Source organism: Microbacterium sp. NPDC087665, from assembly GCF_044743285.1.
Lineage (GTDB): Bacteria > Actinomycetota > Actinomycetes > Actinomycetales > Microbacteriaceae > Microbacterium.
Genome location: NZ_JBIUWD010000001.1, coordinates 506,456 through 563,790 on the forward strand (window position 1 = coordinate 506,456; position 57,335 = coordinate 563,790).

A 57,335-nucleotide genomic window follows, 5' to 3' on the forward strand; every position below is an offset into this window, starting at 1 on the left:
CATCGGCCGTGCTGACCGGGTACTTCGCCTGGAACGAGTTCCTGTTCGCGATCGTGTTCATCGACCAGGACTCGCTGCGCACGATCCCCGCGGGCCTGATGTCGTTCCGCGACGCCCTCTCGACAGAATGGGGGGTGCTGCTCGCCGGACTGACGATTGCCGCATTGCCGATCGTGGTGGTCTTCATCGCGCTCCAGAAGTACTTCGTCGCGGGTGTCGCGGCGGGGAGTGTGAAGGGATGACGATGTACTCAGCCGACGACCTGCGAGACATCCTGAGCTCGGTGCCCGCCCCGTCGCTCGTGGGAGTGGGAGACAACGTCCTCGACTGCTACGTGCACGAAGACCTCGCCTACCCCGGCGGCAACGCGCTGAACGTGGCGGTCTACAGCCGCCTCTTCTTCGGCGGCGGTGCCGGCTTCGTCGGGATCATGGGCGACGACCGCTTCGCCGTGCACCTTCAGGAGGTGCTCGACGACATCGGCGTCGACCGGTCGCGCGTGCGCGTGGCGCGGGGCGCGAACGGCATGGCCTTCGTCGAACTCGACGACGACGGCGATCGCGTCTTCGTCGGCTCGAACCGGGGTGGGGTGCAGGCCGAACTGCGACTGCGCATGTCCGAAGCCGACACCGCCTACCTCGCCGAGTACGCCCGTGTGCACACCTCGGTCTACTCCTCGATCGAGGCCGAGCTGCCGGCGATCGCCGAGCGCGGCACGGCGGTGTCGTTCGACTACTCGAACGATGCGGCGAGCGACATCGTGCGCGCGACGGCACGCCACGTCGACGTCGGGTTCTTCTCGGGCGGCGCGCTCTCCGACGCGGAGGTCGACGCGCTCGCCGCCTTCGCCCTCGACAGCGGCATGGCCTCGGTCGTGATCACCCTCGGCTCACGCGGTGCGCGGGCGTTCGAGGCAGGGGCCGCGCACGCCGTGGGAGTCATGCCGGTCGATGCCGTCGACGCGCTCGGTGCGGGAGACGCCTTCATCACCGGGTTCCTCGCGGCGAGAGCATCCGATGCCGATATCCAGCGGAGCCTGGAGATCGCGTCGACCACCGGGGCGCTGGCCTGCACACTGCGGGGTGCGTTCGGTTACCCTGTCAGGGGTGGTGACGACGCACGGGCGCAACTCCTGCGCCGCTACCGCAAGGCGTGACGGCGATCGTCGCAGCAGGGGGAGATCAGGTGAAGGACGCGAACTCCGCACCGCTGCATGAGCAGATCCGTACGCTCCTCATGCACGAGATCGAAGACGGCACGTATGCCGCCAGCGGCAAGCTGCCCCCCGAACCCGAGCTGTGCGCCCGCTTCGGCGTGAGCCGCATCACCGTTCGTCGTGCGGTCGCCGACCTCGAGGAGATCGGCCTCGTTCGCCGGCAGCAGGGTCGTGGCACCTTCGTCGCTCCGGCCCGAGACGTGCTCGGCACGATGTCTGTCGGCGGATTCGCCGACAAGGTCGTGGGCGAGGGCGCGAAGTCGCGCACCATCATGAAGGCCGAAGTGCTCGATGCCGACGAGCGGCGCGCAGAGCGCCTGGGCGTGCCGGTCGGATCACCGACCTTCCGCCTCGTGCGGGTGTTCGCGCTCGACGGCATCCCGCTGTCGATCGACGTGAGCCGGTACTCCCTGCTGCGCTTCCCGGGGTTCGACGAGAAGATCGTCGACGACGTCTCGACCTATCAGGTGCTGCGCGACGACTACGGCGTGGAGTTCTCCGAGATGCACCGCGAGTTCGGCGTCGGGTTCACGAACGCCCAGACGGCTGAGTGGCTGCAGCGCCCTGAGCGCGACCCTCTCATCGTCATCCGCAAACGGGCCATCGACCAGCACGGCGAGCTGGTGCATACGTCTCGCGTGCGGGTGGTGCCGAGCCGCATGCGGCTGAAGGTCGTCTCGCGCACCGCCGAGTGATCAGGCCGGGGTCTCGGCAATCCGTCTCCCGTTCGTCACCGCGGGGCCGATCGTAGCGAAATGTCGGTAAAGCGGCCGAATAAGAGTCATTTGGCACCGCTCGTCGCGCACCGCCCGCGACAGAATGGACGCATGTACGACAGGACGATCACCGCCACAGCCGACGATCAGCGGGCGGTGCGCCGCGGCATCCGTCGATACACGGCCTCTCCCTGGTTCATCGCCGTGATGCTCGTGGCGGGAATCGGCGCCCTCACGCTCTCGGCGACCTCGGTCGTCACGGGGAACGACGCCGTGCTCGTGTTCGTCGCCGGCGCGATCATGCTGCTCTCGCTCGCCGCGCTGATCTGGGTGGCGCCGCGCCGCCTGGCCAAGACCCTCGTCATCGGGTCGGACGTGTTCGCGCGCATCGACACAGACGGATTCGAGCAGGGCGGGCCGACCGGATCGACACGGATGCCATGGACGTCTCTGCGCTCGATCGAACGCGTCGGCGACAGTGTGGTCGTGCGCCTCACCCCCTCCAAGACGCGACTCGTCTTTCCCGGACGCTTGTTCAGTGACGAGGCCATCGCCGAGGCGCAGCGGCTGATCGCCGCCGCCCACCCGGGGGCACGCCCGCGACGCTGACGCGGTTTCTGCGGGGTCAGGCCACCTGAACGCGCGCGTCGTCGGTGACGTACTCGAGGACGAGATTGCCACCCACGGCGTCGAGATATTTGCGGATGGTCGCCACGCGGGCATTGTCGATGTCGCCGTGCTCGATCTTGGAGACCTGCCGCTGTCCGACGCCGATGCGCGCGGCGAGCTGCGCCTGCGTCATCCCTGCGCGCTCTCGGAGCTCGCGAAGGCGGTACGCCCGAACTTCGGAGAGCATGCGTGTCTTCTCTGCCTCGACCTGCGCGCGATCGGCAGGGTGCTCGGCGAGAAAATCCTCGAGTGAGAGAGCCATGACGGTCACCTTCCCTTCTTCTTGTTCTTCGTGGAGGACGGTCGTCTGCCTCGCTGTGCGCCACGTCGCACCTCTTCTTCGCGCCGTCTTCTTTCCTCGATCTTCTTCAGATGTGTGTCATAAAGGTCGTCAGCGATCGGGATGTTCCGCGAGTACCAGGACTTCCACTCGCCAGCCTTATCTCCCGCGATGAGGAAGATCCCTTGTTGCAGCGGGTCGAACGCGAACAGAATTCGAAGCTCGGTCTTGCCAGAGGATCCTGGGCGGAGTTCCTTCATGTTCTTGTGGCGAGAGCTCTTCACCCCATCGACGATGGGGCGGCCGAGTTGTGGGCCGTGCTCTTGAAGAAGCTCGATTGCGGCAACGACCTGGGTTCTCGACTTCTCGTCCAGATCAATCAGCCAGGTCTTGATCTGTTCGAGATCGACTGTCCACACATCTCACCGTAGACCCTCTAGGGTCTACCCGCAATCAGCCGATGTTGCGTTCGTCGGATCTCGGTGACCTCGGTGACCGTGGGGAGCAACGCCGGCGAGGGGGGCGGACCCATCCGGTGCGTGTGGGTAAGAGCGGGAGGAAACGGCCGGCTCCCCGTCTTCAGCATCCCTCTCGTACGAAAGGTGCGGCCGTGCCGCCCTTCTAGCCCTTCAGCTGGTCGATTGCCTGGTCGATATCGAGCAGCTCGGCGCGCATCTGCGTGACGGCGTGCGGCGAGAAGCGCCGCACCTGCATCGTGAGGATCACGTCGGCCTGAAACATGCTGAGACCGCAGGCGTCAGCAAGAGTGCGCGTCAGCTCGTCGCCGCTCGTCTCGGCAGTTGAGCAGACCTCGATCACTCGCGCGGGATTCTCCGCCGCGTAGAGCAAGGCGAGAACCATTTGCCGCCGAGCCAGTTGGGTCGCAAGCTCATCCGTCATGAGGAGAAGTGTTGCATGGCGACGGGGCTGAGCCGTGGCGGTCATCGATTGTGTGAATCTGTAGGCATGACGGAGCGAAGCGGATCCACCTGGTCAGATCTGGTGCGCGAGATCGAGGGCGCGGCGACGGGCGTCAGAATGCTCCCGCTGCACGGGGTCAGCGCGCAGGAGGTCCTGGAGCGACTCGGTGTGAGCGAAGGATCGACGATGGGTGCGCTTGCGACGCACGTCGGCGCGCTGCTTGTCGACCACGGCTGGCTTCGCATTCTCGGCGGTGGATCCGAGGATGTACGGGGTATCGCCGAGACGAACCGACTGGACGGCACGGCACCGCCTTTCCTGATCGTCGCCGAGGATGTTCTCGGCGGATCATTCGCGTTGGACGGCGGCGGTCTCGGCTTCGCGCCGGGCGAAGTCTGCTACTTCGGCCCCGACACGCTCGAATGGACGGGCATCGGCGGCGGCTACTCGGCCTTCGTCAGCTGGGCGCTCTCCGATGGACTCGCGGAGTTCTACACCGAGCTTCGCTGGGACGGCTGGGAGCAGGAGTCACTCGATCTGGCCCTCGACGAGGGCATCGCCATCTATCCGCCGCCGTTCAGCGCCGAGGGGCAGGCGATCGCGAACTGCACGCGACGCCCTGTGCCTCTGACGGAACTTCACGCTTTTTACTCGAACGCTGGGCGATGACGAGCGCTGCTTCGTTCCGGGCCCGAACCTCGCACGAGCTGCTTACGTTGGCTGCGCCGGCTCGGGTGAGGTGGGGAAGAACGGTTCGCACACCTCGCTGACCTTTGCCTCTCGGCGCTCGAGCGCCTTGCGAGCCGCGGGGTCGCGTGGAAAGAGGAGTCGGTCGTCCTCGAATTGGATCTCCGTGTATCGCGTCAGCAGGTAGGCACGCAACTGCCAAAGGTGTTCCCGATCGGTGCCACGGACTTCGTACAGGCATTCATCGCTGGCAAGGATTTCAACGCAACGACCGCTATCGAGCTCAAGCAGACATCCGTCTTCGATTGCCCCGGTCGGGAAGTCGATCGCGACGGTATCGCCATGTACCAACGTCAACTCTCGCACCGGGCGGTGGCGTTCCTCGTGGGTCAGCAACCCCAGATCGATCGGGATCGCATGGTCCGGCGTTGCGTAGCCAATTGCGCGAAGCGTCGTCGGCAGCGCGCCTTCAGCCGCGCGGCGTTGTCGATTCCTCTTGGAGGGCATGGCGTCAACCTAACCCGGTCGGGGCTACATCTGCGACAGCAGGTCTGCGTGGAGTTGGGCGGCACCCGCGGCGTCGAGCGCGAAGATCTCCTCTTCGGCGACCCCCAGACGACTCAGCTCGCGCACGAGGTACAGGGGCACTGACTTTCGAGGCTTAGTGACTTCCGGGGCGCCGCGATCGGGCAGCACGTGGTCCCTCGCGCAGCTCCAGAACGCATCGGAACTGACCTCCAGCTGTTCGCGGAGGATGTGCGACCACATCCGCGGTGAGTAGTCCGTGCGATCCACGGGGCGCGAGATCCTTGTTCGGAGAATCCGGCCATCCCAAAGGAGAATCTCGTAGGTCTTGTGATGTGTGACCGGCTTACCAGTGGAGCCCCGCACGAGGATCCACATCTCGTTCACGCAGAAGTCATCGTGATCTTCGCGGGTCGGAGCCGGATGCTTCTCACTCACCGTCGCGCTCGAACCACTCCAGGAGCTCCTCGTCTGAGGAGAGCTTGATGAGCTGCACCAGCGCCCAATTGTCGCGATGGTTCGGAGCCTGCTGGAGGCGCGTCTCCCAGTCCTCCGCATACTCACGCAGGGACTCGATGAGATCCGCAAGAGCCGAGTCAACAGACGCGCCTTCGGAGACGAACGGTCGCCCTGACATGAGAGCGATGACACGGTCGTCCTCGCGCGCCAGTTCCACTCGAGGGGACACTGCGCGGGAGAAGAAGGATCGAAGCCGATCGGCCTGCAGCACCACGGAGACCTGACCATCGCGAGACACGGTCACCGACCCGCCGCGCTCTGTGGCGTCGAGGATGTCCTTGAAGTGGGTTCGGGCGCTTGAATACGTGGGGTAATCCACGACTGCTGACTGGTTCATAGCTGCTTTCTCAGTAATCTCGACGGCTACTGCGTACGACACGTACTTGACGTACGCGTCGTACTTACGACTATAGCAATGGCGAGAGCGTTTCGTCGCTCAAGATCAAGACCTCGATGTGTTGCTCAGTCGCATCGAGGCGGCGGCGAATGGCCCTGCACGGGTTGTCGATTTCATCGCCGTCGGGAACCGACGCGTGCGAGTGCTCGTGACCCCCAGCTCCCGAATCAGAATCACCACCGCCCGCGTCCAGCACGACTCCCGCGACACCGGTGACGTGACCGCTCCGTTCGGAGGTCTCGTCGACATGGATGTCGACAGGATCTGGACATATCTCGTCCGGATGGACGCGGGATCGCTCGTCGGTGCGCTACTGGCACGTCGTGAGCGCGAGGTCGATCGATTCGAGCGCATCGCGCGGCACGACCGTCGTGCACACGATGTGCTCGTCGACGCGGAACCCGATCGCGAACACGAACGGATCCGTGTCGATCTGAACGGCGGGCCGTTCGGCTCCGTCGACGGTGGCGGAAGCATCCGACACGGCCGTCACCGTCGTCTTCCATGCCTCGCCAACGCGCGGGCCGCTCGGAATGCCCAATTCCGTGCGGAAGCGGTTGATGAGCACGTGGTTCGCGTGGTCGACGAGCTCGCGTGCGAGCGACGCGCGTGAGTCGTCGGGTGACGCGTGCCAGGTGGTGCGGGTCGCCTCCCAGAGCATCGGGTAGCGCAGCAGCTGCGCCTGCTCGATGAGCCAGGTCGGGCGCCCCCACGCGGGCTCTTCCTCGATCGAGCGGCGGGTCCTCTCGTCGAGCTCGATCTCGTTGCGCGGGTCGGAATGGTCGTCGGGGAAGCGCCACCAGGCATAGCTGAAGGATGCCGAGAGCATGCGCTCTGCGCCGATCATCTCGCTGAACGAAGGCATCGGCAGCCGCGTGAGCGACGGCTGCGGCACGAGTTCGAAGACTCCGAAAGGCAGCGCGTGCAGCCGGGCTTCGTACTCGATGCGCGGGTCGGGGGCGTCCATCGGCACGGTTCCGCTGAATTCCATCGGGACAGTGTGCGGGCATCGACTGGGTGTGGCCTGAATGGCAGACCGTCCCGCGTGACGACGTGCCGAGAAGCGGCCAGCGGTCTCGGGGCGATCGGGCGGGGCGGGTGCGTGCAGGCGTCCGAGAGGGAGTTGTTGCACTAAAGGTAAAGATGCACTTAGTGTAACGAACATGCAGAAGCGGGTCGCACCCACGCGACCCGCGGAACCGCGCACTGATCGGAGACATTGATGTCAGATCGCACTGAAGCCGTAACCACCGCCGCACATTCCACTCCGAATGCGCTGGGGTTCCTCCCCTTCCTGCAGTTCGCCACCGGACTCCTCAGCGCCTGGTACATCGTGCTGCTCAGCGAACTGGGTCGCGAATTCGAGGCCAGTACGGCGGAGCTGAACTGGGTCAACGCGATCTACATGCTGGCCACCGTCGTCCTCGTGCCGATCCTGGCGAAGCTCGGCGATGTGTTCGGGCATCGTCGGCTGCTGCTCTACTCCGCGTTCGCGGTCACGGCGGGCACGACACTCATCGCTCTCGCGCCATCGTTCAGTGTTCTGCTCGCGGGGCGGGCTCTCCAGGCACCGCTCGCCGCCTTCCTGCCCCTGTCCTTCGCGATCGTTCGTGAGCGCGCAGGCGAGTCCTCGGGAAAGGCCGTGGGCAGTCTGGTCGGGTCGGCGACGATCGGCGGAGCGCTCGGCGGGGTCGGCGCAGGATTGGCCCTGCAGATGTTCGGAGACCTCCGGCCGACCCTCTGGATACCGGTTCTGGTGATCGCGGCGTGCATCCCGGGGCTGATCCTCTTCGTCGCGGAGACAACGGTGCGAGCGAAGGGCGGGGTGGACTGGGCTGGGGCCAGCATGCTCGGGATCGGACTCCTGCTGACACTGGGATCATTCGCCAATGCTCCGATGTGGGGATGGACCGACGTGCGGACGCTCGGTGGAATCGGAATCGGACTGGTCGTGCTCGTCGCGTGGGTACTCGTGGAGAGGCGTGTGACGAGTCCGCTGGTCGATCTGACAGTTCTGACGAAGGGCGGGGTCGGTCTGCCACTGCTGATCGCATTCCTCGGGGGCGCGCAGTTCTTCGGGAGCACGACGGCAACGACCGTCTTCGCGCTGTCCGATCCGGCAGTCGACGGGTTCGGTCTGGGATTCACGCCCGTTTCCGCCGGGCTGATCGTCATACTCACCACGGCCGGCACGATCGTGACGGCCTTCACGGGCGACCGGTTCGTTCGCCGCCTCGGGGTGCGTGCGACCATTCTGGTCTCCGGCATCCTCGTCGCGAGCGCCTACCTCCTGCTGCTCCTCTGGGCCAACGTGGTCGGAGTCTTCTTGGTGGCCGCTGTCGTGAGCGGACTCGGCAACGGGCTGTTGTTGAGCGTCGTCCCCGCGACGATCGTGCGGGTGGCTCCATCGGATGCCGTCGGCATCGCCTCGGGGCTGTACAACACAGCACGCGCCGCCGCCGGCGCGATCGCCGGCGCCTTCTTCGCGTTCGTGATGGCCTCGACGGCAGGAGGGGGCGCATCGGTCGCCCAATTCATCGCGGTGTGGGCCATCTGTGGAGTTCTGAGCTTGGTGTTCGCACTCATGGGGCTCTTCATTCCTGTGCGATCGGTCGACGCCGCCGGGGAACAGGGCAACGGCCCGGCCAGTCTGCGAATGCGTGCCGCCCAGGGTCTGATGTTGGCCATGGGCAGAAGAATGGCCAAGTCGTCGCCGACCCTCGAGAAGTCTCGGGAGATCACCCGGCGTATGGAGAACCGCCTGAAGATCGCCCCGGGCGTGCAGGAGGTGCGGGAGCTCGTCGACGGCGTGCCTGTTCATCGCTACACGGTCGGGCCGACATCGGCGTCGGTACTGCACGTGCACGGTGGAGCCTACGTGGGAGGCAGCGCCACCTTCGGCAGGGCCCATTCGAGTCTCGCTCGGCAGTATCGCGTCGACGTCGTCAGCGTCGACTACCGGCTCGCGCCGGAGCATCCGTACCCGGCTGCCGTCGAGGATGCCCTCGTGGTCTATCGTTCGATGGCCGGCAGGGGACCGATTGCCATCGTCGGGGAGTCTGCGGGCGGCGGGCTGGTTCTCGCGCTCGCGCAGCGCATCCGAGACGAGGGGCTGCCGATGCCCGTCGCAGTCGCCGCCGTCATGCCCTGGGCCGACCTCACCCAGACCAGCACCAGCTACGAGCTCAATCGCGGTCGCGACATGCTGACCCGTGAGGGACTGACGCGGAGTGCGCGCTTCTATGCAGGGGAGATCCCGCTCGAGGATCCGCGGGTCTCGCCCCTGTTCGGATCGTTTGCGGGATTCCCCTCGACTCTCGTTCTGGTGGGGACCCACGACTCATTGCTCGAGGACGCGCGCGCCGTGCATCAGCGACTCCTCGCGGACGGAGTGACGACGCAACTCGTCGAGATCGCGGGCGGCGCTCACGGCTTCGTGCAGTTGCCGGTTCCCGAAGGACGACGAGCCCTGGCCCGAATTCACCGCTTCCTCGTCGATTCCCTGAAACTGTGACGCGGATCGTCGATGGTCGCCGACGTCGCGCCGGCCGAAGTCGATACTCTTTTCCGATGGGTACCGGAGTGGATCGTCGCGCAGCGTTGAAAGCGCGCCACCGAGAGGCGATCCTCTCCGCGGCTCGGGCGTTGATCCGGGAGCAGGGTGGGCCCTCCTTCGGAGTCGATGAGCTGGCGGACCGCGCCGACATCGCGCGGCGCACGGTGTTCAACCATTTCGCTTCCCTCGATGACGTGCTCATCGCCGTGTGCGAATCGGACATCCTGGTCGTGGTGGAACAGTTCCGGTCTGCGATCAGATCGACGCCGGTGGGGCAACCGGGGTCACGTTCGGTCTACGAAGACATCGCCAGGGCGGTGCGCGCGACGGACATTCCACCGGTCATCGTCGAAGTGGTTCGCACTCTCGGCGAGCCCGGCAGCAAGGGGGCGCGGCGTGGAATGCTGTCCCAGGCCGCACTCGATCGTGCGTCGACAGATCTCATCGACGAAGTGCGGCGTCGCTATCCCGCCACCTCGGCCCTCAGCGCCGAGCTCCTCGTCCAATTCCTGACCGCAGGTCTCGTGGTCATCGGCCGCCACTGGTTCCGCCGAACCGGCGGAAGCGTCGATGCGGAAGGTCGCGCCGAATGGACCTCGCTGGTCGAGGAGTTGTTGGCCAATCTTCGAGCGGCCCCCGGTTCGCGGTCCGCCGAACCGAGGGCATGACCTAGATCGGTCGATTCTTCGTGCGCGGCCGAATGGGGGCGACGCGCCACCGCAGCCAGGCAACGGCGAGGGGGAGTGCGATCAGCGCGAGATTGAGTGGCAGCTCGGTCGTGTCTCCTTGAAGGAGGTGGAACAGGGCCGCCCCTGCCTGGAGGAGCGCGCATCCGAGAGCCGCCCAGACGGTGAGAGAGGGAGCGATCCGAGTGAGCGAGGGAAGGAGTACTCCGAGGCCGCCGATGACTTCGAGGGTGCTGGCGACGATGAGAAGGGGCTGCGGGATTGCGCCGAAGGTGTGAACGACCTCGGCGTACGGCATGGCGAGCTTGGCGCTACCGGCGCCGATGAAGATGGCAGCGACGAGAAGCTGGGGCACCCAGACCGTGGAGCGAAGAGCCTTCCGACCGAGGGAGTCGGGGCGGGAATCGGATCGGATGGTCATTCGATGTCGGCGATCGCAGTGCGGGGAAGCAGCGGAACGACGAGGAGGCATCCAGCAACGAGGACGAGGAGGACGATCAGGGTCACGGACACGGCGGGGATATCGCCGGTGGGCAGGAGAGTGAGGAAGATGCTGGTGACCAGCGCCGACCCGATACCGTTCGCCACCTGTTGTACGGCGCTGAGCGAGCCGCTTGCGGAGCCGGCTTCGTGGGCGTCGACGTCGCCGAGCGCGGTGTTGAAGATGGAGCTGAAGCAGATTCCCGCGCCCAGGCCCATGAGGAGGGTGGCGATACCGAGCTGCCACCATTCCACGCCGAGACCAGCGGTCTGAACGAAGACGAGCATGGTTCCGATGCCCCCGAGCATCGCGATGAGTCCCAGCACGACGAGGCGGCGGGCCAGTTTGACGATGAGCGCTGCGGCGATCCCCGATCCACCGATGATGCCGATGGTCAGTGGGACGAGGTTTAGCGAGGTCTGCGTCGGTGTGTAGCCGAGACCGAACTGGAGGAACAGCGAGATGACGTACATCAGGCCGCTGAACCCGGCGAACACCAGCAGTCCGACGATCAGGCCGGCGGTGAAGCCCCGGTTGGCGAGGAGTGTGCGCGGCAGCAGCGGGTCGGCGGTGCGTGCCTGGCGCCACACGAATCCGGCGAACACGATCGCACCGACGATGATCGCGCCCACGGAGAGAGCACTCCAGCCGTCGCTGGACCCTTCGATGAGCCCGAACAGGACGCCGAAGAGAGAGGCGATGAGCAGCACGCTGCCCAGGAGATCGATGCGGGTGTGAGGTCGGGCGGGAACCGTGGGAAGGAACTTGACCGCCATGATGAACGCGAACCCGCCCAGGATCAGGTTGATCAGGAAGATAGGACGCCATTCGAGCCCGAACAGGTTGGCGTCGATCAGCACCCCACCCAGAATGGGGCCACCGACCGCGAAGACGCCCAGCATCGGGGCGAAGACGCTGAACGCCCGCTGCAGCATGGGCTTCGGGAACGTCGCCGTCATGATGGCCATGCCCTGCGGGATGAGCAGCGCGCCGAACATGCCCTGGGCAACTCGCGAGCCGATCAGCATCTCCGGGTAGAGTGCCAGCCCCGCAGTGGCCGAAGCCGCGACGAAGCCCGCCATTCCGATGAGGAACGTTCGACGCTGCCCGATCTTGTCACCGAGCTTGCCGCCCAGTACCAGCAGTGACCCCAGTGCCAGAGCGTAGGACGCGCCGAGCCACTTGATCACGCCCTCATCGGCACCCAAGTCGGCCACGATCGAGGGCGCGGCGACGTTCGTGATGGTCGCGTCGATCAGATCCATCGCGTCGGCGAGGAGTACGACGATCAGAGTCAGCCACACACCCTTCGCGGAGAGAGTGGGAGTTTCGGTGGTGGTCATGAGCGCCCCTTTCAATGGCGAACTTGATCGTAACGAACATGTTCGTCACGATCAAGTCCTGGTAAGGTCGGGTATGGCCAAAACCGAACCCGTCAGTCGACGTGACCGGCCCGCGAAGCCGCCTTTGTCTCGCGCGGGCATTCTCGATGCGGCGGTGGCGATCGTCGAGGGCGAGGGTGCTGCGAAGCTCACGATGCGGCGTCTCGCGGCGGAGCTCGATACCGGACCGGCGTCGCTGTACGTCTACGTGAAGAACACGACGGAGTTGAGCGCTCTGCTCATCGACCGGTATCTCGCCGACCTCGATCTGCAGTGGGATCGCGACGGATCACCCCGTGAGCGCCTCCATCGAGTGCTCGACGACTACACGCACCTCTTGATGCGGCAGGCCGGTCTGGCCCAGGCGGCCCTCGTTACCTGGCCCGATGGGCCTCACTACCTCGATCTCCTCGAGTTGATGCTTCGGCTGCTCCACGAGCTCGGATTCGACACGGCAACGGCCGCACGAGCCATCGACCTGTTGCTGAAGCATGCAACGGCGTCGGCAGCCGAATGGGCGGCGCATTCCTCCGGCGCAGGTCAAGAACTCGCCGATCTCGAATCGACTCTCGACGCCGCCGACCGTCGCCGCCACCCGACATTGGTGGGTGCGGGATCGTCCGTGTTCGTCTCGGGTTCGCACGAAGATCGCAACGCCTGGACCATCGATGTGCTGATCGATGGTGCGCTCGGACGCGTGCCGAAGGATCAGGGCACCGGCGAAGGATCGACACGGCCGAAAGAGGTATCCGCACGATAGGTCTGAGCGCGTGGCCAACGGATCGCTCTCTTCGGGCGCCAGATTTCACGCGCTCACTCGTGTCCTCTGTATCGACGGCTCGCAGCGACGAAGTCGTGTGACCGACCGAGAACCCGTCGAGGAGGAGTGAGACCTGATGCCCGATCCGAACCCCAGCCGGCACGACCCGAACACGAACCGATTCGTCGGGGGAATCTTCGCTTTCATAGCCGGTGTCGCGATGCTGATCCCCGCGTTTCAACGAGGCGCGTGGGAGTGGGCACTCTCGTATATCGCCCTCACCCTCTTCGCGGTCTGGCTGATGGTGTCCTCTGCGATCGTGTACTTCCGTAGCCGTAAAGGTCTTTCCTCCCCGCGTCTCGGTGAGGGGCCCGCACTCTGGCTCGCCGTGGGTGTGTTCTGTCTCCTGCTCGGAGCGCTGGGGGTCGTGCCCTCGATTCAGAACGGTGATGGGTGGCAGATCGGCAGAGATCTGGCGATCGTCGTCTTGGGTGTCGGGCTGACGGCATGGTCCGTGACTGCGCTCCTTCGCAGCCGGCGAGAACGACGTCCGTCACCATCGGAGAACCCCGAGGCGTGACCGCCGGCGGCGAGGCGATCGCCGCGACACGAAGTTCACCCCCGGTTCACCCTTCGAACCGCGTAATCAAACTCTCCAACACAGCTCTCTCCAGTGAAAGGGATTTTCTCCCTGACCGCGCGGCCCCCATTCGCGCGGTCGAGCACCGGCACCCGGTGCTCACGCTGGGACGCGTATACCCGCGCGCCCCCTGATCTATCTCTGGAGTACTGATGTCGAAGTACACCGTGCGGCGATCCCGCACGCGCACTTTCACGAACTGGCTGGCGGGCATCCTCGTCGCGCTGATGGCCGTCACCGGTCTGAGCACCCCGGCGTTCGCCGCGGGCGGCTCGGTCACCGTGTTCCCCGTGAGTTCAGGGAACAACCACAACGGCACCCCCGTTCTGACCGAGGGCGGCACGTACGCCTTCCAGCTCGGCTACGGAAGCATGGATGACGGCGCCGTCGTCGCCATCGGGCTGCCCGCAGGAATCACGATCCCGGATGCGGCTCTCGTCGTGCCGACCGGCAACACCGCCGTCGAGTCGCTCAGCATCAACGGCGCAGGCCAGCTCGTGGTCACGTTCAAGGACCCGTTCCCCGGCGACGTGAACCAGGGCGTGCTCGACCTGTCGTTCACGGTCGACAAGGTGCAGCAGTCCGAGGTGCGCGACCTGGTCTGGAACGTCGACGGCACCCCCACCACGCAGACGGTCATCGTGACCGAGCCCGGTGAGTCGCCGCAGTCGACGGGCACCTCGTCGAACAAGAGCGTCGCCGGTGTGAACATCCCCCACTCGGTGGTCGACGGCAAGGTCGTTATCGCGCCGAGCGCTCTCGACGCCACCCTGCCCTACACGGTCACCGTGTCGAGCAAGGACGCTCGCGACATCACCCTCACCGACACCCTGGGTGCCAACCTCGCCTTCGTCGAGGGCTCGCTCACCGGCTCGAAGACCGTGCGCGACGCGAGCGACCTCAACCCGGTCACGACGGCTCTCACCGGCCTGCCCGCCATCTCGGGCACGAGCCTCACCCACACCTTCCGCGCCGAGGCGAACTCGGTCTACACGTTCACCTACCAGGCGAAGATCGCCGACGCGTCCGCGCTCGAGGCCATCCGCACCGAGCTGCAGAAGGCGTACGACGACGTCGACACGCTGAACGGCGGCTCGTACTCGGTCGCGCTGACGAACCAGGTCGACGTCAACGGGCAGAAGCACAGCACGACCACCCGGATCAGCGGCAACGTCAAGGGCCAGGACCGCCCCGGCACCGGCAATGCGTTCGGCAAGACCGTGGACCCGACCGCCGTCGAACTCGATGAGCGGCTCTCCGCCGGCGCCGCACTCGATGAGCCGATCGCCGCGACCTACACGCTGCGCGCCGACCTCACGGTCTTCGCCGCATTCGCGGACGGCCCCTTCGCCCTGACCCGCAACGTCGTCATCCGCGACACACTTCCGGCCGAGTCGGACTGGAACGCGGATGCCGCGGACTTCCTCACCGCCACCGACCAGACCGGGGCCGTCGTGCGTCTGGCTCCGGCCCGGGGCATCGACGCCGACTTCGAGAACGCCATCGCGGCGGACGACTATCGCAACACGTACGTCGTCGACGGCAAGAACCTCTTCGTCAACATCGGCAAGGACGTCACGAAGGCGTACACGCTGAAGGTGGGCGCGATCATCGACACCCTCCCGCAGCGCGCGAGCGGTGAGAACCAGTACGCGACGCAGTACCGCGTCGACAACAATGCGTACTTCATCTACGCCGCGGGCAAGTACGAGTCGAAGTCGGCATCGACGACGATCACCGTGCCGAAGGACACCTCGGGCGGCGTCGATGACCCGAACCGCTTCACGAAGACGACGCAGGGCGGCACCGTGACGGTGACCTCGGGCACGTCGACCACGATTCCGTACACCTTCACGGTGGGCGCGAACGTGGGTGACGCGGCGACCTCCCGCATCATCGACGAGGTGGACCACACGGTCTTCGACGTCACCGAGAAGACCCTCCCGGCCATCAAGGAATCCATCACCGGTTCCTACGACTACAACTTCCCGCTCGACGGCGACACGTTCGACGTGACGCTCGACGCGCAGGGCGACCTGGTGATCGCGCCGAACGACGCGTTCCCGAAGGATGCCTCGTGGGGAGCATCCGCCGCCGCCCCGTTCATGAAGAGCTGGAACATCACCGTCGACCTGCCCACGCAGGTGCTGCAGGGCAAGCAGACGATCGACGTCGACAACGCCGCTAGATACGAGGGTGACGGCCAGGAGATCGTCTACACCTCGATCTCACGCACCACGGCGACCAGCTTCGGCAACGAGATGGAGGTGCGCAAGCGTGTCTACGACGCCGTCAACGACGCGTTCACGGGCAGCCTGCGGGTCGAGATGGATGCCGAGGGGCAGCTCGCGCAGAGCGAGTTCATCTACCGCGTCGAGCTGATGCCGCACGGCACGTTCACCAACATGGTGGAGGACGTCGTCGACGTGCTTCCCGCGGGAGTCGAATTCGTCGGATTCGTCGCGGCGGATGACGTCACCACGGGCGAGACGACGGGTGGTAGCACCTACGACATCCCCGGCACCGAGATCACGGCCGACTACGACGCGGCGACGGATACCGTCACGCTGGAGCGCGGTCGACTGGTCAGCGGTCAGACGCTCGCCCTGTTCTTCAAGGTGCGCGTCGCCGACTTCCAGGCGAACGTCGGCATCACCAACGTCATCAACGCCACCAGTGCCACGATCACGCCGACGAACGACTTCCCGCTGAGTCTGCTCAAGCGCGACAGCACGGATGCCTCGAAGCTGATCACCGACGAGGGGGCCCGGTTCTCGGTGCTCGCCGAAGACCAGCAGACGGTCGTGCTGAGCGATCTGCGGGTCGTCGAGGGAAAGATCGTCACGGCCGCGGGTGCCACCCCGACCGTGAAGACGGCCGGTACGTTCTGGCTGCGTGAGGACGTGGCTCCTGACGGATACCAGAAGGCGACCGAGCCGGTGCGCATCACGGTCGGCGAAAATGGCGTCTCGGAGGACGTCGTGCTCTTCAACACGCCGGGAGTGACCGTCGAGCCGGAGAAGACGTACGCCATCGGCGACGTCACCTGGATCGATGCGAACAAGGACGGCCGACAGGACGACGACGAGCAGGTTCTGCCCGGCGTCACCGTCGATCTGGTCAAGGATGGCGAGGTCATCGCGACCACGACGACCGACGAGCGCGGTCGCTACCTGTTCGACGAGCTGCCCGCCGGCGAGTACCGCGTGACCTTCACGCTGACCGATGCGCAGAAGAAGACGTACGTCTTCACGCAGGCGGATGCCGGAGCCGATGACACCGTGGATTCGGATGCCGATCCCGAGACGGGCATGACGCAGACGATCGTGCTGGGGGCGGACAACATCCACCTCACCCGTGACTACGCGTGGAACGACGTGCTCGCGACCGAGGGCATCGATCCGACGTGGGATGCCGGAGTCATCGTGCGCGAGACGCCTGCTCCGCCGGTGACCGGAACTCCCGGTGACCCCGAGCAGCCGGTGGATCCCGCTCACCCGGGTACGCCCGGCGTGAACCAGCTCGCCACGACCGGTGGGTCGATGTCGTGGGGTATCGCGGGGCTGGCCCTGCTGCTGACGCTGGGCGGAGGTGCGGTCGCGCTGATCACGCGTCGACGTCGAGCCGCCTGACATCCGGCCGGCCGAACACGGCCCGGTGCGGGAAGCCCTGCTTCCCGCACCGGGCGGTTCGTCGTGCCGGGAGGGTGAAGTGAGGGTGAGCTTTCTCATATATCGGCATTTTGGGAAAGGCCGAACCCTAGGTTCAGGCGTGGAGGGGAATCCCACATGCCTAAGAACACCCGCCGTCTCGTGCGCCCCCGCGCCGGACGACTGCGTACCCTGATCTCCGCGCTCCTCGGCGCCGTGCTGGCGATCGGAGGTGTTCTCGTCGTCCCGGTCGCCGCATCCGCCGCCGGACCTGCCGTGCTCTCGATCGAGATCACACCGGTCAACCCGGCCACCGGAGAGACCGTCACGACGACCGGGTACAACCAGCAGAACAACCGACTCGGCTACCGCATCGCGTACTCGTGCTCGGTGGCGGAGTGCACCGGCGCCGTGGTGACGCTGCCGGCCGTGGCGCTCGACCCCACCTATGGCACGTTCCGCATGCACCGCTACGAGACGTGGACGCCGCCGGCGGGTGGCGGGGCGACCATCACCAACAGCGTGACCGCCGGCGTGACCGTGCAACTCGGCACCGTCGCCGCGGGCACGTCGTCGACCTTCCTCGTGCAGTACGTGCGCGACATCGACGCCAGCGCCCCGGGCATCGCCGCCCCGGCCTACTTCCCCAACGGGTACCAGATCCCCAACTCCGCGACGATCACGTCGCCCAACGCGGTGGCACCCGCCACGGCATCCGCACCGCCGGTCACCTGGCAGATCGCCCTTCCGGCGAACCCCACTATCGCCAAGACGGGGCCCACCACGGTGCGCCCCGATACCGACATGACCTATTCGGTCGCCATGTCGGACGGATGCTTCACCAACCGCGGATCCGGACGCTGGACCGCCGCCGGCAACCTGCTCTGCGGCGAGAGCTACACGGTTGTCGATCATCTTCCGGCACAGGCGCAGTTCGTCAGCGCCGGCGACGGCGGCGTCTACGACGCAGCCGCCCACACCGTGACCTGGACCAAGTCCGGGGCGACGGCCGCCGGTGGTTTCGGCGTCACCGCGTTCAGCGGGTGGAGCCAGGGCTACGGCTACAACCCGCGCACGGTGACCGTGCGCTACCCCGCCAGTGCGTTCCCTGAGGCCGCCGACGGTGCCGACTTCGTCGTGCCCGTCACCAACAACGTCGACGTCAGCGTCACGTACCTCGACGACGCGGCGACCGTGAAGACCGCAGCGAACAGTTTCACCCACAGCGTCGTGCGCGTGCAGCCGTTCGGTCGCGCCGACCTCGCAAAGGCTCCGACGGCCGATCAGGTCGCCGGCGGACAGCGCTTCGTCAACGTTCCCCCGAACACCACGGGACTCGTGTGCCCGGCATCCGGTCGCGACGACTGGAACCGCGTGTGCACGCCGGGCCAGGCGGTCGCCCCGTTCACCACCCGTACGGATCCATACTGGAGCGTCGACACCAACAACCGTGGCAACGTTCCGGCGGTCGCCACCATCGTCGACGACGACCTGGGCGACTCGACGCTGCGCGTCTACCGCATCGAGACGAACTCCGCCGCGACGATCGCGTACACCCTGAGCAACGGCACCACCGGCACCGCGACCGGCACGAGCTACGCGGCCCCGGCGGGCCAGCGCATCGTTGCCGCGACCGTCACCTCCGGCCAGCTCGCAGGGCCCAACCTACTTCCCTCGGGCACCGCGGGCACCCTGTTCCGTGTGCTCTACCGCTACGAAGTGCCCGTGGGAGCGCCCCTGGGTACATGGTCGAACACCGCGACCTCGACGATGACGTACACCGCCAACCCGGAGATCGCTCCGATCGTCAACCAGGCGACGGGCACCGCGACATTCCGCGACTGGCCGAAGGTGGCGGCCGCGGCCCCCGCGTTCAACGCCGGATTCATCGGCGCCCCCGTCGTCGAAGGCGGCGGGCTCGTCGTGCCCGGTGGCAAGGTCACGTTCGGCGTGGCCGGGTCGACGACCAACATCCCGGCAGACCGCGCCGTCTCTCCGCAGTACGTGTTCATCGCGCCCCTCGGGTGGAACGTCGTTCCCAACTCCGCGAGCTTCGCCGCGGGCGCCGTGCCGCCCGGAGTGAGCTTCACCTACAAGAACGTGACGATCGGCGGAGCCACGCGTCAGGCCGTCATCGCCTCGTGGCCGACCGGTGCGACGTTCGGCGCGAACGCGACCTGGCCGACGATGAGCGTGAGCGCGAGCCCGACCTCTGCGGTCGCCGCCGGCACCAACAGCCTGGCCACCGTCTGGGCGGGTGACTCGCGCAACGCGTTCGACCCCGACACCACGACCTGGGCCGGAAAGGTCGTCGACACCTCAGACCTCGACGGCGACGGCAACGTCACCGAGGCCTTCGCCTCGAGCTCCACGACCGTCTCGGTCAGCGGAGTGTCGCGTCTCGACGTCGTCAAGGAGATCTGCGTCGTCACCGATGACGGCTGCACCTGGGTGTCGAACCCCGACGTGGTCGTGGGCGTGAACCCCGACGCGAGCGACATCACTTACCGCGTCTCGCTCGTGAACTCCGGCAACACCGTGCTCTCGGGCATCGTCGGCTACGACATCCTGCCGCACGTCGGCGACGGCCGCGGCAGCACGTTCGCCGAGACCCTCAACACCATCACCTCGCAGTCGCCGAACATGACGCTGAGCTATTCGGCCGCACAGAACCCCTGCCGTGCCGAGGTGCTGCCGACCAACCCGGGCTGTGCCACGGGCTGGACGGGCGCAGCATCCGAAGCGAAGGCCATCCGCGCGCAGGTGAGCGGCAACCTCGCTCCCGGTGCATCGTCGAGCTTCGTCTTCACGGCGAACGTCGTGCCCGGTGCGCAGGCCGACGCCGTCGCCTGCAACTCCGTCGCCATCGACAGCGCCAGCACGCTCCCGGCCGAACCGCGCCCCGTCTGCGCGACGACGCAGGAGGCCGACCTCGAGGTCACCGTGCCCGACCGACTGCCCCTGCAGGCGGGCCGACCCGGAGTCGTTCCGTTCGTCGTCACCAACCTCGGTGGCTCGGAGGCGGCGCCCGCCAGCGTCGAGATCTCGGTGCCCGCCGGCATCCGTATCACCAGCCTGACTCCTGAGGGCTGGGTCTGCGAGGCAGACGACGTGGCAGCCGACGGCTCGGTGCTCGGCCCGGTCACCCTCACCTGCGACCCGGTCACCGCAGACGGCGCATCGCGCATGCTGGTGCTCGACGAACCCAACGCGCTCGACCTGCCCGCCGTCATTCCCGACGACGAACTGGTCGGCGAAGAGACGTGCTTCGGTGCCGAGGTCTCGGGCCTGATGTCCGACCCGGTCGAGAGCAACAACGCCGATGACGCCTGCTTCGTCGTCGCTCAGGGCGAGTCGCTGATCGGTCTGGCCAAGAGCGACGGCCGCGACAGCGTTGCCATGGGCGAGGAGTTCACCTACACGATCGCCGTGTCGAACCTGTTGACCGGTGAGGCACTGACCGACGTCGCGGTGACCGACACGCTTCCCGACACGCTCGCATTCGTCTCCGCCAGCGATGGGGGAACGGTGGCCGACCAGGGCGATGCCGACGCCGACGGACTGCGCGCCGGTGGCACCGTGACCTGGAACATCGATGCGCTCGAGCGCTCCGGCCAGGTCGGAACCGGTGAAGAGGCCACGGGGGGCGCAGGCTCGACCCGCGCCGTCACCGTCACGGTCCGTGTCGTGCAGGCCGCCGAGACGGCCGACGAGATCGTCAACGGCGCACGTGCCGAGGCCGTCGATCCGGCGCTGCCCGGTGTGACCCTCAGCGACGACGACTCCGACACCGACGTGCTGATCCGCACGGCCGACCTCGGCCTCGTCAAGTCGGCCTCGACGGCGACCGTGAGCGCGGTCGGCGACGCGGTCGTGTACTCCTTCGCCGTGGTGAACAGCGGCGACGTCGCGATCACCGACGTGCAGATCGACGAGACCGACTTCACGGGCAGCGGCGACGCGCTCGCCGTGGTCTGCCCCGCCGAGGCGGCATCGCTCGCACCGGGAGACGAGGTGACCTGCACCGCGTCGTACGAGGTGACGCAGGCCGATCTCGACGCCGGCACGATCGCGAACACCGCGGTCGCCACAGGTACGGCACCGGCCGGGCTCGATGCCCCAGAATCCGACGAGTCCACGGCGACGGTCGGGGTGGATGCTTCGCCCGCACTCGTGCTCGAGAAGACGGTCACGTCCGAGGCCATCGAGGCCGCGGGCAATGAGGTGACCTACAACTTCGCCGTCACCAACACCGGAAACGTCACGCTCGACACGGTCACGATCACCGAGACCGCGTTCAGCGGAACCGGCGACGACGTCGTTCCCGTCTGCGCCGAGGGCGACCTCGCCCCCGGAGACACGGTCGACTGCACCGCGACCTACGAGGTCACGCAGGCCGACGTGAATGCCGGTGTCATCGACAACACCGCGATCGCGAACGCGGAGACGCCGGGTGGAGACGATGTCACCAGCGACCCGTCGTCGGTCGAGGTCACCATCGCCGCCGCTCCCGACCTCACCGTGGTGAAGTCGGCGTCGCCGAACGACCTCGCCGTCGATGAGGACGTCACGTACTCCTTCGTCGTGACGAACACCGGCAACGTCACCCTGACCGACATCGAGATCGAGGAGACGGCCTTCTCCGGCTCCGGCGATCTGTCGGACATCGTCTGCGACGACGGCGCGAGCGCTGTCGACCCGGGCGAGCAGGTCGTATGCCGCGCGGAGTACACGATCACCCAGGACGACGTCGACGCGGGAACGGTCGACAACACGGCCACCGCGAGCGGTGTCGCCCCGGGCGGACGCATCACCTCCGACCCGTCGAGCGTGCAGCTGCCGTTCGTGGCGGCGCCGGCCATCTCGGTCGTGAAATCGGCCGACGTTGACCAGTTCACAGCTGCCGACGAGGCGATCGAGTACCGGTTCCTGGTGACGAACACCGGCAACGTGACGATGCGCGACATCGAGGTCGAAGAGGGCGAGTTCTCGGGAAGCGGCGAGCTCGGTGAGATCACCTGCGAGACGGGTGCTCTGCTCCCGGGCGAGCAGGTGCTCTGCACCGCTGCGTACGAGACGACGCTCGCGGATGTCGACTCCGGGCAGCTGGCCAACGAGGCGACGGCCAGCGCCGTCGCCCCGGCGGCCGAGGAGCGCACCACGTCGGAGTCGTCGGAGGTGACGGTTCCGTTCGCCGGAAGCGTCGCGCTCGCGCTCACCAAGGCGGGTACGCCGATCGATGTCGACTCCGATGGTCGTGTGACGGTCGCCGACCGCATCCAGTGGACGTTCGTCGTGACCAACACGGGCGCTGCCACCCTGCGCGACGTCGCCGTCTCCGACCCGATGGCCGGTGAGGTGGTGTGCGAGGCGACCGAGCTCGCCCCGGGGGCATCGACCGACTGCGCGGCGACCGACGAATACCAGATCGTCGCGGCTCAGGCCACGGCCGGCGAGGTGGTCAACGTCGCGAAGGCATCCGCCACGGGCGTCGGTGAGGTCGCGGTGTCGTCCGACCAGGCGCAGGCGACCGTCGAGGTCGGTGTCGTGATTCCTCCCGCTGCAGACGGCGGGCTGGCGACCACGGGAAGCGACCCGCGCATCGCCGTGCTGCTCGGTCTGTTCGCGCTGCTGATCGGTGCGGGCGTCTTCGCAGGCGGTCGCGGCCGTAGAGAGCGTACGGGGCGCGTCTGACGGGTACGTCACGCAGGCCAGAGGTCGTCCACCGGGCGGTCGTCTCCCTTTCGGGGAGCGGCCGCTCGGTGGCACGTTCGGCGGAAAGAATGTGGCCCCGCTACCGCGCCACCGGTCGAACATCCCGGTATATTTTTCAGGGGAGAAACCCGACCTCTCCCACCCCTACCCGATGAACCACGCTGCGCACAGATCAGGACCGCATCTCGACGACGAAGCAACGCCGCCGCTGACGTCTGACGCGCCGGTCGAGCTCTCGATCGATGACATCGCGCCCGTTCTCGATGAGGCGCTCGCCGACAACGCCTGGGGCCGAGCCGTGGGCATCATCGGGCTGCACTGGTCGCAGCTGCTCGACGAATCCGGAGCGTTGCTCGATCGCGCTCTGCGCATCATCCCCCTCAACGCCTTCGAGCAGGATGCCCGCGCCGCGGCAGTGCGCGACATCCGCCTGCATTCCGCCTCGGATGCGGTGGACCGGATGCTCGGACGCACCACGCTCCCCGACCCGGGTGATCTCAGCGAGCTCGAGACCCTCGCCCGCTCGGATCGCGCCCTGAGCCTGCTCAGCGTCGCCTCGTCGCGCATGATCGCCTTCCGGGTGCGGGGGCGGATGCCGCGAGCCATCCAGTTGGCCTCTCTGGTCGAGCGCCTCGGACGCATCGCCGTCGTGCACCAACCGGGACTGATCACCGCGCGACTGCCGGCCGCCCTGCTGCAGGCGGGCATCACCCGGGGCCTCGCCGATGACCTTCCGGGGGCCGTGCTCACGCTGAGCGACGCGTATGAACGCGCGCCGGAGGCTCGGGCGCTGTACGTCGAGCGCGACGCGGCCGGCAAGATCGCCCTGTTCGCCGCTCTGGGCGGCGACATCGACCAGGCCGAGATCTGGCTCGACCGCAGCGACAGGGCACCCGAGGCCGTCGGCTGGTACCGCCCCCGCATCGCCCTGACCGCAGATGTGGCCCGCAGCCTCCTCGCGACCGAGCGCCTGCGACGCACCGATGCCGTCACCGCGCTCCGTGCTCTCGATCAGCCGGTCAACACCGAGCAGGGGTGGGGAGCGGCGGTGTCGTTCGCGCGGGCGCGGTATGCGCTCGCCTGGGGAGACCGTCTCGGAGCCATCGACGCGGTGCACCGCGACCGAGAGCGCTATGCGGACTGGCTCGGCGACGGGTCGACCCTGGGGCCGATGCTGCGGCAGGCCGAGGTCGATCTGCTGCTCTCCGCCGGGCAGATCCGGCAGGCGCAGCTCGCCGCCGAGACGCAGGCCGACGACGCGCCCGCCCGGCTCGCGAAGGCGCGCGTCGCGCTCAGCGCCGACGACCCGGTGATCGCCACGCGCTTCGCCGCCGCAGCACTGAACGCCACCGCCTCGACCCGGCTGCGCGTGGAGGCTCTCGCGGTGCAGGCCGTCGCGATGCAGCGGCGTTCGGGGGTGGCGGCCGCCGAGGGTCCTTTCGCGCGTCTCGGAGAGGCGATCCGCGAGAAGGGGATGCTGCTCTCAGCGCTCACCGTGCCCGCCGACGAGCGCGCGCGCCTGGGAGCGGTTCTGCCCGACGACCACGGCGCGCGCGATGTGTTCCCGCAGACCGCCGACCGCATCCGCATCACGCCGCAGCAGCACCTCGTGCTGACCGGTCTCGAGCGCGGGCTCACCGTTCGTCAGATCGCCGCCGAGTCGCACCTGTCGACCAACACGGTGAAGTCGCACGCCCGAGCGCTGTACCGACGGCTCGAGGTGACCACGCGCGACGAGGTGCTGGCGCGTGCTTACGAGATCGGCTTGCTCTGATCGGAGCGGATGCCCCGGCCGACGCCGGCGCGTGTCAGCGCCGAGGCGAGCAACCCTGAGAGCAGTGCGGCGATGACCTCGCCGAGCACGCGGGCGGTGAGCGTCGCGAACAGCACGACCGGGGTCAGATGCTCGGGTGAGAAGACGGCGAGCGATACCGCGAACAGCGCGGCGCCTGCGGCGACGGCGGCGAGCAGGTAACGGATCTGGGACCGCCGACCGGAGCCGGTCGATCGCCAGACGACGAGATCGATGACGGCCCCGGCAAGCACCACCGGTACCGCGGCGATCAGCCCTGCGCCGTTCGTGATGACGACGAACAGCGCGGCGATGGCGCTCGTGAGCACGGCGGAGCCAGGCACACCGGTGAGGCGTCGGGCGAGGAACGGCATGAGGCTGTGCACCCCGGCGATCAGCCCGTAGATGGGGGGAGAGACCGGGGCCAGTGCGGTGAGCGCGGGCAGCGTTGCAAAGTGCAGCAGCAGGTGCACGGCCGCCAATGCTCCGCAGATGAGGAGCACACGGGTCGACAGCCGCCGCCGGGGGAGGGGGGAGGACATCGGCTTCACGCTACCGTGGACGCGGAGCACCGGACGGATGCCCAGGGGTGAGGCGAGGGTGAATTTCGTCGATCGGAGGCGAGAGGTTGCTTCGGAGACGGCAGTGTCGTAGTTAACCGTCGACACTTGGAGTCCCCCGCCTTGTCTGCTCTCTCTTCCCTGCCGTTCTCGCGCCGCGCCGCCGCGCTCGTCGCCTCCGCCGCCATCGCCACCGCCGGACTGGTGGTGCTCACGGGCCCCGCCGCTCCGGCATCCGCCGCTCCCTTCGAATGCACCAGCTCGCTGTACTGGGTGCAGGACGGTCAGCTCTGGGAGGGCAACCCGCTCGACGACCCGTTCGGTCAGGCCGTCGCCCCCACGAACGCCGCCGGCTCGTACAACGCTGTGGGCTTCAACGAGCAAGATGGCCTGCTCTGGGGTATCGGCACCGGCGGCACGATCTCGCAGCAGCTGGTGAGCATCGATGACACGGGCGTCGCGACGCCTCACGGCGTGCCGGTCGGGCTCCCCGCCGGCACCTGGTACTCCGGCGATGTCGACGATGCGGGCAACCTCTGGGTCGCCTCGCAGGGCCAGCACGCGATCTACAAGATCAACATCTCGACGAACACCGTGACCGCCGTGGTCAACCCGGTGAACGCGGGAGCCGCGGTCTATGCACAGGACTTCGTCTGGTACGACGGCAAGATCGTGCGCATCCACGGCACGGGGCGCGTGCGCATCATCGATCCCGCGACCGGCACGTTCACGCAGTCCGGTGTCATCGGCTCCGCAGCGGCCAACGCCGTCGCCATGTGGCTCGATGCCGACGACCGGCTCTTCATCGTCGCCAACAACACCGGCGTCATCAGCGAGATCGTCGGATGGAGGGGTGCCACCACCTCGGTCGTCACCGTCGCGACCACCACGGTGCGCACCCTCAACGGAGACGGCGCCAGCTGCTCCAGCGCTCGCGCACCCTTCGGCATCATCGCAACCGACGACGACTACTCGAGCACTCCGATCCGCGCCGTCGAGGGTGGCACCGTCGGCAACATCTGGGGCAACGACCGCCTCAACCTGGTCGTGCCCCCGGCGGGCAGCATCACCACCGAGATCCTCGACGACGGTGGCCTCCCGGGTCTGACGATCGGCGTCGACGGGTCGGTGACCGTTCCTGCGGATTCCACGCCCGGCACCTACCGCGTGACCTACGAGATCTGCTCGGTGTCGACCCCCGTGCAGTGCGACCAGGCCGTGATCACGGTCGTGCTCGAAGCCGACCCGCTCGTCCCGTCGTTCACTTTCGTGAAGTCGGCCGACCAGACGGCCATCCGCACCGTCGGTCAGGTCGTCACGTACTCGTTCGCGATCACGAACACCGGCGACGTCACACTGACCGACCCCGAGATCACCGAGGTCTCGTTCAGCGGTGCCGGCGAGCTGGGCGCGATCGAGTGTCCGGCCGAGTCGGTCGAACCCGATGCGTCGCTGGTGTGCTCGGCGACCTACACGACCGTGGCGGCCGACCTCGCGTCGACGAACCTCACGAACACGGCGACGGCCACGCTCACCGACGCGACCGATGAGCCCCTCACCTCCGACGCGTCGACGGTCGTGATCCCGGTCACGCCTCCGGTCGTCGAGACGCCGGGCGGTGACATGCCGACGAAGACCGATGCTTCGGGCACCGGTAACCTCGCCGCCACCGGCGCAGACCCCGCGGGCCTGCTGACCGTGGCCGCAGTGCTCACGCTGCTCGGTGGCGCGGTGCTCGCCATCACCCGCCTCGCACGCCGACGGGCCACCGACGCCGCATAGTGTCCTCGAAACGAGCCAGGAGCACATCGCCCCTGGCCCGTTTCGTGCGCCCGAACAAATCTCACCCTCGAATCACCCCGGGGTCAGCGTCATGAAACGCACTCGACACCGTCATATAAGTGGGCACGGCACTGCGCATCCGGGATGGCGCGGTCGCCGGCCAGCGTGACGGGAGCTCGGCTCTTCTGGGGAGAGCCGAGTGCACCGGGCGTGAGGGGGTGGGTGTCGTCGTGGGGACGGCACCCACTTCTGCATCCAGAACACGACTTTCGAAAAACACCGCCCAAAAATGGCGCATCGCTCGTTATACAGATGTGGGGCCGCGACGCCCCGCCGATTCTCCCCAGAGTCGAGTGCCCGCCACCCCATCCCATGGGCGGTCACAGAGGTGGGGCCCCGTCGCGGGCCCCACCTGCAACTCTCCGCTCCGTGACGATCCGAAAGCGAGCTCACCGTGTCTTCCGCACCCGACCCGTTCGACGTGATCGGATGGATGCTCCTCGCCGCAGCATCCGTCGCCGGGATCGCCGCGCTCGCCGCCGGGCGACGCGTGGTTTCGCCCGTGCCGTCGCGACGGTCGGAGCAGGGCCCGAGCGCGCAGAGCTGGGGCGTCGTGCTCGTCGTCGACGCCTGCCTGATCGCGGCGACAGGGCTCGTGTTCGTCGTTCTGTGAGAGTCGACCCGGACAAAACCTGCAGAACGCGTACAGACGACACAGGTCTCTCCTAGAGTGTCTACGCGAAGCATCCGTTCGCACACAGAGAGAGGCGAAGTCGATGCTGAGGATTTTCTCGTCGGGTTCCCGCGCCACCCGCCGTTCCACGACGCTCGTATCGCTCGCTTCGATCGCCGCCATCGTGGCCCTCGGGGCAGTCGCTGCACCGGCCACCGCCGCGGTGCAGCCGCTCGCGGTCGGCGAATCGTGCGTCCCCGCCGACATCTTCGTGAACAGCGGTGAAGACCCTCTCGATCTGCAGCGGTACGGCGTCGCGCCGCTGACGGGCGCTCTCACGCTCGAGAACACGGTGACGCTCGACCGGCCGTTCGGCGACATCGCCTGGAACTCCGACGAGACCGTGCTCTACGGCGTCGACTGGGAAGCATCGCAGCACCTGTTCACCATCGACCCGACGACGGGTGTCTCCACCGATGTGGGCACGGTGATGTTCGACGATGGCGAGCCGCCGTTCGAAGACAACTGGCTCAACTCGCTCTCGGCCACGGCCGACGGGCGCCTGCTTGCGTCGGGTTACGCGTACACGAGCATCTGGTACCTCGATCCGGTGACGGCCGAGCTCTCGCCGGCCGCCGACTTCCCGATGCTGTCCGACGGCGTCTCGTACCTCGCTTCGTCCGGCGACTTCCTCACGCTCGATTCCGGGCTGATCCTGGGCATCGGGCACGACGGCAACTCGCGCAGCTTCCCCGTGCTGTTCGATCTCGCCGCGGGCACGAGCACGGTGGTCGGCGAAGTGCCGCTGTCGTTCGGTGCGGCCCAGTCGGGCGGACGCATCTATCTCGCGTCGGCCACCGGCGAGATCCTGTCGATCGACGAGATCCCGACGACGCCGTCCGAGGCGCCGGTTCCGGTCACCGTCGAGGCCGCGACCGGTCTGCCGTTGTACGGCGCCACGTCGCGACAGGACTCGGGTGTCTGCCCCGTGTCAGCGCTGACGTTCACGAAAGAGCTCACCGGAACCACCGATGCGGATGCCTCGGGCTCGGTGACCCTCGGCGATACGCTCACCTACTCGCTGACGGCGACGAACGCGGGCGAGGTGGAGTTGACCGATGTCGTCGTCGACGACGTGCTCACGGGAGACTCGACGACCTGCGCGAGCGTGGCGCCGGAAGCCACCTGCGTGCTGACCGCGTCGCTCGTCGTGTCGCAGGCCGAGGTCGACGCCGGCCAGATCGTGAACACCGGATCGGCCCGGTCGGCGCAGATCGCCGCGGTCGAGAGCGTGGTGACCACGCCGGTCACCACGTCGTCGTCGGCGCCCGCGACGGGTGCCGCTGCCTCGGCGCAGCTCGCCGAGAGCGGAGCGGCGGCGAACATCGCAGGTCTCGCGACCGCCGTGCTCATGGCTCTCGCGGGGGCGGTGCTGCTGCACAGTCGGCGACGCGCCTGAGTCGGCGTCGGTCCGCTGAACACGACGGAGGGGGTGGCGTCTTCGAGACGCCACCCCCTCCTGCCGATCAGGTGCCTCAGCTCGACAGCTTCGCCCGGCGCTTGGCGAGCATGAGGTTCACCGCGCCGCCCAGCACCAGGAGCGCTCCGAGGCCACCGGCGATCATGGCTGCGTCGGCCGAGCCGCCGGTGATCGCGAGGCTCGCGCCACTCGTTCCCGCGCCGGTGCCCTGACCCGTCGTGGTGCCGGTCGTGGGAGACGTCGTGGGTGTCACAGCTGCGGTTACCGTGACACGGATGACCGCGCGTCCTTCGAGGCCCTCGGCGTTGGTGACGGCGTACGAGACCGGGTCGACGGTTCCCGCGAACCCGGCGGTGGGCGTGAACACGATGGCACCGTTGACGACGGCGAAGACGCCGCCGGCGACCGCCAGCTGGGTGACGGGGTTGTCGGAGGAGTCGATGAGGGTCAGCGTGCCGGCGTCGAGGAGCGGCTCTCCGGCGAGACCGTCGTTGGCGAGCACATCGATCGTGACCGGCTGAGTGTTGACGGTCGTCGCGGTGTCATCGACCAGCGTCGTGGGGTTCTGCACGACGGGGCGATCGATGGAGCGCTGCGAGATGGTGCCGCTGAACTCCCACGCGGGCCACACGGGTCCGGGGTAGGCCATGTTCCAGGAGACCGAGTTGGTCGCCGGTGCGGAGTATGTCCAGGATGCCCCGTCGGCGGCGAGCACGAAGTTGGCGTCGCCCGTGACCGACGTGTAGACGGCACCGTGGGGCTCGCGCAGCGGGTTCGCCGTGGGGTCGCCGACGATCACGTCGGGGAGGGCGAGAGTCTGGTCGAAGGCGTGCACCTGGGCGAGCACGGGAAGGCCGCCCAGCGGGCTGAGGTCGGCGATGTGGTTGTTCTGGAGGCGGATGTCCTGCAGCGCGGTGATGCTCGACAGCGGCCCGAGATCGCTGATCTCGTTGGCGTTGAGGAACAGCTGGAAGATGTTCACGAGGCCCGACAGGGGGCCGAGATCGGTCACCTGGTTGTTGTCGACGTACAGGATTGCGATTCTGGTGAGCCCCGCGATCGGGGTCAGGTCCGATACGTCGTTTGAACCGATCAGAAGCCCCTCGAGCTGCGAGAGCGACGACAGCGGCCCGAGGTCGCTGACGTTGTTGTCGGTGAGGTTGAGGGACTTGATCGCCGTGAGACCGCTCAGCGGGCTCAGGTCTGAGATCTGGTTGCCACCGGCGGAGACGTAGACCATGTTCGTCAACGACGCGAACGGGGCGAGGCTGGAGATCTGGTTGTTCGCGATGTCGATCTGGGTGATCTGGGTGAGTCCCGTGAGCGGTGTGAGGTCCGTGAGGGAGTTGTTGGCGAAGTACAGATCCCACGCAGAGGTGAGGGCTTGCGCACCCTCGAGGCTCGTGATTCCCTGGCCGCTGCAGTTCAGCTGGGTGATGCTGGCGGCCTGGGTGGTCGACACCGGGGCGGCATCGGGCTGGCCGAGGCGCTGGTTGACGCACGCCTGCAGCGCGGGGTCGGCGAACGCGACGTCTGCGGCGTTTGCGGGTGTCGCCACCAGCAGAGAAGCGGCGACGGTGGCCGCGATGACGGCGACGGAGGCGAGGGCGCGTTTGCGGCGCGTGGGCAGGCTAAAGCCTGAGGGCATGTGAGGCACGGGTTTTCCTTGAGTGTGGTGCGCAGTGCGGCCCGCGGGTCGGGTGAACTGCGAGAAGTCGGATTCGTTTAAGAGACGACGTATGGCGTCGTTCTTTACGCGGCGTTTCCTGAGAGTTGTCTCCGCTTTTGCGAAAGTTGCGTCACTCCGGCCCCCTTCCTGCCCCCCAGCGGCGCACCGAAGATCGGTGAGCCGGACCGCGCGATGAGAAGGTCGCGCGTACAGAGCACAACGAGACGCGCCGCGTTATCTGACGTGGCGCGTGATAGACACAAGACCATGACCGACTACCCGACGATGCACGCCCTCGGACGGATAGACGTCGTCACTCTCGACGACACTCCGGCGCTGAGCCGCGACGTCGCACTCGATATCGCCGCGGTGCAGGCGGCATGGCCGGCGTTCGAGGGCGCGTTCGACTCGCTGCAGGGCCGCAGGATGATGGGTCTCATCTACGGAGATGCCGGCGTGTACCGCGTGGCATCCGTGCGTGTGGAAAGGGACAGTCGCAATCCGCTCGGCCTGGATGAGACTCTGATCCCGGGCGGCGCCTACCTCCGCCTACGGCTGCGCGGCGAACCCTCGCAGGTCTACGACCAGATCTCCGAGGCCTTCGACGCGCTGTTCGCCCTCGCCGACCATGACGCCGATCGGCCGCACATCGAGTCTTATCGCCGTGAGGGCGAAGTCGACTGCCTCGTGCCGATCAATCTCGTGCCGATCAATCTCGTGCCGATCAATTCACCGAGCTGACGCAGCAGGCTTCTCCACCGTCGGGATGCGGTCGGCGTGCTCACGTCCGCGCTTGCAGATCCACGTCATCGCGTAGGCGACGACGAGCGCGACGACGATGTAGATCGTGACCCAGAGACCGCCGTTCGGGTCGAGGGCGAACTGCACCGACTCGTTCGCCTGGGAGTTCTTGCGACCGCCGCCGAGCACGAGGAACCAGAAGAGCCCGAACAGCAGCGACGCCACGGTGGCGACCCAGGCGAAGAATCCGCCCACCGAGTAGCGGCGAAGCACCGTGAACAGAATGGCGAGCACGAGTACGAGCAGGTGCCCGCCGACGATCGCGAGGAAGGCCGGGTCGGCGGCGGCAGCGGAGAGATCCATGTAGAGCCTTTCGGTTGTTCGCGTACTCGGGCGATACGCGTCTTCCTGTTAAGACGTTTTCCCCGGTGAGATGTGACGACGTGACGCAGAACACCCCAGGGACTCGGATGAATCCCTGGGGTGTTCTGCATGCACCGAGGGCTAGCTGCGACGCATCCGACGGATGCTCACGACTGCGATCCCGGCGAGCAGCAGCACGAGGGCCGTGCCCACGAGCACCCACGGCGCGTTCGCACCGGTGATCGCGAGGCTGGCTCCGGCGGCGACGGCCGTCACGGTCACGGCCGCGGAGTCGGACCCGATGAGGGTGTTGTCGCCCGGGTCGACGGCCGTGCCGATGACACCGTTCGTGAGCGTGCCCACATCGGCTGCCCGCACCTCGTACGAGACCGCGCAGGTGAGCACGTCACCCGGAGCCAGCGTGACGGGTGCCGGCTGATCGCACGTGAGCGCGGCCAGGGGCACCGATCCGGTGAAGTCCTGATCGGTGAGGGTCACATCGGTGAGAGTCAGCGCGCCCGTGTTGGTCGCGGTGAGCGTGTAGACGACGTCGTCGCCGACGGTGGCGCTGGCCTTGTCGACGGTCTTCGCGACGACGAGCGCCGACTCGCCACCGGTCGTGAGCGCGGCGGTCGATGCGGCGGATGCGGCGATGGCCGAGGTGCCGGTAACCTGTGCGTCGGCGGTGGCCTCGTTGGTGACGAGCCCTGCATCGATGTCGGCCTGCGTGACGACGTACGACGCCGTGCACGTGGTCGACGCGTCGACGGCGAGCTCGGTGGTCGGGCAGTCGATGGTGTCGAGTTCTCCCGTGCCCGAGAACGCGGTCTCGTCGATCGTGAGGTCTTCGACCGGCAGCGCGCCGTCGTTCGTCACGGCGAACGAGTAGACGACCGTGTCGCCCGCCGCGGCCGTGGTCGGTGCGACCGACTTGACCAGGTCGAGCGAGGCGGCCTTCGCCGTGTTGGTGACCGTGCAGCTCACGGCGTCGCCCGCGACGAGGGCGAGCTGCTGGCTCGCTGCGGCTCCCGTCGGCAGAACGGTGGTGCTGGCTTCGTTCGCGTTGGTGCACGACCACGCGGCGTCGTAATAGCCGAGCGGGCTGGGTGTGCCACTCGTCGCGGCTTCGGCGAGGGTGAGCGGGCCGCTCGGGATCACCGGGATGACATCGGTCGTCGCCGCGTCTGTTGCGCCCGTCGTCGCGGATGCGAGCGCCGGTCCCTCACTGGAGGTCACGCTGAGGTCGAACGAGTCGAGCGGGTCGACACGACTCGCGACCTGCTTGTCGACCGAGACGCTGGCGGTACGGATGCCGAAGCCCAGGCCTTCGCGCTCACCACGGGTGTACATGTACACCGACCCGGAGATCGTCGTCGCCGAGGGCGCCGCGAGGATGGATCCGTACGCGGACGGTGATCCACTCACACCCGGGTAGCACCACACGTCGGTGGTGCCGTCGCTGATGAGGGGCATCCCGCATCCGCCGCCCGTGGTGGCGATAGGCAGGCTGTCGATCAGGCGCAGCGGCACGTCGGACTTCCAGTTGAGGAACTCACCGAACTGGCCGACGGCGGCATCGGTCGTCTCGGGTGCGGCCGAGACGAGGTCGTAGCCGGTGACGGGGGTGCCGTTGAGCGAGATCTGGAAGTCGGTGATGTTGATCTGCACGGCCCCCGACGGCTGGCCGGCCGTGGCGTACAGGAAGGGCAGACCCGGAATTCCGTTGTAGTAGCCGGGAGTGCCGATTACGAACGGCGACGGCGGGGTTGCGGAGGCGGCCACGACGCTGCGCTCGGACCACCCACCGCCGACCGCGCGCTGGGTCACGGTGTACGAGACGTCGTAGGCCCCCAACGACATCTCGAACTGCTGCCCCGCGGTGGTCAGAGCGACCGCCGGGTCGTAGCCCGTGAAGTCGAACCAGCAGATCGAATCGGGGAACTTGCCCCCGCCGTCGGGTGCGGCGTACCCGCAGCTCGACTCGATCGGTGCGGCAGAGGCCGGAGCCGCCGCGATCCCCGTGAACAGCATCGCCAACAAGGCTGCTGCGCCGGCAAATGCCGACAGTTTCTTGACGCCCATGCGCGCCCTCCCCTGAGTATGTGGCGCCGGGCGATGTCCTGATCAACGATCAAGCAATATACCGGCGGTTCAACATATGTGACACATAGTGTCGAGTGCAACGCTCGGGGCGAGACTTAACCCTGTGTTAACACCCTCCTGAGCGCGCCTTGCCCGCTCGCGAAAGCGAGGAGACGAGCCGTCCTCGACACCATTGATGAGAACAACGAGGTCAGCCCCGAAATGTGACGGTCCACCCGTCAATGTCGGCTTATGGCGTCAGAAAGCGACGATTCGCTCGTTATACAGGGTGGAGGGTGGCCGACGGCATCCCGCCACTCGTCCTACTCACTCGTTCGACCTGCGAGGAATCCCATGGCTGCTGCTCCTGGAACTGCGACGCTTCCCGACGATCTCGTGATGCTGCTCCGCGCCGCGCTGGCCGCGGAGCAGAGCGCGCGCGGCTCGCAGAGGCGTGTGCAGAACCGGCTCTGTCGCGCACTGCTCGGCGCAGCGTCTCAACTCGGGTACTCGCTGCGAGACATCGCTGACGCGATAGGCCGCTCGTGGTACACCCTTCGCGACCGTGCGCACGGATGCGAGCCGCTGTCTGCGGTCGAGTTCGCGACGCTCGTGGGAGTGCCGACGAGCACCGTCGAGGAGTGGCTGTCTTCCTGCGCGCACGACCTCGACGACGGGGAGACGCACGGCGGGGATGTTCCGGCTCGACGCCTGCTGCATGTCTACCTCGAGCACGCGACCGACCGGGTGGCCCTGAGCGCCGCCGCGTAGCATCTCGATCACGCGACCGTGGAGATCATCGAGGCGGCAGTGAAGTCCGTGCTTCGCCGTACGCTTTCCGGTTTAGTGTGGGCACCATGACTGACCGTCGTCGTCAGGTTGCGGCATGGATCGCGCTGATCGGGTTCCTTGCCGCCTTCCTCGCCAGTGTGGTGGCGGCCCAGACGGGTAACGCACTGCTGGGGGTTTTCGGCGGTGCGTTCCTCGTCGTCGGCCTCGCGGGCCTCGTGTGGTGGAGCCTGCTTCGAAAGCAGAAGCCGTGACGACACCCGGCTCGGCGCATCCTCGGCTCGCCTGAGCGCCAGCGGCTACGTCACCCGAGGGCCTTGCCGGGGTTGAGGATGCCGGCGGGGTCGAGGGCGGCCTTGACCGCTCGGTGCATCTCGAACACGGCCGGCGAGAGCTCCGACCGGAGTCCCTCGCGCTTGAGGAGACCCACGCCGTGCTCGCCGGTGACGGTGCCGCCGAGCGCGAGGGCATCGTCGATGATCTCTGCGAACGCTTTCTTTGCACGAGCGCGAGCGTCGTCATCTCCGGGCGGGACGACGAGGAGCGGATGGAGGTTGCCGTCACCGGCATGCGCGATGTTGGCGATGAGGATGTCGTTGGCCAGTCCGATGGCCTCGATGCGGCTGAGCATCGCCGGCACGGCGGCCTTCGGGACGCACACGTCCTCGGTGATCACCGGGCCGAGGCGTTCGAGTGCCGGATACGCGAGACGCCGTGCGGCGAAGAGCGCCTCCCCCTCGGCGTCGTCCGTGCTGCGGTCGGCCCAGGTGGCTCCTCCGCGCTCGAACGCCGACATCACGGCGGCCGCTTCCTCGTCGCCTGCCGCCCCGGGGGTGTCCACGCGCGCGAGCAGCACGACCGCGGCATCGGCCGAGAGGCCCATGTTCTTCCAGTCGTCGACGGCTCGCAGGCAGTTCCGGTCGATCAGCTCGAGTGCTGACGGGGTGAGCCCGGCCGCCGCGACCTCGCGCACCGCCTGACCCGCGTCGGTGAGCGAATCGAAGAATCCGGCGATCGTCTGCTCCGGCGGGCGCAGCGGCCGAAGCCGCACCGTGATCTCGGTGACGATGCCGAGGGTGCCCTCGGAGCCGACGAGAAGACTCGTGAGGTCGTAGCCGGCGACGCCCTTCGCGGTGCGGCGTCCCAGCCGAACCAGCTCGCCCGTGCCGGTCACGACCTGCAGGCCGAGCACGTAGTCGCCGGTGACGCCATACTTCACGCAACAAATGCCCCCAGCATTCGTCGCCACGTTTCCGCCGATCGTCGACCACGGCGAGCTCGCCGGGTCGGGTGGATACCAGAGCCCGTGCCCGGCGACGTGCTCCCGGAGGTCGTCGTTCACCACCCCTGGCTGCACGACGGCGAGACGCTCGAGCTCGTCCACTTCGAGCACGGCGTTCATCCGCTCCAGCGAGATCACGACGCAACCCGCGAGGGCGTTGGCGCCGCCCGAGAGGCCGGTGCCCGCTCCCCGAGCGACGACGGCCGTGTCGTGTCGCAGGCATGCGCGCACCACCGACTGCACCTCTTCGGGAGTCCGCGGCCGCACGAGACAGGCGGGCAGCGCCCACTCGGCCCACTCGGCGTCATCGTGCGCGTAGCTCTCGAGCACATCGGGGTCCGTCGTGAGACGGTCGGCGGGCAGAACCCCGGCGAGATCGGCGAGGAGTGCGGACTCGCTCACGCTCGTTCGTCGCCGTGGGCGGATGCCGAGCGCGTGTGGCAGGTCTTCAGGTAGCTCAGGAACGATGCCTGCAGCCCGGTGAGATGGGTCTCGTGCAGCAGGGCCTTCGAGACTTCTTCCGTACGCCCCTTGGCTTGCAGCTCTGCCACGACCGTGAGCAGGTTGCGTCCGATTTCTCGATAGATCGGAATCGGCCCGAGCAGCTCGGCTTCGTTCAGTGTGAGATGCAGGCGCTGCGAAGATCCGCCGGCGCCGGGCTCCGACAGGGCGGCGATCAGGGGGAACACCTGACTGTCCGTGGCCGCGACGCCCGGGCTGCCCGCCCCGAACGTCGCGAACGGGGATGCATCCTGCAACCACGCGTACAGGGCGAAGAGACCGCCGTACGAGTACCCGAACAGACCATGCCCGGATTCGCTGACCCGCACCTTCGACTGCAGCAGCGGATGGAGCTCCTCCGTCAGGAACGCGAGGAAGACATCGGCGTGGGTGTCCGCGAGGAGGTCGAGGTAGGCGTCCATGTACTCCTGGGACATCGCTCCGGAATCGCGAGCGGCCGCAAGGGTCGTCAGCATCTCATCGCTGACAGGTTCTCCCGGCGGCACGAGGTCGCGGTTGCGGAGCTCTGCCCACTGCGCGGCCTCTTCGCCGGCGTAGCCCACGCTGACCTGGATGTACGGGGCGACGGTGAGGTAGGGGTCCGCCTGGGTGACGATGAGAGGTGCGGTCAGCCCGACGGCCCAGTTGCCGTCCACGACGTAGATCAGCGGCAGAGGATCGGTGGATTCCGCATAGCCCGGGGGCGTCGTCACCCAGACGCCGTAGCGATGGCCCGACCGGGCCGTGACCTCGAGGTACTCCGTATCGGCGAAGCATCCGTTCAGCATCTCGCTCATGGGGTGTCTCCTTTCATGATGCGGCCGGCCTTCACGACGAAGGAAGCCATGTCCGGATCCGCGAAGACGCGGGCGTCGTCGAGCGGGTTCCGCGCCCAGGCGACCATGTCGGCGGCCATTCCCACGCGGAGCATCCCGACGGTGTCTGAGATGCCGAGGATGTCGGCATTGACGCTGGTGGCCGAGACGAGCGCCTGCATGGGCGACTCCAGCTCGGCGCGCAGTCGCAGTTCCTCGCCCCGGCGGTGCTGGCCGGAACCGAGGAGGTCGGAGCCGAGCCCGATCCGCAGGCCGGCCTCGCGGGCGATCCGGAGAGCATCGACCATGCGGCGTCGGGTGCCGGCGATGCGCTCGCGCGCCGACGGCTCGATGTCCAAAGAACTCTCGGGATCGAGGACCTGCTCAATCACCGCGAAGGTGGGGACGAGTGCCACGTCGTGGTCCCGCATCAGCTGCGCGGTCGGCTCGTCGATGTCGGTGCCGTGCTCCACGCACCGCACGCCCGCGCGCACGGCGTTGCGGATGCCGGCGTTGTTGTGCGCGTGCACGGTCACATAGGTGCCACGCGCCGCAGCCTCTTCCACGGCCACGGCGATCTCTGCGGTCGTGAACTGCGTGTCGTCCAGGCGGTCGTGCCCGCCGACGACACCACCCGTGACGCACAGTTTCAGGAACGTCGCACCGCGGCGGAACGACTCCCGCACGTTGCGCCGCAACTCGTCGGCATTGCCCGACATGAGCGACAGGGCGGCGAGGCCCGGTATGTGGTGCGTCTCCCAGAGCTCCGTCGGCTCCCACGCGGCCCCGTAGTAGCCGTGCCCGCCGGTCTGGCACTGCACCGGTCCGCACGACAGCACGCGCGGGCCGCGCACCTTGCCCTTCGCGATCACGTCGACGACGCCGCCGTCGATGCCTCCGGTGTCGCGCACCGTGGTGAAGCCGGCATCGAGCGTGCGGCTCGCGGTGGTGAAGATGTCGGCGGCGATCTCGGCCGCCGACACCTGGAACCCGAACTGCGCCCGGATGGGACTCGAGAGTCCGAAGTGCACGTGAGCGTCGATCAGGCCCGGCGTCAGCAGCATGCCGTCGAGGTCGACCGTCGCGGCCCCTGTCGGCGCGGTTCCGATCCGGGTGATGACCTCGTTCTCGACGCACACGTCCGCGGCGAACGGTTCGGAGCCGGACCCATCCGCGACGATCCCACCGACGAACCAGATCTCGGTCATGTGGCCTCTTCCGCGCGGATCAGTTGTCCTCAACAGTGGTGAGTTCGTTGTGCGCTAACGTACTCAACAGTGGTGAAGGTGTCAACGGGAGGCAGCATGCGGGCAGCGGTCGGTGAAGGCAAGGCGCGGCTCCTGCAGGCGCTGTTCGACGAGTTCGGCGAGACCGGCCCCAGCCCCAATCTGTCGATGCGCCAGGTGGCCGAGCGGCTCGGCGTGCACCACACGCTCCTGACCTACCACTTCGGCTCACGCCCCGGTCTGCTGAGCGCCGTGCTGTCGGAGGCGCGCCGGCGGGACAACCTCGTCATCGCGGCGACCGGCGGCGATCTCGGCTTCGTCGACATGCTCGGCGCCATCTGGGGCTTCTACGCCAACGCCGGGCATGAGGAGCGAACCCGCGCCTTCTTCCACCTGATCGGGCTGGCGGTGTACGAGCGGGGCGCTTTCGACGGTTTCGTGGCCGACCTCGACGACCTCACCCGCCTTCTCGAGGCGGCGGCCCGCCGCGAGGGACTGCCCGCAGCGGAGGCCGTGCAGCAGAGTCTCATCGCGATCGCGTGCATACGCGGGCTGCTGTTGCAGCGGCTGTTGAGCCCCTCAGAAGAGGTGGATGCCGCGGCGGAGCGCTTCATCGCTTCGTTCGCGACGATCCGCCTCGACGACCATCGGAAGAACGGAACGACATGACCCAGGGATACTCCCACATCGTCATCGGCGCCGGAGCGATCGGCACCGCGGCCGCCTACTGGCTGGCGCGGGCGGGTGCGGAAAGGGTACTCGTGCTCGAGCAGTTCGAGCTCGGTCACGCGCTCGGTTCCTCCGGAGACCACTCCCGGATCATCCGTCGGGCGTACCATCGCGACGACTACACGAAGCTCACCGATGCGATGTTCGCCGCGTGGGCCCACGTCGAGGAGCGTTCCGGGCTGAAGATCTACACGCAGACCGGAGGCATCGACCTCGCCGTCGCAGACAGTTCCGGCGCGGCCGAGATCGACGAATACCGGCGGGCGATGGATGCTGTCGGCATCCCCTACGACGAACTGACGATCGACGACATCCGCACCCAGTACCCGCAGTGGAGCGTGTCCGACGACACGATCGGAATCCATCAGCAGGACGCCGGGATCCTTGACATCCGCCGTTCGGTGTCGGCCCATGTGTCTCTGGCAAAGGCCGCCGGGGTGGAGTTCCGCTCCGGTGTCGTCGTGACCGGTGTGCAGATCGGCAGCGACGGTGTCACCGTCTCGACGTCGGAGGGATCGTTCGACGGCGATCATCTCGTCGTCGCCGCAGGATCGTGGCTCGGCGACCTCATGCCTGATCTCGGCCTGTCCTTCGCGCTGACGCTGAGTCAGGAGCAGGTGGGGTACTTCTCCTCGCCGAACCTGTCGGACTTCACTCCGGACAGGTTCCCCATCTGGATCCATCACGCTGCGGAGGTGCACTACGGCTTCCCCGTCTACGGAGAAGCGGCGGTCAAACTCGCGCGCGACATGCGCGGCCATTTCATCTCCCCCGCGGAGCGGTCGTTCACCCCGGACGCCGACGAGCCGCTGCTGCTCCGCGAGTTCCTCCGCGCGCATCTGCCTGGTGCCGACGGGCCGTTGCTGATGAGCAAGACCTGTGTGTACGACATGCCCGCCGACCGCGACTTCGTGCTCGACACCGTGCCAGGACACCCCCACGTCGCCGTGTTCAACGGAGCAGGGCACGCGGGCAAGTTCGCGAGTCTGATGGGACGGATTCTCGCCGACCTGCTGACCGTCGGCCGCACGGAGCACGACATCTCGGCGTTCAGTCTGCGACGACCGGCGATCGTCGACCCCGACTTCGTTCCGCTCTTCCGCCTCGGAACCGGCGAGGGCGCGAGCTGACTTTGGCTAGTGGGACCCGCCGATGGAGGCGCGGAACGCCGTTGCGTCCAGCGCGTTGACGGGGAGAGCCGACCGATCGCGGGCCCTGAGCCCGTCGAGGAGGATGGCGAGGTAGCGCCTCCAGAGGTCTGGTTCCTCAGCGCTGAGGTGGTAGACGGCATCGAGCATTGCGAAGATCGGAAGGATGTCGGTAACGCCAATGCCTTCACGGACGACGCCGGCTGCGAGTGCCCGATCGAAGAGTGGCGACACGGACTCAAGGATTCTGGCTGCTGTCTCATCCAGGGGTGTGCTGCTGTCGGCCCCCAGGAACATCGCGGTCAACCCTTTATCCAGCGCCTGGCTGGACGCTGTCGCTTCGAAGAACGTGACGAGCGCCTGCCAGGGGTCTGCTACTTGGAGTGCTTCATGGGCTCCCGACAGGACCCTCTCGATGGCTTCCGCATAGAGCGCGCGAATAATGTGCTGCTTGCTGTCGAAGTTCCGGTAGATGGTGCCGACACCGACGCCGGCCTGCTCGGCGATGTCGTGGAGGGTCGCAGAGAACCCATGCTCTGCGAAGACTTCCCGGGCCGCCTGGACGATACGGTCGCGATTCCGGGCCGCGTCTGCGCGCTGCGCACGGGACGGAGCGATTTCACTGTTCATGAGTCCCTTTTTGCTGTGCGTCCGTGCGTTGCGCTGCGTAGTTGTTCCGCAAGTGTGGCGAGTTCTCCGGACACAGCAGGTGAGTCGGTCCGGAGGGGGCTGGCAACCGAACTGCGCAGGAATCGACGGAAGACGGGGATGAGAAGAACCTCAGGCAGGGTATGCAAGAGCCGGAACGCTCCGGGAACGGTCGGCGTGGGCATGGCTGTCAGGCTCTGCCTCATATCCTGAAGCATCGCACGGACCGCAATCCGGTCTCCTGCCAAGGAATCCGGACCACCCGCGGCGTGGACCGCCACGCTGAGGGGCACCTCGAACGCGGCGTGAGTTCGCAGCCAGGCGTCCATCTGCGGTTCCGCTTTGACGACGAAACCGGCATTGCGGAACACCTCGATAATGCGCTCGAGTCTGGGCGTGGTCTGGCCGTCAGGCTCGCCGATTGGCATCGACACGAGGCGGGTCACCCGAGAAGCTGGCCGGTAGCGGACGACGTCGCCATCCATCACGCCGCCTTGATTGGGGAAGCCGAGCAGGACGCGGTCATGCCCGAGGATCTCGTGCAGCGGGCCAGGTCCGGCAGCCCAGTTCAGGAGGAACAGGACGTCACCTGTGATCCCGGTCAGAGTTTCGAGGACAGCGCCGATCTGATGAGTGCGGACGAGCACCAGAATCAGGTCCCAGTCGCCGACTGGGCTGTCCGTCACCGGAACTCGCACGGACCGGACGAGACCGTCGTCACCCTCGGCAACAAGCACGCCGTTTTCTTGGATCAAAGCGAATCGATCCCCACGAGCGACGAGCGTGACGTCCACGCCCGCTTCGAACAGCTGAATGGCATAGAGGCTGCCGAGAACACCGGCTCCATAGACCAGGACTTTCATTCGGCTTCTCCAGACCACTGCAGATGGAGCGAGGCTATTCCCTCCAGTGCTCACACTACCGGAATCACTTATTCCGTTTTCGGTGATGTCCGCGATCTTTGGCCCCACGAAGCATCCACCGCAATATATTGATGGTGAACCGTGTCGGAGCATCCGGCCGGTGGGGAGAGTTGCTTTTAGTGGGTGAATACAGAGATGGAGTGGGCGCAGAGCGGTCGTGACGCGCTGCTCTCCGAGCTGCAGGAGATGCTCGAGCACGAGCGGTGGGACGACATCGCCATTTTGCTCGACGACTACTTCTTCGCGCTCTCTCTGGCCGCGCCCGACGCGGTGCTCGACCTGTGGTCGCGTGCTCCGCGCGACTGGGTGCACGAGCATCCTCGGTATCTGATGGCTCGGGAGATCTCGCGCAACGCCTGGCGTTCGTCCGCCGCTACCGAACGACGCCTCGAGCGCACGTTCGCCGACTGGGTGGCGGGTCAGGATGCTCCGGCCGCACGCGATGTGCTCGGCGTCAAGACCGCGGCGATCCGGCGGAGCCTGGTGTACGGCCGCCTGGATCAGGCGCTGAAGATCGTCGATGAGGCGCAGGAACTGATCCGCACCGCGCAGGAGCACGACGGCTTCGACGACGTGCTCGGCAGCGTGCTGCTGCGGCTCGGACTCGCGCGCCTTCTTGCGGGCGATCTGGATGCCGCCATCGAGTCGTTCTCGGAGGGGTGGCGCTGGTCGCGCAGCACGCTGCCGCATCCGATCGCCCCCTATCTGGCCGGGCATTGCGCTCTCGCTCACGCGCTGGCGGGAGATTTCGCGCACGCTGAGGAATGGCTCGCCCGCAGCGAGACCGACATCTCGACCGACCCCCGCACCATGACTTTCCATCTGCAGAAGGCGGCTGTGCTCGCCCGGCCGCTGATCGACATCGCCCACTTCGACAGGGCCGCCGCCGAGGCGTATCTGACGCAGAGCCATCACGACGTCGACTCGGGTGAACTGTGGTGGATCGACGTCCACGCGCGCGCTCGCATCGCGCTGTACTGGGGCGAGGCAGATGGCGCGGTCCGACTGATCGAGCGCACCCTGCAGGCGTATCCGTCTCTGACCGCACCCGGTTCGCTGGCCGGCATGATCCTGCGAGCCAACCTGTCAGACCTTCGGCAGAGCCAGGGGGACCTCGACGCCGCGGAACAGGTGCTGGACGCCATCGACGCGACCGCAGCGCACCCCTCGGTGGTCACCAGCCGCGCCCGCATCCTTATGAAGAAGGGGCAGACCGAAGACGCGCTCGCCCTCATCGACAGAGCAGCGCGCGGGCGTCGACGCGGGTCATCGATCCCCTCGCGCTGGCAGGTGCTCCGCGCCAACGCCGCGCAACTGATGCACGCACCGAACCGCCCGGACGCCATCCGCGTCGCCGCCGACCGCATCGCATCGACCCGAGCGTACGACGCCGCCGACGAAGCACTCCCCCGCGTGCACGACGCGATCGCCGAGCGCACGCGCCTTCCCCCGGGTCTGCGCGAGCGATACCCCTCGTCTCGTGGCGCGGCACCGGACGGGGGTCCGGCGTCGGCCGAACGGGCGAATCTCACCCAGCGCGAGCTGCAGATCCTCGAACTGCTGCGCACGCACACGGCCGTGCGCGACCTCGCTGCGGCGATGTTCATCTCGGCGAACACGGCGAAGAGCCACTTACGCAACCTCTACCGCAAGCTCGGTGCGACCGGGCGTGACGACGCCCTGCGCCGCGCGGACGAACTCTGAGGCTGCGGAGACGGGAATCCACTCTGACGGCTGAAGCGCCGGGCGGTGAGATTCCGACCCATCGCTCGTCTAGTAGATGAGGACCTCCCCAGGCCTCGATGGAGCGGGTTCGCCCGCGGTTGCGGGATCTGCCCTCCCACTCATCCCGCAGCGTCGCGAAGAAGGGGGAGCGTCACCCCAACGCTCCTCCTCCTCGCTGGTGGGTCGCCCGTTGCGCCGGGGTGAGGCCGGGGTGAGAGCTCGGGTGGATTATCCGCCGATCGCTCTTTCGAGGGCGGTCTTCCCTGTTCTCTTCTCCTAGGGGAACGGACGACTGCCGTCCGTGCAGGGGGAAACATGATCTACGCACAGGAGCGCGCCGGGATCGCGGTCGCGGGGGCCAGCGAGCAGAACGCCCTCGCTCGACGCACGAATACGGGCGATCTGCAGGCTGCCGACCTGCTGCTGTCGCAGAATCTGCCGGAGCTGCGCATCCTGTCGCGCGTCATCGCCGGTCGGGCGATGGACGCCGAGGATCTGCTGTCGTCGGCCCTGCTGACGACATGGGAGAAATGGACGCAGGGACGCGGTCCCGTCGAGAAGACGCAGGCGTATATCGCGCAGTCGATGCGCAACCGCCTGCGTGACGAGATGCGCTCGCCGCGTTCGCACAACGTGGCGCTCGATCCGCACGAGCACGAGTTCTTCTGCGCCGACGAGACGGATCGGGTGCACGCGCAGATCGACCATTCGATCGTGGCGCTCGCGATGTCGCGTCTGTCGGCGGAACAGCGGATGCTCCTCAACGATGTCATCGTCGACGGGCGCAAGCCCCACACCCTCGGTGCCGAGCTGGGTCGTTCGGCGGCGGTGATCAGTACGGCCGTCTACCGTGCCAAGGCGGCGCTGCGCACCGAACTGGTCGTGGAGTGTCTTCGCCGTGCGTGCACGGATGAGCACTGCGCCGCGGAACACCGCCGTGTCGCGGGAGTCGTCGCCGCCAAGTCCACGTGGGACGACGCGTGTCCCGAGGTGGAGTCCGTGCGCCGATGCCCGGCATGCAGCGCAGGGCTCGAGGCGTACGCCGTGCTGGCCGGCGTCGCGCTCGTCCGGTGATGTTCTGATCCCTCGTTCGTCTAGTAAGAGACGACCGTCGCCCGACGCCGGTCCGTCACACCATCACAACGGGGAGGAACACGGACATGAGTACGAAGAGAGGCTCGCGCTGGCGCGAGGCCACGGGGAGAGGCGCCCGTCGGGCGCTGTTGGCGGGAGTGCTGTCGTTCGTGCTCGCCGCCGTCGGACTGCTGACGGTGCCGGTCGCGGCCCAGGCCGCAGACGGCGACTTCACGGTCGCTCTGACGACGGAACCGACCGTTCCGTTCAAGGAGAACTACAACTACACCGCATCGATCACCTACACCGGGGTGAACGCGACGAACCCGTCGGCTCCGACGATTCTGACGACGATCCTGCCCGAGGGCACAGCCTTCGAATCGGTGCCGTCGGGTGACGGTCAGCCGGTTTCGGGGTACACGTACAACCCGACGACGCGTGAGCTCGTGCTCACCCTGCGACCCGCCACCGAGCAGCTCGTGAGTGTGGTGTACACCGTGCGCCAGGTCGACAACGACGAGAAGTATTCGGGAATGACGCTCGACACGTCGATGACCGCGACCGGGGGGCCCAGCGGTCCGGTGTCGTCCGGCCCGGTGAGCACGGAGGTCGTCTCGGGTAACGACTATTACGCCACCAAGTCCGCGGCCACCGTCAACGGCAGCGACAACCGCACGGTGACCTACACGTTCGGCGCCGGCTATGCGGGTACGCCCTTCACCTCGCACGCTCGCGTGCTGACGGATGTGTTCCCCGCAGGCACGGTGCTGGTCGGCACGACGGGCGCGGGTTGGGACACCAGCGCCTTCCCGACGGCGGTCTTCACCAGCACCGCTCTGTACGGGGCGAACGGCGATGTCTTCAATGCTGGAACGATCACGGTGCGATACCCGGCCTCCGTGCCGGAGTGGCAGGTCGGCTCGCGCCCGCCCGTCAACACGGTGACGCTGCGCACCCAGGATGCGAACGGCGTGTGGCGCGATCAGGCTCCCGCGAGCACTCAGGGTCCCGTCTTCGGCGAGGGCGGCGCACCCGGCGTCAGCGCGACCAAGTCCGCTCCGGCGACAAGCAGCGCGGGTCTTCGCACCCACTACACGCAGACGACGGGCGCCTACAACGGTGCTGACGGGACGCCGGATGCTCCCGAGCTCGTGCTCACCGACAGCGGGGCGGCAGGTCTGGGATCGAACTCCTGGTACCACCACAACGACGTGTCGCAGCTGTACATCCAGTTCGACCCGAGCCTGACGGCGCGGAACCTCGGCTACAAGATCGAGTACCAGACCAACTGGTCGGCGACGTGGACCGAATACACCGCGTACAACTCGGCACCCACGACGGCGAACCCCAAGGTCCTCTCGGTCGCGAACGTCGGTTCGACCAACCTCGGCGGCACCGATCAGCTGATGCTCGAGGTCGGGCAGGTGCTGACCGGATGGCGGGTGACACTGGCGCCGAGCGAGGGCGAGACCGTGCCCGTCGGCTCCGAGGTGCGTGTTCGCCTCGGCTCTCAGCCCGTCTTCCGCGACATCGCCGACGGAATTTTCGAAGCCCCCGCGGCAGCGGGCGTCGGCCCGGGCGTGCTCACCAACACCCTCGAGGTGACGGCGGCCGGCCTGACCGGCACGGCGAGTGCTCCGTTCACACCGCTCGATTCGGTGCACCTGACGACGAACATCTCGGCGCCCACATCGCTCTCCGTGGGGGGCAGTGGCGTCTTCACCGCAGGCATCGTCAACCAGAACCCCTCCGAGACCTATGAGGACTCGGTGATGAACGTCGTTCTGCCGTGCGGAGTTCTCTACGACGGGTCGAGCATCACGCCGCTGCCGAATCGGACGGAAGACGTGGGCATCCCGCAGGCTCCGTCAGTCGGCGAGGGGGTGTCGGTCGACACCTCGAAGCGGATCGTGGATGCCGATGGCTGCGAACAGCAGGTGATCACGTTCTCGTTCGACGAGATCGCACCGATGCGCGCACCGGGCGCGGCGAAGAACGGTGAGGTCGGTACCGGCGGCTGGCGATACCAGATCCCCGTGATCGCCCTCGCGCAGTCGTATGACCCGACCGAGATCGTCGCGACCGCGACGTCGTACGTGTCGTCGGAGGACCCGCGCTTCATCGCGCAGGCCGATGGCGGCACCGGGGCGGTGACCGTGCCGATGCTCGGCCACGACTTCTTCCCCGACGTGCCGGACTTCGACCCGAACCGCACGGTCATCGCGGTGGCGTCGGCGAACACGTCGATCAACACCGCCGGCGGTCTTCTGATCTCGAAGCTGTCGAGCGCGTCGGCCACCGGGCCCTGGGCGCTGACCACCGAGGTCGGTGCCGAGTCGTTCTGGCAGATCTATGTCAGTGACATCCTGCCCAACCCGGTGACCAACGTCGTGTTTTTCGACAAGCTGCCGAGCATCGCCGACGGCGATGATTTCGACACGCATCTGACCGGGCCCGTCACCGGAGCGCCGGCGGGCGCCACGGTCGAGTACTCGACGGATGCGACGAGCGCGACGACGGGCACTTGGACGACGAATCCGGCCGAGGCGACGGCCTTCCGGATCGCGGCAGGCACGCTGACGTCGGGGGCGGCGTTCACGCTCGTCGTTCCGACCGCCAACCTCGGCGACCTCTCGTACGGCCAGACCGACACGAACACCGTGTCGGCGACCGGCGTCTACGGGGGCACTCCGGTCTCGTTCGCTTCGAACGAGGCTGCCGTCACCGTCCAGGCGGTGCCGAGCCTCTCCCTGGTCAAGAAGACCAACGGCGTCGAGTACGACGCGGCTCCCGGCGCGCTGGTCGCCGAGGGGTCGACCGTGACGTGGACGTACGAGGTCACCAACACCGGTGATGTGCCACTGGATGACATCACGGTGGCGGACGCCTTCGTCGACGGAAGCGGTGCCGAGGGCGACCTCGCGCCGGTGTCGCCGGCGACGGGTCCGCTGCTCCCGGGCGAGACCCGCACGTTCGAGGCGACGGGCACGGCGGTGGCCGGGCAGTACCAGAACACGGCGACAGCGACGGCGACGGCGGTCGACGAGGCTGGTGCGGCGCTGCCGCAGCAGCCGACCCCGGCGATCGACGACTCCTGGTATCTCGCGGGCGACTCGGGTTTGTCGATCGTGAAGACCACGAACGGTGAAGACGTGACGTCGGCTCCCGGTCTCTGGCTGACGCCGGGGCAGGACGTCGAGTGGGCGTACACGGTCACCAACACCGGTGGGTTCCCGCTCGTCGATGTGAGCGTGATCGATGTCGACGCCGATGGCGAGACGGTGTTCGACAGCGTGATCGACCGGCTCGAGCCTGGCGAGAGCGTCACGCTCACCGCCGAGGGAATCGCGATCGTCGGGCAGTACCACAACACCGTGACGGCCGAGGCATCCGATCCGGTGGGTGACGGCACGCTGTCGGCGGCCGACGACTCGTGGTACTTCGGTGTGGAGTCGGGCATCGCTGTCGACAAGCTCGTCGCAGCGAGCCTCACCGGGCCCTGGGCCGAGTCGGTCGAGGTCAAGTCCGGAGCTGCCACCTACTGGCAGCTCACTGTCACCAACACGGGCAACTCGCCTCTCACCGATGTGACGCTCGACGACCCGAAGCTCGGCGAGACCGTCGACATCGGTGATCTGGCCGCGGGCGAGTCCGCGGTGGTCGTGCTCACGCTCGATCGCACCACGCAGGACATCACGAACGTCGTCGCGGCGACGGGAACCGACCCGCTCGGCGGGTCGGTCACCGACGCGGACGATGCGAAGGCGACGGTGGTCGTCTCGGGCCTGGCGATCACGGGCGGTGGCTTCGCCGTCGGCATGCTGGTGCTCGGACTGGCGTTCCTGGGTGGAGGGGCGTTCTTCCTGATCCGCCGACGTCGCTCGGCGCAGTAGCGCACCGCGTCGACCCGCGCCCGGGCATCCCTCGACCGAGGGGTGCCCGGGCGCAGTCGTCTCGCCGCAGACGAGGCATCCGCACCGTCAGATCTGCGCGCCTCATTCGTTGTACCAACGTGTCGGCTGCCCGGGTCGACCGAGGTCGAGCGTGCATCGTCGACCGAGGGGAGGGAAGCGTTCGCGTCTCGACGTCGAGACGACACGGGGGAGGCATGACGCGGCGGCGCCGAGATTCTGGTGCCGCAGACTCGATTCCGCAGACGTGTGGGTCGAGAATGAAGATGATTGGGGAGGTCATCGGATGGCGGGACTGGGGAGGCGGCGCGGGGACGACCCTGCGCTCCTGCGCGAGTATCAGGAGGACGACCGGCTCAGCGCCGCCGCGAACGAGGGGGACAGGTCGGCGGCCGGTGCGTTCCTCGCACGCAACCAGCGGCTGCTCGCAACCACGGCGCGGCGTCTGGCGGCCGGCGCGGTCGAGCCCGATGATCTGCTGTCCGACGCCCTGGTCAATCTGCTCACCCTGTGGAAGTCCGGCACCGGACCGAAGGAGAAGGCGAGCGCGTACGTCATCCGTTCCATGCGCAACCGCATGATCGACGAGTTCCGTTCGCCTCGATCACGCGTGCTTCCGCTCGTCGACGCCGAAGATCACCTGCCCACCGTGATGCAGGACACCCGCCACGTCGACCTGGGTCGTGAATACTCGCGGGTGCGTCAGGCGCTGCTTCTTCTTCCCGCCGACCAGCAGCATGTGCTGCGGGCCACGATCATCGACGGGCGCAAGCCCGCCGATCTCGAAGACGAACTCGATCGTTCCGCCTCGTCGATCTATGCGCTGAGCCTGCGCGCTCGCCGCGGACTCCGACGGGCGATGCTGCGCGTCATGCTCGAAGAGGATGCTCCGCCCGAGGAGTGCCGGCACGCGGCGACCCGTCTGCCCCCGGTCATCGCCGCAGATGTCGACGAGACCGGCGACGCTCCCGGAATGGACCACATCCGCGGCTGCCGGCGCTGCCGCCGGGTCTGGGGAAGGTTCGCATCCACCGCCTCCCTGCTGGGCGTCGTCACCTGCCTGCTGGTCGGCGGCGTCGTGTTCACGCCCACGAGTGCGCAGGCGGCGGAGCATCCGTCGTCCGAACCGCGCGGCCAAACCGGCACGCCACCGCGCCCGGCAGGCGCGGTGCGCGGCAAGGGCGCCGGGCGCGGGGGTGCCGGATGGTCGCTGGGCACGCTCGTCTGGTCGGCGCTGCCCTTCGTGGCGATCGCGTCGGGCCTCGCGATCCTGGCGTTCGCGGTGCTCCCGCCGCTGCTCGCGGAGCCCGAGGTCGAGGGCGGCGTGGCGGGCGACTCCGACCTGGTCGTCACCTCTCAGGTGCTCGAGCCCGGGCGCGCGTCGCTCGACATCTCTCTCACCGGGCGGGGTGACACGTCGACGGTGACGCTGCTGCTCCCCGCCGGCGTGACGGTCGCGTCGACGCCCGAGAGCTGGGAGTGCCAGACGACGGATGTCGAGCTCGACTGCGCGATCGACGGCCCGCCGCACGGGGTGATCGAACTGATCGACTCGCGTGCCGAACAGACCGGCGATTACCGGCTCACGGTGTCGGCGACCGTCGGCGAGCAGACCGTCACCGGCACCGCCTGGGGGCAGATCTCCGACGACGTGCAGACCGTGCGCGCGTCGATCGACTGAGGCGGCTACGCCCTCGACCGTGACCTGTCAACGGGCATCCCTTCGGGTCGAGGCACGGGCACTCTGGAAGCCTCACGACCGACGACGAGAGGACTCAACATGTCGAATCCCGAAGGACTCATCAACTCCATCGGTTCGCAGGAACCCGCCATTCTTCCCGAGGAGGAGCTGGTCGAGGGCGACGATTCGACCCTTCCCGACGATGATGTGTCGGCCGAAGCGCGAATCGAGGGCCAGGACGCGATCGGCGGAGGCATCAACACCGATCCCGATCTGGGCATCGCCGATTCGCCCGACGAGGTCGACGACGACGCGCGATGAATAGCCCCGTCAACGACGGATCGACTCCGTCGAACGTGCAGAACCCCGCCGACGCCGACGCGCAGGCGCGCATCGCGGAACTACTCGAAGAGCGGCAGCGACACGGTGGAGGTGCAGAGCAGGTGCCTGCTGGCGGTGGCGGTGCCGATTCGGGTGCCGCTGCGGCGGTGGGCGTCGATGACGCAACCGACGACGCAGCAACCACCGAAGCCGACTCGTACTACTCGCAGCACAATGACGAGCCGGGTGTCGGCAACCGCCGCCCCGGCTGACCCCTCATCGTCGGGGACGCTTCGACAGGCTCAGCGACCCAGCTGTGGGCCCCTGAGCCTGTCGCGAGATGGGCCCCTGAGCCTGTCGAAGGGTCTGCCCGGGGACCCCGCTCACAGCGTCGACGGGTGCAGCACGACCTTGATGCAGCCGTCTTCCTTGCGCTGGAACGTGCGATAGAGGTCGGGGGCGTCGGCGAGCGGAGCGTGGTGGGTCGTCAGATCCATCACGCCCAGCGGGTCGCCCGCGTCTTCGACCAGCGGCATCAGGTCGTCGATCCACCGCTTCACGTTGCACTGCCCCATGCGCAGGCTGATCTGCTTGTCGAACAGTGTCTTCATCGGCATGAGGTCGGCATCGCCGGCATAGACGCCACTGAGTGAGACCGTTCCGCCGCGGCGCACCACGTCGATCGATGCGTAGACCGCGGCCAACCGGTCGATGCCCGCCTTGTCGAGCACCTGGCGTGCGGCGGCGTCGGGGAGCAGACCCACCGCCTTCTGCATGAACGCGACGCCGGCGTTGCCGTGCGCTTCGAGGCCCACGGCATCCACCACCGAATCCGCTCCGCGACCGTCAGTGCGGTCGCGGAGTTCGTCGACGATGGTGTCGGTGAGGTCGAAGGTCTCGATGTCGTGACGCTCGGCCATCGCGCGCCGCTCGGGAACGGGGTCGACGGCGAGCACGCGGTAGCCGCGGTGGCGACCCACCCGGGCGACGAGCTGGCCGACCGGGCCGAGGCCCATCACGGCGAGGGTGCCGCCCTCGGGCACCTGCGCGTATTCGACGCCCTGCCATGCCGTCGGCAGGATGTCGCTGAGGAAGAGGTAGCGCTCGTCGGGGTGGTCGCTCCCGATCGCGATGTGGTTGTAGTCAGCGAGCGGCACGCGCAGGAACTCGGCCTGCCCGCCCGGAACCTGCCCGTACAGCTTCGTGTAGCCGAAGAGCGAGGCCCCGCTGCCATATTCGCGCACCTGCGTCGTCTCGCACTGGGACTGGAGTCCGCGCCTGCACATGAAGCACTCTCCGCACGAGATGTTGAAGGGGATGACGACGCGGTCGCCCGCCTTCAGCTTCGTGACTCCCGCTCCCACCTCGACGACGATGCCCATGGGCTCGTGACCGAGGATGTCGCCGCGATCGATGAACGGCCCCAGGAGTTCGTAGAGGTGCAGGTCGGATCCGCAGATCGCCGACGAGGTGACCTGGATGATGGCATCCGTCGGTTCCTGGATGACGGGATCGGGAACCTCCTCGACCGTCACGTTGCGTGTGCCCTGCCAGGTGAGTGCCTTCATCGTGATCCTCCGCTTCGACCGTGGTGTCGCAGGCCACGTTGCGCCGTTCGCGCGTGGCGGCATACCCGGTTGACAGGGCAGGGGGCGGATGCTTCGCCCGAACTACGCTGAAGGCAAGACCTCATCCCGCCGTCAGGAGTCGTTCGTGTTCACCGGTCTCAGTGCCTTTCCGCTCACGCCTTTTCGTGATGACCGCGTCGACCTCGCTGCGTACCGGCAGCTGGTCGGGCGTCTCGTCGACGCCGGCGTCGACTCGATCGGGCCGCTCGGCTCCACCGGCTCGTACGCGTATCTCGATCGCGAGGAGCGTCGCGCGGTCGCGGCAGCGACGGTGCAGCAGGCGGCCGGGATCCCGGTGATCGTCGGCATCGGTGCGACGCGCACGTCGCAGGTGCAGGCCCTCGCCGCTGACGCGCAGGAGGTGGGCGCATCGGCGGTGCTCCTCGCGCCGGTCAGCTACCAGCCCCTCACCGACGACGATGTCTTCGGGCTGTACGAAGACGTCTCCGCGGGGCTCTCCGGGCCGCTCGTTGTCTACGACAACCCCGGCACGACCCGCTTCACGTTCTCGCTCGACCTGTATGCGCGCATCGCCGAGCTTCCAGCGGTGGGTGCGATCAAGATCCCTCCGGTCGGAGACGTCGCCGCATCTCGCGCCCGTGTAGGGGCGATCCGCGCGGTGGTGCCCGATCGGGTGAGCATCGGCATCTCCGGTGATGGCGCCGCAGCGGCCGGACTGCTCGGCGGGTGCGACGCGTGGTTCACCGCAGTGGGAGGGACGATCCCCCACGCGATGCTCGCGATCGCGCGCCCGGCGCTCGCCGGAGACGACGCGGCTCTGACGGAATCGGCACGCCTGCAGCCGCTGTGGGACCTCTTCGCCGCGCACGGAAGCGCCCGTGTGACCGCAGCGATCGCCGAAGAACTCGGTCTGGTCGCGGCGCCGTCGCTGCCGCGCCCGTTGCTCGGACTCACCGGCGCCGACCGCGCGCGCGTCGCCGCCGTGGTGAGCGAGCTGGGGCTCGGTGACTGAGCCGCGCGGTTCATAACTCCTCAGATCGTTGCCCTCGGGGCGGAAACCGGGGTTCCTGTGGGCCGGCGCGCGCGTTTCTGAGGAGTTGTGAACCAGGAATGCCGGTCTCAACTCAGGAAGAACGGGTGATTTCGGTCAGATTCGGCCCGTTCTGGCCCCGACGGCTCCGGTCTTCCTGAGTTGGGTCCGGTGGCTACTCCGCCAGCGCCGCGGGCGTCACACCAGGGCGGCGCTCTCCTGCAGGGCGTGCACGACGGGCGCGAGCTCGGGCTGTTGCTCGGCCTCGCCGAGCGTGCGCTCGAGCGTCTCGTCGTGAATCGGATGCGCCTGGTCGTAGAGGGCGCGGCCGGCGGCGGTGAGCTCGGTGTAGATGCCGCGGCGATCGTCGGCGCACAAGATGCGCGTGAGCAGGCCGCGATCTTCGAGGCGGGTGACGAGCCGGGTGGTGGCGCTGGGGCTCAGCGCGGTGGCTCGCGCGAGCTGCTGCATCCGCATGTGCCAGCCGTCCTGTCTGCTGAGCGCGTCGAGCACGGTGTATTCGACGACGGAGAGGCCGGCGGATGCTCCGAGTGCACGTTCGAGCTCGGTCTCGATGATCCCGTGGAGTGCGGCGAGCGTGCGCCAGCCGCGTGCCCTGACCTCGACGGCGTCGTCTGAGATGCCCATGGTGACCTCCGAAAAGTCGTTGCTTGCGCAAAATAGTTGCGCGTGCAATCATTATGTTCCGGACGCAATATCCCGCGTCTGCAATCACTTTAGCAGAGGACTACGGAGCACCACCATGCCACTCGGACTCATCGCACTCGCCATCGGCGCCTTCGGGATCGGACTCACCGAGTTCGTGATCATGGGCCTGCTGCCCGAAGTCGCCACGGACTTCGCAGTGAGCGAGGCCACCGCAGGATGGCTCATCTCGGGCTATGCGTTGAGTGTCGCAGTGGGTGCACTCGTCGTCACCGCCGCCACGGTGCGCCTGCCGCGCAAGGCCGTGCTGATCGGGCTGCTCGTGCTGTTCATCGCCGGCAACGCGCTCACCGCCATGGCCCCCGACTACACCGGCGCCATGATCGGGCGCATCGTCGCCGCCCTCTGCCACGGTGCGTTCTTCGGCATCGGATCGGTCGTCGCCTCCGAGCTCGTCGCCCCCGACAAGAAGGCGGGCGCGATCTCGATCATGTTCACCGGCCTCACCGCGGCGAACGTGCTCGGTGTGCCCTTCGGCACCTTCATCGGCCAGCAGTTCGGCTGGCGTGCGACGTTCTGGGTGATCACCGTCATCGGCGTCGTCGCCCTGATCGGCATCGCCGCCGTCGTCAAGGCGCCCCGCGCCGACGGTGCCGTCGTGAGCCTGCGGCACGAGCTTGCAGCGTTCCGCTCCGGCCAGGTGTGGCTGTCGCTCGTCGTCACGGTGCTCGCCTTCGGCGGCATGTTCGGTGCGTTCACCTACGTCGCGTACACGCTCACTGCGGTCTCCGGCTTCGACACCGCGGCCGTGCCGTGGCTGCTCGTGCTCTTCGGTGTTGGTCTGGTGGCCGGAAACGCGATCGGCGGACGCCTGGCCGACCGCTCGATCGACCGCACCCTCCTGATCTTCATCGCCGCGCTCGTCGTCGTGCTCGGTGCATTCGCGCTGCTCGCGTGGTCGCAGCCGGCCACGATGGTGATCCTCGTACTCATGGGCGGCTTCGGGTTCGGCACCGTGCCCGCGCTGCAGAGCCGCATCATGCAGTACGCCGGCGGGGCTCCCACCCTCGCCTCGGGCGCGAACATCGGCGCCTTCAACGTCGGCAACGCGCTCGGCGCCTGGGCCGGTGGCGTGGGCATCGCGGCGGGCCTCGGCTACACCTCGCCCATCTGGATCGGCTCCGCGATCACGGCATCCGCTCTCGTGATCATGGTCTTCGCGGCGGTCTCGGCCGCCCGCCGCCCCGTCGTCACGCCGGCCGCGCCGCGCGAAACGGTCTCGGCCTGACGCGAGGGGTGGGCCTTCGACAGGCTCAGGGACCCAGTGACTGGGGCGCTGAGCCTGTCGAAGCGTCCCAGCACGGCTACTGCGCGCGCATGAACTCCTCGGCGGCGCGCACCTGATCAGCAGACGGACGGATGCCCGTGTAGAGCACGAACTGCTCCAGAGCCTGTCGGGTCGCGACCTCGGCCCCGCTGATCACGGTCTTCCCCGCGGCGCGGCCCGCGCGCACGAGGGGGGTCTCGGCGGGCAGCGCCACGACATCGAAGACGACGGATGCTGCGGCCACGGCATCCTCCGAGAACGCCAGTGCGTGCTCGTCGGCTCCGCCCGCCATGCCGATCGGGGTGATGTTCACGATGATGTCTGCGGTGGCGTCACCGGCGTCCGCCGCCCAGGCGAAACCGTAGAGGTCTGCGAGTCTGCGACCGGCCTGCTCGTTGCGCGCGACGATCGTGACGTTCGAGAAGCCGGCATCGCGGAACGCTGCGGCCGTCGCCTTGGCCATGCCGCCCGAGCCCTTCAACAGCACGGATGCCCCGGCGTCGAGTCCGTTCTCTTCGATGAGCTGCGCGATCGCCGAGTAGTCGGTGTTATAGGCGGTGAGTACGCCGTCGTCGTTCACGATCGTGTTGACCGACTCGATGGCGGTGGCCGAGGGGTCCATGTGATCGACGAGGGCGATGACGTCTTCCTTATACGGCATCGAGATCGCGCATCCGCGGATCCCGAGTCCCCGCACGCCGGTGATCGCCTGTGCCAGATCGGTCGGCGCGAAGGCCTTGTAGATCCAGTTGAGCTCGAGAGCCTCGTAGAGGAAATTGTGGAAGCGCGTGCCGTTGTTGCTCGGTCGAGCCGAGAGCGAGATGCACAGCGTCATGTCCTTGTTCAGCATGGTCACTCGACCAGGCTACTCAGGAGCGGGGGTTCGCGGATTCGGGGGAGAGGGGGCGACGGAGGTGTCTCCGCGCTGTCCGCCCCATCTCCACCCGAAACCTGCGATCCTTTCGGATCATTTTTCCCCACTTCACCCCTCCGACCTCCGGATTTATCCGTGGCGAGATCGGGTTTACTCCCCTATGGTGAAGATGCATGCACATGGGGATCGATCGTCTCCGTCTTTCCCCAGAAGACGGATGGCCTTCCCCAGAGGCAAGACGATCCGTGCATGCGATTGGGCCGTCTCGAGTAGTTCAGTCCCCAATGGGCTACTCGAGGCGGCCGCTATCGCCCATCTTCTCACCTTTTTTCTGATTTGTCCCCCAAATGGGGGACACGCAGGCGAAAAAAGGATATGGTGGAACCTGACGCACCCTCCGGTCGTCTTCGGCCCTCATCGCTCCCCCCGCGGTGAGGGCCACACCATTTTCAGAGCGAGGGTCCGTCCCAGCGGTTCTGCCGCTGTCTGATGACGCGCCAGATGTCGGATGCTTTCTCCGAAGCGCTCCCGCATCTGGCGCGTCGGCCCCCGAAGTCGCTCATGCAACATTTGGGTTACCTTCTGATTGCCACTATTGCCCTCAGCGCCTCCTCCACTAGCGTTAGCGATGTCGGGGCATACCTGCGTCGGCTTATTTTCCAGCAGAACAGGCAGTACATGAGCACCCAGGGCACTGTTAAGTGGTTCAACTCCGAGAAGGGCTTCGGCTTCATCTCCCCCGACGACGGAGGCGCTGACGTCTTCGCGCACTACTCCGCAATCGAATCATCCGGCTACCGCTCTCTCGAAGAGAACCAGCGAGTCGAGTTCGACGTCGCGCAGGGCCCCAAGGGCCTGCAGGCTGAGAACATCCGCCCCCTCTGAGGCGGCGTACGTCAGAACTCCTCACCGGAACGTCGCTCTTCGCGGCATCCGGTGGGGAGTTCTGTGCTTTCGGGGGTCAGGCGCCTCTCGTCGGATGCCTGGGCCGGGAGATCGTCAGGTGAGCAGCAGGGCGCGGAGCTCGTCGACGGATGCCGCGCGGAACGCCGCCTCGTCACCCTCGTGAGAATCGCTGAAGCCCCACTCGACGAAGATCACCGGCACGCCGTTGGCGTTGCCGCCCTCGACGTC

At 67.5% G+C, this 57,335-nt stretch carries 50 protein-coding genes (2 of these 50 running past the window's edge); 29 read left to right on the plus strand and 21 right to left on the minus strand.

Annotated elements, in window-relative coordinates; translation table 11 throughout:
- The 4 genes from ACIOSY_RS02475 to ACIOSY_RS02490 form a co-directional block, all read left to right on the plus strand.
- Positions 1–242, plus strand: the final stretch of a protein-coding gene (locus tag ACIOSY_RS02475) for a carbohydrate ABC transporter permease (RefSeq protein ID WP_400848455.1). Its footprint begins 598 nt before the window's first position; the window shows 242 of its 840 coding nt (coding positions 599–840); its start codon lies off the left edge, out of view; it ends in the stop codon at positions 240–242.
- The gene (locus tag ACIOSY_RS02480; protein WP_400848458.1) at positions 239–1,156 is read left to right on the plus strand and encodes a PfkB family carbohydrate kinase; all 918 of its coding nucleotides are present in this window, start codon (positions 239–241) and stop codon (positions 1,154–1,156) included. The genes ACIOSY_RS02475 and ACIOSY_RS02480 overlap by 4 nt, the downstream gene beginning before the upstream one ends.
- Positions 1,157–1,185: 29 nt before the next feature.
- Complete coding sequence (locus tag ACIOSY_RS02485) at positions 1,186–1,911, plus strand: GntR family transcriptional regulator (protein WP_400848461.1); 726 nt, start codon at positions 1,186–1,188, stop codon at positions 1,909–1,911.
- 132 nt (positions 1,912–2,043) lie between these two features.
- Positions 2,044–2,541, plus strand: coding sequence for a hypothetical protein (locus ACIOSY_RS02490; RefSeq protein WP_400848464.1), 498 nt, complete (start codon positions 2,044–2,046; stop codon positions 2,539–2,541).
- A 16-nt stretch (positions 2,542–2,557) separates the two neighbouring features.
- On the opposite strand, the gene ACIOSY_RS02495 is transcribed toward ACIOSY_RS02490, so the two are convergent.
- The 3 genes from ACIOSY_RS02495 to ACIOSY_RS02505 all read right to left on the minus strand — a co-directional run bounded on the left by ACIOSY_RS02495 (position 2,558) and on the right by ACIOSY_RS02505 (position 3,781).
- A complete protein-coding gene (locus tag ACIOSY_RS02495) occupies positions 2,558–2,863 on the minus strand; it encodes a helix-turn-helix domain-containing protein (RefSeq protein WP_400848468.1) in 306 nt (101 codons plus the stop codon).
- A gap of 5 nt (positions 2,864–2,868) precedes the next feature.
- A complete protein-coding gene (locus ACIOSY_RS02500) occupies positions 2,869–3,300 on the minus strand; it encodes a type II toxin-antitoxin system RelE/ParE family toxin (RefSeq protein ID WP_400848471.1) in 432 nt (143 codons plus the stop codon).
- Positions 3,301–3,502: 202 nt separating this feature from the next.
- Entirely contained in the window at positions 3,503–3,781 is a 279-nt protein-coding gene (locus tag ACIOSY_RS02505) for a hypothetical protein (RefSeq protein ID WP_400848474.1), read from the minus strand.
- 66 nt (positions 3,782–3,847) lie between these two features.
- Here ACIOSY_RS02505 and ACIOSY_RS02510 point away from each other — a divergent pair, with 66 nt between their 5' ends.
- Positions 3,848–4,471, plus strand: a complete 624-nt coding sequence (locus tag ACIOSY_RS02510; protein ID WP_400848477.1) for a DUF2625 family protein — start codon at positions 3,848–3,850, stop codon at positions 4,469–4,471.
- A gap of 42 nt (positions 4,472–4,513) precedes the next feature.
- On the opposite strand, the gene ACIOSY_RS02515 is transcribed toward ACIOSY_RS02510, so the two are convergent.
- From ACIOSY_RS02515 to ACIOSY_RS02525, 3 genes are all read right to left on the minus strand, one after another.
- Complete coding sequence (locus ACIOSY_RS02515) at positions 4,514–4,996, minus strand: urease accessory protein UreE (RefSeq protein WP_400848480.1); 483 nt, start codon at positions 4,994–4,996, stop codon at positions 4,514–4,516.
- Between the two features lie 448 nt (positions 4,997–5,444).
- Entirely contained in the window at positions 5,445–5,912 is a 468-nt protein-coding gene (locus tag ACIOSY_RS02520) for a hypothetical protein (RefSeq protein ID WP_400848483.1), read from the minus strand.
- 328 nt (positions 5,913–6,240) lie between these two features.
- On the minus strand, positions 6,241–6,921 hold the full coding sequence (locus ACIOSY_RS02525; RefSeq protein ID WP_400848485.1) for a hypothetical protein: 681 nt from the start codon (positions 6,919–6,921) through the stop codon (positions 6,241–6,243).
- Between the two features lie 231 nt (positions 6,922–7,152).
- On the opposite strand from ACIOSY_RS02525, the gene ACIOSY_RS02530 reads away from it, so the two are divergent.
- Positions 7,153–9,444, plus strand: coding sequence for an MFS transporter (locus ACIOSY_RS02530; RefSeq protein WP_400848488.1), 2,292 nt, complete (start codon positions 7,153–7,155; stop codon positions 9,442–9,444).
- Between the two features lie 56 nt (positions 9,445–9,500).
- Positions 9,501–10,154: a TetR/AcrR family transcriptional regulator gene (locus ACIOSY_RS02535; RefSeq protein ID WP_400848491.1), complete on the plus strand. Its 654-nt coding sequence runs from the start codon at positions 9,501–9,503 to the stop codon at positions 10,152–10,154.
- A 1-nt stretch (position 10,155) separates the two neighbouring features.
- Here the strand turns inward: ACIOSY_RS02535 and ACIOSY_RS02540 are convergent, their stop codons facing one another.
- Complete coding sequence (locus ACIOSY_RS02540) at positions 10,156–10,593, minus strand: DoxX family protein (protein WP_400848494.1); 438 nt, start codon at positions 10,591–10,593, stop codon at positions 10,156–10,158.
- On the minus strand, positions 10,590–11,996 hold the full coding sequence (locus ACIOSY_RS02545; protein ID WP_400848497.1) for an MFS transporter: 1,407 nt from the start codon (positions 11,994–11,996) through the stop codon (positions 10,590–10,592). The genes ACIOSY_RS02540 and ACIOSY_RS02545 overlap by 4 nt, the downstream gene beginning before the upstream one ends.
- A gap of 73 nt (positions 11,997–12,069) precedes the next feature.
- Between ACIOSY_RS02545 and ACIOSY_RS02550 the strand changes: the two genes are divergently transcribed.
- The 5 genes from ACIOSY_RS02550 (at position 12,070) to ACIOSY_RS02570 (ending at position 24,574) form a co-directional block, all read left to right on the plus strand.
- Positions 12,070–12,795 (plus strand): TetR/AcrR family transcriptional regulator, encoded by a 726-nt coding sequence (locus ACIOSY_RS02550; RefSeq protein WP_400848500.1) that lies wholly within the window; start codon positions 12,070–12,072, stop codon positions 12,793–12,795.
- A gap of 136 nt (positions 12,796–12,931) precedes the next feature.
- Positions 12,932–13,375, plus strand: coding sequence for a hypothetical protein (locus tag ACIOSY_RS02555; RefSeq protein WP_400848503.1), 444 nt, complete (start codon positions 12,932–12,934; stop codon positions 13,373–13,375).
- Between the two features lie 212 nt (positions 13,376–13,587).
- Positions 13,588–17,067, plus strand: coding sequence for an SdrD B-like domain-containing protein (locus ACIOSY_RS02560; protein ID WP_400848506.1), 3,480 nt, complete (start codon positions 13,588–13,590; stop codon positions 17,065–17,067).
- 156 nt (positions 17,068–17,223) lie between these two features.
- Positions 17,224–22,779, plus strand: a complete 5,556-nt coding sequence (locus tag ACIOSY_RS02565) for an isopeptide-forming domain-containing fimbrial protein (protein ID WP_400848509.1) — start codon at positions 17,224–17,226, stop codon at positions 22,777–22,779.
- 172 nt (positions 22,780–22,951) lie between these two features.
- A complete protein-coding gene (locus ACIOSY_RS02570) occupies positions 22,952–24,574 on the plus strand; it encodes a LuxR C-terminal-related transcriptional regulator (protein ID WP_400848512.1) in 1,623 nt (540 codons plus the stop codon).
- Here ACIOSY_RS02570 and ACIOSY_RS02575 read toward each other — a convergent pair.
- Positions 24,553–25,134: a hypothetical protein gene (locus ACIOSY_RS02575; RefSeq protein WP_400848514.1), complete on the minus strand. Its 582-nt coding sequence runs from the start codon at positions 25,132–25,134 to the stop codon at positions 24,553–24,555. The genes ACIOSY_RS02570 and ACIOSY_RS02575 overlap by 22 nt on opposite strands.
- A 141-nt stretch (positions 25,135–25,275) precedes the next feature.
- Here ACIOSY_RS02575 and ACIOSY_RS02580 point away from each other — a divergent pair, with 141 nt between their 5' ends.
- The 3 genes from ACIOSY_RS02580 (at position 25,276) to ACIOSY_RS02590 (ending at position 29,066) form a co-directional block, all read left to right on the plus strand.
- Entirely contained in the window at positions 25,276–26,934 is a 1,659-nt protein-coding gene (locus ACIOSY_RS02580) for a DUF6923 family protein (RefSeq protein ID WP_400848517.1), read from the plus strand.
- A gap of 454 nt (positions 26,935–27,388) precedes the next feature.
- A complete protein-coding gene (locus ACIOSY_RS02585) occupies positions 27,389–27,607 on the plus strand; it encodes a hypothetical protein (RefSeq protein WP_400848520.1) in 219 nt (72 codons plus the stop codon).
- 103 nt (positions 27,608–27,710) lie between these two features.
- Complete coding sequence (locus tag ACIOSY_RS02590) at positions 27,711–29,066, plus strand: hypothetical protein (RefSeq protein WP_400848523.1); 1,356 nt, start codon at positions 27,711–27,713, stop codon at positions 29,064–29,066.
- A gap of 76 nt (positions 29,067–29,142) precedes the next feature.
- On the opposite strand, the gene ACIOSY_RS02595 is transcribed toward ACIOSY_RS02590, so the two are convergent.
- Positions 29,143–30,735, minus strand: a complete 1,593-nt coding sequence (locus tag ACIOSY_RS02595) for a leucine-rich repeat domain-containing protein (protein ID WP_400849082.1) — start codon at positions 30,733–30,735, stop codon at positions 29,143–29,145.
- A 288-nt stretch (positions 30,736–31,023) separates the two neighbouring features.
- Here ACIOSY_RS02595 and ACIOSY_RS02600 point away from each other — a divergent pair, with 288 nt between their 5' ends.
- Positions 31,024–31,497 carry an AraC family transcriptional regulator gene (locus tag ACIOSY_RS02600; protein WP_400848526.1) on the plus strand — a complete coding sequence of 158 codons (474 nt, stop codon included), beginning with the start codon at positions 31,024–31,026 and terminating at the stop codon, positions 31,495–31,497.
- Here ACIOSY_RS02600 and ACIOSY_RS02605 read toward each other — a convergent pair.
- The gene (locus ACIOSY_RS02605) at positions 31,486–31,860 is read right to left on the minus strand and encodes a hypothetical protein (RefSeq protein WP_400848529.1); all 375 of its coding nucleotides are present in this window, start codon (positions 31,858–31,860) and stop codon (positions 31,486–31,488) included. The two genes, ACIOSY_RS02600 and ACIOSY_RS02605, sit on opposite strands and share 12 nt — an antisense overlap.
- Before the next feature lie 141 nt (positions 31,861–32,001).
- Positions 32,002–33,942, minus strand: coding sequence for a hypothetical protein (locus tag ACIOSY_RS02610; protein WP_400848532.1), 1,941 nt, complete (start codon positions 33,940–33,942; stop codon positions 32,002–32,004).
- A 354-nt stretch (positions 33,943–34,296) separates the two neighbouring features.
- Between ACIOSY_RS02610 and ACIOSY_RS02615 the strand changes: the two genes are divergently transcribed.
- A complete protein-coding gene (locus ACIOSY_RS02615; RefSeq protein WP_400848535.1) occupies positions 34,297–34,713 on the plus strand; it encodes a hypothetical protein in 417 nt (138 codons plus the stop codon).
- 86 nt (positions 34,714–34,799) lie between these two features.
- The gene (locus ACIOSY_RS02620) at positions 34,800–34,985 is read left to right on the plus strand and encodes a hypothetical protein (protein ID WP_400848538.1); all 186 of its coding nucleotides are present in this window, start codon (positions 34,800–34,802) and stop codon (positions 34,983–34,985) included.
- 50 nt (positions 34,986–35,035) lie between these two features.
- Here the strand turns inward: ACIOSY_RS02620 and ACIOSY_RS02625 are convergent, their stop codons facing one another.
- Genes ACIOSY_RS02625 through ACIOSY_RS02635 form a run of 3 tightly spaced genes read right to left on the minus strand, consistent with a single transcriptional unit; the run spans position 35,036 to position 38,537 of the window.
- Positions 35,036–36,415, minus strand: a complete 1,380-nt coding sequence (locus ACIOSY_RS02625; RefSeq protein WP_400848541.1) for an FAD-binding oxidoreductase — start codon at positions 36,413–36,415, stop codon at positions 35,036–35,038.
- Positions 36,412–37,311 carry an alpha/beta hydrolase gene (locus ACIOSY_RS02630; RefSeq protein WP_400848544.1) on the minus strand — a complete coding sequence of 300 codons (900 nt, stop codon included), beginning with the start codon at positions 37,309–37,311 and terminating at the stop codon, positions 36,412–36,414. The genes ACIOSY_RS02625 and ACIOSY_RS02630 overlap by 4 nt, the downstream gene beginning before the upstream one ends.
- A complete protein-coding gene (locus ACIOSY_RS02635; protein WP_400848547.1) occupies positions 37,308–38,537 on the minus strand; it encodes an amidohydrolase family protein in 1,230 nt (409 codons plus the stop codon). Before ACIOSY_RS02635 ends, ACIOSY_RS02630 begins: the two co-directional genes overlap by 4 nt.
- 72 nt (positions 38,538–38,609) lie before the next feature.
- Here ACIOSY_RS02635 and ACIOSY_RS02640 point away from each other — a divergent pair, with 72 nt between their 5' ends.
- Both ACIOSY_RS02640 and solA read left to right on the plus strand, forming a co-directional pair.
- Positions 38,610–39,224, plus strand: a complete 615-nt coding sequence (locus tag ACIOSY_RS02640) for a TetR family transcriptional regulator (RefSeq protein WP_400848550.1) — start codon at positions 38,610–38,612, stop codon at positions 39,222–39,224.
- Positions 39,221–40,414 (plus strand): N-methyl-L-tryptophan oxidase, encoded by a 1,194-nt coding sequence (gene solA, locus ACIOSY_RS02645; protein ID WP_400848553.1) that lies wholly within the window; start codon positions 39,221–39,223, stop codon positions 40,412–40,414. Before ACIOSY_RS02640 ends, solA begins: the two co-directional genes overlap by 4 nt.
- Positions 40,415–40,420: 6 nt before the next feature.
- Here the strand turns inward: solA and ACIOSY_RS02650 are convergent, their stop codons facing one another.
- Both ACIOSY_RS02650 and ACIOSY_RS02655 read right to left on the minus strand, forming a co-directional pair.
- Complete coding sequence (locus ACIOSY_RS02650; protein ID WP_400848556.1) at positions 40,421–41,062, minus strand: TetR/AcrR family transcriptional regulator; 642 nt, start codon at positions 41,060–41,062, stop codon at positions 40,421–40,423.
- Positions 41,059–41,943, minus strand: a complete 885-nt coding sequence (locus ACIOSY_RS02655; RefSeq protein WP_400848559.1) for a ketopantoate reductase family protein — start codon at positions 41,941–41,943, stop codon at positions 41,059–41,061. The genes ACIOSY_RS02650 and ACIOSY_RS02655 overlap by 4 nt, the downstream gene beginning before the upstream one ends.
- 183 nt (positions 41,944–42,126) lie before the next feature.
- Here ACIOSY_RS02655 and ACIOSY_RS02660 point away from each other — a divergent pair, with 183 nt between their 5' ends.
- The 6 genes from ACIOSY_RS02660 to ACIOSY_RS02685 all read left to right on the plus strand — a co-directional run bounded on the left by ACIOSY_RS02660 (position 42,127) and on the right by ACIOSY_RS02685 (position 50,987).
- Positions 42,127–43,707, plus strand: coding sequence for a LuxR C-terminal-related transcriptional regulator (locus ACIOSY_RS02660; RefSeq protein WP_400848562.1), 1,581 nt, complete (start codon positions 42,127–42,129; stop codon positions 43,705–43,707).
- A 336-nt stretch (positions 43,708–44,043) separates the two neighbouring features.
- Positions 44,044–44,802 carry an RNA polymerase sigma factor gene (locus ACIOSY_RS02665; protein WP_400848565.1) on the plus strand — a complete coding sequence of 253 codons (759 nt, stop codon included), beginning with the start codon at positions 44,044–44,046 and terminating at the stop codon, positions 44,800–44,802.
- Positions 44,803–44,888: 86 nt separating this feature from the next.
- Complete coding sequence (locus ACIOSY_RS02670) at positions 44,889–48,695, plus strand: hypothetical protein (RefSeq protein WP_400848568.1); 3,807 nt, start codon at positions 44,889–44,891, stop codon at positions 48,693–48,695.
- A gap of 304 nt (positions 48,696–48,999) precedes the next feature.
- Entirely contained in the window at positions 49,000–50,394 is a 1,395-nt protein-coding gene (locus tag ACIOSY_RS02675; protein ID WP_400848571.1) for a sigma-70 family RNA polymerase sigma factor, read from the plus strand.
- Positions 50,395–50,493: 99 nt separating this feature from the next.
- Positions 50,494–50,715, plus strand: coding sequence for a hypothetical protein (locus ACIOSY_RS02680; RefSeq protein ID WP_400848574.1), 222 nt, complete (start codon positions 50,494–50,496; stop codon positions 50,713–50,715).
- The gene (locus tag ACIOSY_RS02685; protein WP_400848577.1) at positions 50,712–50,987 is read left to right on the plus strand and encodes a hypothetical protein; all 276 of its coding nucleotides are present in this window, start codon (positions 50,712–50,714) and stop codon (positions 50,985–50,987) included. The genes ACIOSY_RS02680 and ACIOSY_RS02685 overlap by 4 nt, the downstream gene beginning before the upstream one ends.
- 111 nt (positions 50,988–51,098) lie before the next feature.
- Here ACIOSY_RS02685 and ACIOSY_RS02690 read toward each other — a convergent pair whose 3' ends face one another.
- On the minus strand, positions 51,099–52,283 hold the full coding sequence (locus tag ACIOSY_RS02690) for a zinc-dependent alcohol dehydrogenase (protein WP_400848580.1): 1,185 nt from the start codon (positions 52,281–52,283) through the stop codon (positions 51,099–51,101).
- Positions 52,284–52,371: 88 nt separating this feature from the next.
- Here ACIOSY_RS02690 and ACIOSY_RS02695 point away from each other — a divergent pair, with 88 nt between their 5' ends.
- Positions 52,372–53,316: a dihydrodipicolinate synthase family protein gene (locus ACIOSY_RS02695; RefSeq protein ID WP_400848583.1), complete on the plus strand. Its 945-nt coding sequence runs from the start codon at positions 52,372–52,374 to the stop codon at positions 53,314–53,316.
- A gap of 216 nt (positions 53,317–53,532) precedes the next feature.
- Here ACIOSY_RS02695 and ACIOSY_RS02700 read toward each other — a convergent pair whose 3' ends face one another.
- A complete protein-coding gene (locus ACIOSY_RS02700; RefSeq protein ID WP_400848586.1) occupies positions 53,533–53,982 on the minus strand; it encodes a MarR family winged helix-turn-helix transcriptional regulator in 450 nt (149 codons plus the stop codon).
- A 115-nt stretch (positions 53,983–54,097) separates the two neighbouring features.
- On the opposite strand from ACIOSY_RS02700, the gene ACIOSY_RS02705 reads away from it, so the two are divergent.
- Positions 54,098–55,288 carry an MFS transporter gene (locus ACIOSY_RS02705; RefSeq protein ID WP_400848589.1) on the plus strand — a complete coding sequence of 397 codons (1,191 nt, stop codon included), beginning with the start codon at positions 54,098–54,100 and terminating at the stop codon, positions 55,286–55,288.
- A 76-nt stretch (positions 55,289–55,364) separates the two neighbouring features.
- Here the strand turns inward: ACIOSY_RS02705 and ACIOSY_RS02710 are convergent, their stop codons facing one another.
- Positions 55,365–56,183, minus strand: a complete 819-nt coding sequence (locus ACIOSY_RS02710) for a shikimate 5-dehydrogenase (protein WP_400848592.1) — start codon at positions 56,181–56,183, stop codon at positions 55,365–55,367.
- Between the two features lie 696 nt (positions 56,184–56,879).
- On the opposite strand from ACIOSY_RS02710, the gene ACIOSY_RS02715 reads away from it, so the two are divergent.
- Positions 56,880–57,086 carry a cold-shock protein gene (locus tag ACIOSY_RS02715; RefSeq protein WP_042540947.1) on the plus strand — a complete coding sequence of 69 codons (207 nt, stop codon included), beginning with the start codon at positions 56,880–56,882 and terminating at the stop codon, positions 57,084–57,086.
- Positions 57,087–57,200: 114 nt separating this feature from the next.
- On the opposite strand, the gene ACIOSY_RS02720 is transcribed toward ACIOSY_RS02715, so the two are convergent.
- On the minus strand, positions 57,201–57,335 hold the end of the coding sequence (locus ACIOSY_RS02720; protein ID WP_400848595.1) for an HAD hydrolase-like protein. Its footprint extends 531 nt past the window's final position; the window shows 135 of its 666 coding nt (coding positions 532–666); its start codon lies beyond the right edge, outside the window — the gene reads right to left on this strand; the stop codon is at positions 57,201–57,203.

Coding starts and splice junctions, on each gene's coding strand:
- ACIOSY_RS02515 (WP_400848480.1), bottom strand. CDS start 4,996: ATGCCCTCCAAGAGGAATCGACAACGCCGCGCGGCTGAAGGCGCGCTG.
- ACIOSY_RS02550 (WP_400848500.1), top strand. CDS start 12,070: ATGGCCAAAACCGAACCCGTCAGTCGACGTGACCGGCCCGCGAAGCCG.
- ACIOSY_RS02665 (WP_400848565.1), top strand. CDS start 44,044: ATGATCTACGCACAGGAGCGCGCCGGGATCGCGGTCGCGGGGGCCAGC.
- ACIOSY_RS02680 (WP_400848574.1), top strand. CDS start 50,494: ATGTCGAATCCCGAAGGACTCATCAACTCCATCGGTTCGCAGGAACCC.
- ACIOSY_RS02575 (WP_400848514.1), bottom strand. CDS start 25,134: ATGTCCTCCCCCCTCCCCCGGCGGCGGCTGTCGACCCGTGTGCTCCTC.
- ACIOSY_RS02525 (WP_400848485.1), bottom strand. CDS start 6,921: ATGGAATTCAGCGGAACCGTGCCGATGGACGCCCCCGACCCGCGCATC.
- ACIOSY_RS02560 (WP_400848506.1), top strand. CDS start 13,588: ATGTCGAAGTACACCGTGCGGCGATCCCGCACGCGCACTTTCACGAAC.
- ACIOSY_RS02705 (WP_400848589.1), top strand. CDS start 54,098: ATGCCACTCGGACTCATCGCACTCGCCATCGGCGCCTTCGGGATCGGA.
- ACIOSY_RS02615 (WP_400848535.1), top strand. CDS start 34,297: ATGGCTGCTGCTCCTGGAACTGCGACGCTTCCCGACGATCTCGTGATG.
- ACIOSY_RS02630 (WP_400848544.1), bottom strand. CDS start 37,311: ATGAGCGAGATGCTGAACGGATGCTTCGCCGATACGGAGTACCTCGAG.
- ACIOSY_RS02635 (WP_400848547.1), bottom strand. CDS start 38,537: ATGACCGAGATCTGGTTCGTCGGTGGGATCGTCGCGGATGGGTCCGGC.
- solA (WP_400848553.1), top strand. CDS start 39,221: ATGACCCAGGGATACTCCCACATCGTCATCGGCGCCGGAGCGATCGGC.
- ACIOSY_RS02700 (WP_400848586.1), bottom strand. CDS start 53,982: ATGGGCATCTCAGACGACGCCGTCGAGGTCAGGGCACGCGGCTGGCGC.
- ACIOSY_RS02675 (WP_400848571.1), top strand. CDS start 49,000: ATGGCGGGACTGGGGAGGCGGCGCGGGGACGACCCTGCGCTCCTGCGC.
- ACIOSY_RS02695 (WP_400848583.1), top strand. CDS start 52,372: ATGCTTCGCCCGAACTACGCTGAAGGCAAGACCTCATCCCGCCGTCAG.
- ACIOSY_RS02610 (WP_400848532.1), bottom strand. CDS start 33,942: ATGGGCGTCAAGAAACTGTCGGCATTTGCCGGCGCAGCAGCCTTGTTG.
- ACIOSY_RS02685 (WP_400848577.1), top strand. CDS start 50,712: ATGAATAGCCCCGTCAACGACGGATCGACTCCGTCGAACGTGCAGAAC.
- ACIOSY_RS02715 (WP_042540947.1), top strand. CDS start 56,880: ATGAGCACCCAGGGCACTGTTAAGTGGTTCAACTCCGAGAAGGGCTTC.
- ACIOSY_RS02620 (WP_400848538.1), top strand. CDS start 34,800: ATGACTGACCGTCGTCGTCAGGTTGCGGCATGGATCGCGCTGATCGGG.
- ACIOSY_RS02605 (WP_400848529.1), bottom strand. CDS start 31,860: ATGGATCTCTCCGCTGCCGCCGCCGACCCGGCCTTCCTCGCGATCGTC.
- ACIOSY_RS02600 (WP_400848526.1), top strand. CDS start 31,024: ATGACCGACTACCCGACGATGCACGCCCTCGGACGGATAGACGTCGTC.
- ACIOSY_RS02505 (WP_400848474.1), bottom strand. CDS start 3,781: ATGACGGATGAGCTTGCGACCCAACTGGCTCGGCGGCAAATGGTTCTC.
- ACIOSY_RS02650 (WP_400848556.1), bottom strand. CDS start 41,062: ATGAACAGTGAAATCGCTCCGTCCCGTGCGCAGCGCGCAGACGCGGCC.
- ACIOSY_RS02540 (WP_400848494.1), bottom strand. CDS start 10,593: ATGACCATCCGATCCGATTCCCGCCCCGACTCCCTCGGTCGGAAGGCT.
- ACIOSY_RS02495 (WP_400848468.1), bottom strand. CDS start 2,863: ATGGCTCTCTCACTCGAGGATTTTCTCGCCGAGCACCCTGCCGATCGC.
- ACIOSY_RS02595 (WP_400849082.1), bottom strand. CDS start 30,735: ATGCCCTCAGGCTTTAGCCTGCCCACGCGCCGCAAACGCGCCCTCGCC.
- ACIOSY_RS02655 (WP_400848559.1), bottom strand. CDS start 41,943: ATGAAAGTCCTGGTCTATGGAGCCGGTGTTCTCGGCAGCCTCTATGCC.
- ACIOSY_RS02690 (WP_400848580.1), bottom strand. CDS start 52,283: ATGAAGGCACTCACCTGGCAGGGCACACGCAACGTGACGGTCGAGGAG.
- ACIOSY_RS02565 (WP_400848509.1), top strand. CDS start 17,224: ATGCCTAAGAACACCCGCCGTCTCGTGCGCCCCCGCGCCGGACGACTG.
- ACIOSY_RS02670 (WP_400848568.1), top strand. CDS start 44,889: ATGAGTACGAAGAGAGGCTCGCGCTGGCGCGAGGCCACGGGGAGAGGC.
- ACIOSY_RS02570 (WP_400848512.1), top strand. CDS start 22,952: ATGAACCACGCTGCGCACAGATCAGGACCGCATCTCGACGACGAAGCA.
- ACIOSY_RS02530 (WP_400848488.1), top strand. CDS start 7,153: ATGTCAGATCGCACTGAAGCCGTAACCACCGCCGCACATTCCACTCCG.
- ACIOSY_RS02510 (WP_400848477.1), top strand. CDS start 3,848: ATGACGGAGCGAAGCGGATCCACCTGGTCAGATCTGGTGCGCGAGATC.
- ACIOSY_RS02555 (WP_400848503.1), top strand. CDS start 12,932: ATGCCCGATCCGAACCCCAGCCGGCACGACCCGAACACGAACCGATTC.
- ACIOSY_RS02590 (WP_400848523.1), top strand. CDS start 27,711: ATGCTGAGGATTTTCTCGTCGGGTTCCCGCGCCACCCGCCGTTCCACG.
- ACIOSY_RS02545 (WP_400848497.1), bottom strand. CDS start 11,996: ATGACCACCACCGAAACTCCCACTCTCTCCGCGAAGGGTGTGTGGCTG.
- ACIOSY_RS02490 (WP_400848464.1), top strand. CDS start 2,044: ATGTACGACAGGACGATCACCGCCACAGCCGACGATCAGCGGGCGGTG.
- ACIOSY_RS02535 (WP_400848491.1), top strand. CDS start 9,501: ATGGGTACCGGAGTGGATCGTCGCGCAGCGTTGAAAGCGCGCCACCGA.
- ACIOSY_RS02480 (WP_400848458.1), top strand. CDS start 239: ATGACGATGTACTCAGCCGACGACCTGCGAGACATCCTGAGCTCGGTG.